This is a genomic window from Pirellulales bacterium, from assembly GCA_035546535.1.
Classification (GTDB): domain Bacteria; phylum Planctomycetota; class Planctomycetia; order Pirellulales; family JACPPG01; genus JACPPG01.
Map to the genome: position 1 here is coordinate 1 of DASZWQ010000143.1, position 57,671 is coordinate 57,671.

General features: G+C 63.3%; 37 protein-coding genes and 1 tRNA gene (1 of these 38 running past the window's edge). 24 read left to right on the top strand and 14 right to left on the bottom strand.

Features of this window, described 5'->3' with window-relative positions:
- Positions 1-297: 297 nt before the first annotated feature.
- The 6 genes from VHD36_16915 to VHD36_16940 all read right to left on the bottom strand — a co-directional run bounded on the left by VHD36_16915 (position 298) and on the right by VHD36_16940 (position 10,001).
- Positions 298-3,138 (bottom strand): pitrilysin family protein, encoded by a 2,841-nt coding sequence (locus VHD36_16915; GenBank protein ID HVU89008.1) that lies wholly within the window; start codon positions 3,136-3,138, stop codon positions 298-300.
- Positions 3,139-3,342: 204 nt separating this feature from the next.
- The gene (locus VHD36_16920; GenBank protein HVU89009.1) at positions 3,343-3,810 is read right to left on the bottom strand and encodes a hypothetical protein; all 468 of its coding nucleotides are present in this window, start codon (positions 3,808-3,810) and stop codon (positions 3,343-3,345) included.
- Positions 3,811-3,947: 137 nt separating this feature from the next.
- Entirely contained in the window at positions 3,948-5,477 is a 1,530-nt protein-coding gene (locus VHD36_16925; GenBank protein HVU89010.1) for a SpoVR family protein, read from the bottom strand.
- 180 nt (positions 5,478-5,657) lie between these two features.
- The gene (locus VHD36_16930; GenBank protein ID HVU89011.1) at positions 5,658-6,764 is read right to left on the bottom strand and encodes a DUF444 family protein; all 1,107 of its coding nucleotides are present in this window, start codon (positions 6,762-6,764) and stop codon (positions 5,658-5,660) included.
- Between the two features lie 80 nt (positions 6,765-6,844).
- Positions 6,845-8,890: a serine protein kinase gene (locus VHD36_16935; protein HVU89012.1), complete on the bottom strand. Its 2,046-nt coding sequence runs from the start codon at positions 8,888-8,890 to the stop codon at positions 6,845-6,847.
- A 712-nt stretch (positions 8,891-9,602) separates the two neighbouring features.
- A complete protein-coding gene (locus tag VHD36_16940; GenBank protein HVU89013.1) occupies positions 9,603-10,001 on the bottom strand; it encodes a response regulator in 399 nt (132 codons plus the stop codon).
- A gap of 299 nt (positions 10,002-10,300) precedes the next feature.
- Here VHD36_16940 and VHD36_16945 point away from each other — a divergent pair, with 299 nt between their 5' ends.
- Entirely contained in the window at positions 10,301-11,671 is a 1,371-nt protein-coding gene (locus VHD36_16945) for a neutral/alkaline non-lysosomal ceramidase N-terminal domain-containing protein (GenBank protein HVU89014.1), read from the top strand.
- Between the two features lie 34 nt (positions 11,672-11,705).
- On the opposite strand, the gene efp is transcribed toward VHD36_16945, so the two are convergent.
- Positions 11,706-12,275, bottom strand: a complete 570-nt coding sequence (gene efp / locus VHD36_16950; protein ID HVU89015.1) for an elongation factor P — start codon at positions 12,273-12,275, stop codon at positions 11,706-11,708.
- A gap of 113 nt (positions 12,276-12,388) precedes the next feature.
- Here efp and epmB point away from each other — a divergent pair, with 113 nt between their 5' ends.
- From epmB to proS, 7 genes are all read left to right on the top strand, one after another.
- Entirely contained in the window at positions 12,389-13,405 is a 1,017-nt protein-coding gene (epmB, locus tag VHD36_16955) for an EF-P beta-lysylation protein EpmB (GenBank protein ID HVU89016.1), read from the top strand.
- A 59-nt stretch (positions 13,406-13,464) separates the two neighbouring features.
- The gene (locus VHD36_16960; protein HVU89017.1) at positions 13,465-14,367 is read left to right on the top strand and encodes a universal stress protein; all 903 of its coding nucleotides are present in this window, start codon (positions 13,465-13,467) and stop codon (positions 14,365-14,367) included.
- Between the two features lie 35 nt (positions 14,368-14,402).
- On the top strand, positions 14,403-15,164 hold the full coding sequence (locus VHD36_16965; protein HVU89018.1) for a VIT1/CCC1 transporter family protein: 762 nt from the start codon (positions 14,403-14,405) through the stop codon (positions 15,162-15,164).
- A gap of 15 nt (positions 15,165-15,179) precedes the next feature.
- The gene (locus VHD36_16970; GenBank protein ID HVU89019.1) at positions 15,180-15,980 is read left to right on the top strand and encodes a metallophosphoesterase; all 801 of its coding nucleotides are present in this window, start codon (positions 15,180-15,182) and stop codon (positions 15,978-15,980) included.
- 176 nt (positions 15,981-16,156) lie between these two features.
- The gene (gene epmA, locus VHD36_16975) at positions 16,157-17,140 is read left to right on the top strand and encodes an EF-P lysine aminoacylase EpmA (GenBank protein HVU89020.1); all 984 of its coding nucleotides are present in this window, start codon (positions 16,157-16,159) and stop codon (positions 17,138-17,140) included.
- Between the two features lie 197 nt (positions 17,141-17,337).
- Positions 17,338-18,951, top strand: a complete 1,614-nt coding sequence (locus VHD36_16980) for a PQQ-dependent sugar dehydrogenase (protein ID HVU89021.1) — start codon at positions 17,338-17,340, stop codon at positions 18,949-18,951.
- Positions 18,952-19,049: 98 nt separating this feature from the next.
- Positions 19,050-20,588, top strand: a complete 1,539-nt coding sequence (proS, locus tag VHD36_16985; GenBank protein ID HVU89022.1) for a proline--tRNA ligase — start codon at positions 19,050-19,052, stop codon at positions 20,586-20,588.
- 460 nt (positions 20,589-21,048) lie between these two features.
- Here proS and VHD36_16990 read toward each other — a convergent pair whose 3' ends face one another.
- Positions 21,049-21,903 carry a fumarylacetoacetate hydrolase family protein gene (locus tag VHD36_16990; GenBank protein HVU89023.1) on the bottom strand — a complete coding sequence of 285 codons (855 nt, stop codon included), beginning with the start codon at positions 21,901-21,903 and terminating at the stop codon, positions 21,049-21,051.
- A gap of 407 nt (positions 21,904-22,310) precedes the next feature.
- Between VHD36_16990 and VHD36_16995 the strand changes: the two genes are divergently transcribed.
- The 3 genes from VHD36_16995 to VHD36_17005 all read left to right on the top strand — a co-directional run bounded on the left by VHD36_16995 (position 22,311) and on the right by VHD36_17005 (position 26,808).
- A complete protein-coding gene (locus VHD36_16995; protein ID HVU89024.1) occupies positions 22,311-24,518 on the top strand; it encodes a diguanylate cyclase in 2,208 nt (735 codons plus the stop codon).
- A gap of 192 nt (positions 24,519-24,710) precedes the next feature.
- Positions 24,711-25,322 carry a superoxide dismutase gene (locus tag VHD36_17000; protein ID HVU89025.1) on the top strand — a complete coding sequence of 204 codons (612 nt, stop codon included), beginning with the start codon at positions 24,711-24,713 and terminating at the stop codon, positions 25,320-25,322.
- A gap of 373 nt (positions 25,323-25,695) precedes the next feature.
- Positions 25,696-26,808, top strand: coding sequence for a hypothetical protein (locus VHD36_17005; GenBank protein ID HVU89026.1), 1,113 nt, complete (start codon positions 25,696-25,698; stop codon positions 26,806-26,808).
- Between the two features lie 183 nt (positions 26,809-26,991).
- Here VHD36_17005 and VHD36_17010 read toward each other — a convergent pair whose 3' ends face one another.
- Positions 26,992-27,882 (bottom strand): hypothetical protein, encoded by an 891-nt coding sequence (locus VHD36_17010; protein ID HVU89027.1) that lies wholly within the window; start codon positions 27,880-27,882, stop codon positions 26,992-26,994.
- Between the two features lie 355 nt (positions 27,883-28,237).
- Between VHD36_17010 and VHD36_17015 the strand changes: the two genes are divergently transcribed.
- Both VHD36_17015 and VHD36_17020 read left to right on the top strand, forming a co-directional pair.
- Positions 28,238-28,966 carry a hypothetical protein gene (locus VHD36_17015; protein HVU89028.1) on the top strand — a complete coding sequence of 243 codons (729 nt, stop codon included), beginning with the start codon at positions 28,238-28,240 and terminating at the stop codon, positions 28,964-28,966.
- A 640-nt stretch (positions 28,967-29,606) separates the two neighbouring features.
- A complete protein-coding gene (locus tag VHD36_17020; GenBank protein ID HVU89029.1) occupies positions 29,607-30,038 on the top strand; it encodes a MaoC family dehydratase in 432 nt (143 codons plus the stop codon).
- 31 nt (positions 30,039-30,069) lie between these two features.
- On the opposite strand, the gene VHD36_17025 is transcribed toward VHD36_17020, so the two are convergent.
- Positions 30,070-33,849 carry a family 10 glycosylhydrolase gene (locus VHD36_17025; GenBank protein HVU89030.1) on the bottom strand — a complete coding sequence of 1,260 codons (3,780 nt, stop codon included), beginning with the start codon at positions 33,847-33,849 and terminating at the stop codon, positions 30,070-30,072.
- 605 nt (positions 33,850-34,454) lie between these two features.
- A complete protein-coding gene (locus VHD36_17030) occupies positions 34,455-35,684 on the bottom strand; it encodes a sulfatase-like hydrolase/transferase (GenBank protein ID HVU89031.1) in 1,230 nt (409 codons plus the stop codon).
- A 192-nt stretch (positions 35,685-35,876) separates the two neighbouring features.
- Here VHD36_17030 and VHD36_17035 point away from each other — a divergent pair, with 192 nt between their 5' ends.
- Complete coding sequence (locus VHD36_17035) at positions 35,877-36,428, top strand: methyltransferase domain-containing protein (protein ID HVU89032.1); 552 nt, start codon at positions 35,877-35,879, stop codon at positions 36,426-36,428.
- A 246-nt stretch (positions 36,429-36,674) separates the two neighbouring features.
- The gene (locus VHD36_17040) at positions 36,675-38,669 is read left to right on the top strand and encodes an ATP-binding protein (protein ID HVU89033.1); all 1,995 of its coding nucleotides are present in this window, start codon (positions 36,675-36,677) and stop codon (positions 38,667-38,669) included.
- 41 nt (positions 38,670-38,710) lie between these two features.
- Here VHD36_17040 and VHD36_17045 read toward each other — a convergent pair whose 3' ends face one another.
- Complete coding sequence (locus VHD36_17045; protein HVU89034.1) at positions 38,711-40,168, bottom strand: hypothetical protein; 1,458 nt, start codon at positions 40,166-40,168, stop codon at positions 38,711-38,713.
- 471 nt (positions 40,169-40,639) lie between these two features.
- Here VHD36_17045 and VHD36_17050 point away from each other — a divergent pair, with 471 nt between their 5' ends.
- Positions 40,640-42,529 (top strand): c-type cytochrome domain-containing protein, encoded by a 1,890-nt coding sequence (locus VHD36_17050; GenBank protein HVU89035.1) that lies wholly within the window; start codon positions 40,640-40,642, stop codon positions 42,527-42,529.
- 61 nt (positions 42,530-42,590) lie between these two features.
- On the opposite strand, the gene VHD36_17055 is transcribed toward VHD36_17050, so the two are convergent.
- A complete protein-coding gene (locus tag VHD36_17055; GenBank protein ID HVU89036.1) occupies positions 42,591-43,709 on the bottom strand; it encodes a PDZ domain-containing protein in 1,119 nt (372 codons plus the stop codon).
- Between the two features lie 216 nt (positions 43,710-43,925).
- On the opposite strand from VHD36_17055, the gene VHD36_17060 reads away from it, so the two are divergent.
- Together VHD36_17060 and dnaA are read left to right on the top strand one after the other, a co-directional pair.
- Positions 43,926-44,831 carry a GNAT family N-acetyltransferase gene (locus VHD36_17060; protein ID HVU89037.1) on the top strand — a complete coding sequence of 302 codons (906 nt, stop codon included), beginning with the start codon at positions 43,926-43,928 and terminating at the stop codon, positions 44,829-44,831.
- A 538-nt stretch (positions 44,832-45,369) separates the two neighbouring features.
- A complete protein-coding gene (gene dnaA, locus VHD36_17065) occupies positions 45,370-46,785 on the top strand; it encodes a chromosomal replication initiator protein DnaA (protein HVU89038.1) in 1,416 nt (471 codons plus the stop codon).
- 105 nt (positions 46,786-46,890) lie between these two features.
- Here dnaA and VHD36_17070 read toward each other — a convergent pair whose 3' ends face one another.
- Positions 46,891-47,784, bottom strand: coding sequence for a sugar phosphate isomerase/epimerase family protein (locus tag VHD36_17070; protein HVU89039.1), 894 nt, complete (start codon positions 47,782-47,784; stop codon positions 46,891-46,893).
- A gap of 498 nt (positions 47,785-48,282) precedes the next feature.
- Between VHD36_17070 and VHD36_17075 the strand changes: the two genes are divergently transcribed.
- The 6 genes from VHD36_17075 to VHD36_17100 all read left to right on the top strand — a co-directional run.
- Positions 48,283-48,906, top strand: a complete 624-nt coding sequence (locus VHD36_17075; GenBank protein ID HVU89040.1) for a sigma-70 family RNA polymerase sigma factor — start codon at positions 48,283-48,285, stop codon at positions 48,904-48,906.
- Entirely contained in the window at positions 48,896-52,387 is a 3,492-nt protein-coding gene (locus VHD36_17080; GenBank protein ID HVU89041.1) for a serine/threonine-protein kinase, read from the top strand. Before VHD36_17075 ends, VHD36_17080 begins: the two co-directional genes overlap by 11 nt.
- A gap of 150 nt (positions 52,388-52,537) precedes the next feature.
- Positions 52,538-53,320, top strand: a complete 783-nt coding sequence (locus VHD36_17085; protein HVU89042.1) for a cyclase family protein — start codon at positions 52,538-52,540, stop codon at positions 53,318-53,320.
- A 306-nt stretch (positions 53,321-53,626) separates the two neighbouring features.
- Positions 53,627-53,697, top strand: a tRNA-Gln gene (locus tag VHD36_17090).
- A 120-nt stretch (positions 53,698-53,817) separates the two neighbouring features.
- A complete protein-coding gene (locus VHD36_17095) occupies positions 53,818-55,845 on the top strand; it encodes a tetratricopeptide repeat protein (protein ID HVU89043.1) in 2,028 nt (675 codons plus the stop codon).
- A gap of 466 nt (positions 55,846-56,311) precedes the next feature.
- Positions 56,312-57,671, top strand: the 5' portion of a protein-coding gene (locus tag VHD36_17100; GenBank protein HVU89044.1) for a circularly permuted type 2 ATP-grasp protein. It continues 137 nt past the right edge of the window; 1,360 of the gene's 1,497 nt are visible here — the first part of the coding sequence; it begins with the start codon at positions 56,312-56,314; the stop codon falls past the right edge of the window.

Here is a 57,671-nt window from a genome sequence, read left to right on the forward strand (position 1 = left end):
TCAAACCCAACAAACGACTCTACGAAATGCTCTGCCACTACCTCAGCGGCTGGGCCACACTCGACGAACTTGAGCAAGCTATCGCCAAACATCACGCCACAGCGAAACCCCCGTAGCAAATCTTGAACCGAACACTATTGAGGGAGAGGGTAGGGTGAGGGTCGAGGCCTTGTGTGAGTGGAGAACGCGAGATTGATTCCGCGCGTTACCCTCCCTTGGCCCCTCCCTGACAGGGAGGGGGATTTTCAGGCGCAGAAGCCTGTCAGAAGTTTTCCATCTCTTCATCGGTCGGACGAATCATTCTTTCGCATCGACCGTCGTAACCGGGGCGATCTTTTCCAGGCCGGATTGCAATTCTTCGGCCTGACCCACCACGACCACCACGGTTTGATCGGGTTGCACCACGTTCTTGATCAAATCCATGCACGCCGTCTCGTCGGCTTGCACGACCGAACGCAGTTCCTCGTCGAAGTAATTCTCAGGCAAGTTGTTCAGCGCCAAGAGCCACAATTCCGATGCCATCTGCAGCGGCGTTTCGCGATCCATCGGAAAGCTGCCGACGAGATACGCCTTGGTCTTGCGCAGCTCGACGGCCGACGGCGGTTCGGCCTTCAGGCGTTTGATTTCCTCGAATACGGCCGCCAGCGCTTCGACCGTCGACTCGGTCTTGCTGAAGGTGTGAACGGTGAAATCACCGGCGAACCGCTGGGCGTGAAATCCGCCATTGGCGCCGTAGGTGAGTCCCTTTTTCACGCGGATCGATTCGTTCAGCCGGCTGGAGAATGCGCCACCGAAGTAACCGTCGATCACACGGCTGGCCGCATAGCGCGGATCGTGCCGGGTGATGCCTAACTGGCCGGTGTAAATCTGGCTTTGCGTGGCGTCGGGCCGATCGACAAGCACAATGCCGGTCGCGCCGGCCGCCGGCGGGTCGGGGAGCTTGATGTCGGGCCGCTCGCCGTCGACTTTCCAATCGCCGAATACCTTTTCGGCCAAGGCCAGGCCGCGCTTGTCGTCGATATCGCCCGACAGGATCAGCACGGCCGCGTCAGGCCGCGCGAACTTGTTCCACCAGTCTGGCAGGTCGGCGAGTTTGAGAGCCTCGACGTCCTTGATCTCGCCGGTGGCCGTGCGGGCGTAGGGATGTTCGCCGTACATTTTGCGGCGCAGCTCGCGGCGCGCGATATATGCCGGCTCGCGTGATGAGACGCGCAAACCGGTCAGCGTTTGCTTGCGCGTGTCGTCGAAGTCGGCTTCGGGAAAGGTCGGCTCGCGCACAACTTCGCCCAGCAGGCCGAGGGCGCGCTCCAATTCTTCGGTCAGGCAATTGGCACTGACGGTCGATGAGTCCATGCCGCCGGTGCCGCCCAGGCTGATGGCGTACGTACCCAGTTCGTCGGCCAATCGCGCTTCGTCGTGATGCTTCGTTCCCTTGGTGATCATGTCCAAGGTCATCGAAACCGTGCCCGGCTTGGTTTCGGTCCAGGCGCCCGACAGCAGGCCGAGCGTTGCGCCGACGAACGGCACCTCGTGATTCGGGACGATGATGACCTTCAAGCCGTTGGCGAGCGTGTGCGTCGTGTGTACCAAGGGGGGCGGATCGACGGCCAGCGGGGCCGCCAGCGGCGGTGCGGGAAAGAAGCCTTGCGGCCGGGAGACGCCGGGTCGACCTGGACGGGGCGCCTGCGTCTCGGCTTCGGCCGTGATCGGTGCATCTTCCTCGGCGTTCTTCTTCGGACCGGCGGCCATGCCGGTCGAGGGAATCAAGACCTTGATCTGCCGCTCCGGCACGAGGTACTTGCGCGCCACGCGCTGGAGATCATCGATCGTCACGCGGCGGACGTCGTCGAGAACTTCGTTGGCACGCTTGGGGTTTCTTTGCAGCACGGCCGCTTCGCCGAGGGCCGAGGCCTTGCCTTCGACGGTCAAAGTTTCCATCACGATCGACTTGAGCGCACGATTCTTGGCCTTCAGCAGCTCGTGATCGGTAATCGGACCGGTGCGCAGTTTGTCGATTTCTTCGTCCAGCGCCTCGATCGCGGCCTCGGGCTTCGCGCCGAAGGGAGGCACGATCGCACCGGCGAAGAAGATGCCATCTTGCTCGAGGGACTGGGAGATATCGATCGCCGATACGGCCACCTTCTTCTCAACGACCAAGGCGCGATAAAGCCGGCTGCTATCATCGCCTACCAGGATCGTCGAAAGCAACTCAAGGGGAACATGGTCCGAATGCGAGAGGGGAACGGTGCGGAACAAAACACCGACGACCGGCGCCGGGGCGTTATCCTCGTGAACCGTGACGGTGCGGCCCGCCTCGGGCCAGGGCTCGACAATTTCCACACGCGGCGGATCGGCGCCGCGCGGGATCCAGCCGAAGTGCCGCTTCGCAAGCTGCTGCGCTTCGGCATGCTTCACCGCGCCGGCGACGACCAGCGTGGCGTTGTTCGGCACGTAGTATTTGTTCCAGAAATCGCGCAACTCTTGCACGGCCGCCGCGCGCAGATGTGGAATCTTGCCGATCGGCGTCCAGCGATACGGATGTTCGCGGAACACCTCGGCCATCACCTTTTCCATCACCGTGCCGAACGGCCGGTTCAGGCCCATCCGCCGCTCTTCCTCGACCACCTTGCGCTCGGTGTCGAACGAGCCCTGATCGATCTTCAGGCCGGCCATGCGATCCGCTTCGAGCCACAGGGCCAGCTCCAACTGATGAGCCGCCAGTGTCTCGTGATACACGGTTTGATCGAAGGCGGTGTAGGCGTTGCACTCGCCGCCGGCCTGCCGCACCAGGTCCATGTGGTCCGTCGGGCCGAGGCGCTCGGTGCCGCGGAACATCATATGCTCGAACATATGCGCAAAACCCTGCCGCTCCGGGTTTTCGTCCTTCGAGCCGACGTGATACCAGACCTGCACGTTGACGATCGGGCAGGAGAAGTCTTCGAGCGTGATCACGTGCAGGCCGTTATCGAGCGTGATCTCGCGATAATCGAACAGCTTGCGCCCCTCGGCCGGGGCTTCTGACGGTTTAACGGGCGCCGCCGCGGCGAACGCCGCGGCCTCTGCCGCCGAGCCGATCGGGGGCGCGGCGCCGAGCAGGGACCAAGCAAGCAACAAGAATAGCAGCCGTCCGTACCGCATGAGAAAATCCTGGCAGGGGTATTCGGTGGAGATCGAGCAAAACGCTCGTGCGCGTAGTCTACCGGTCGAGGCCCGAAAAGACCAACGGGGCGCAAGCACGCGCGCGCTTTGCCACGCATTCTACGCAAGACGAGGGGCGCCGGTTCCAGCATAGCGCGCGGCAACCGACGGCTGTGGTCGACGGCGCTCTCGACGCTCAAGCGCTTACGCCACGGCGGCCGAGAAGTCGCTGACCAGGCGGAAGAAAACCTCGCGCGTCAGGTGCATGGGCACGGTCTCGCGCACGCTGCCCGGCTTTTTGACGAACCGGCACAAGCTCAGCGAGCCGCCGCGCTTTACAACCAGCTCGTAGTAGCTGGTGCGGTCCTCGTCGCGCTCCGGAGGGTTCGAGCGCAATTGCACGACGCACTGCTCGGCGTCGAACTCGATCGGGTTGATCGGCTCGAGCAGATAGGTGAGCCGCGAGGAAAGCTTCTCACCAAGCCGCTTCAGCTCTTGCGGCGTTTGCCCGGCAAGCGCGGGCGTGGAAAGCTCGAAACTTGTGACCGCGCAGGCCAGCGAGTCGAGGGCGGCGAAGTCGCAAGTCAGCGTCTGGCCGGCTTCCTCGATTTCGAGCCGGAACGGCGCTTGCGCCGTTTGCAGGGACACACGTGCCTGTGCGAGCAGGGTCATAACACTCACCTCTCTTCGTTCCCTCTCCCGCACCGCGCCGCCAGGCTGGCGAGCATCCTGCCCGCAGACCTTTTAAGGCGCCCTAGCAGGGGAGCGAAACCCTCTTGGACCCGCGCAAGCGCGGGCCTCTACTAGTTTTATTCCTTACCCGGTTGCGTCGTCACTTGATGCTGGCTGTATTCGCTGCCGTCGAAGCTGAGAATCGTGGGCACGTCCTCCAGGCGTGTCTCGATGTGGACCGGTCGCATCCACAGGCGGGCCAAAGCCCGTAGCGTGTCCTGAGCGTAACCCAGTTGCAGTTCGACGCCGTTGAATTCATGGAACAAGAACAGCTCGCCGCGGTTCTTGTAGTTGCCGTCGCGGACCGTGATCAGCGGTTGCCCGCGGTTGGTCAGGCTGTAAAGCAATCGTTGCTTGATTTTGGGAAATTCGCGGCTCTCGATTTCATAATAATCGGCTTCCTGGTTGTAGCCGAACGAGAACAATTTATGTTCTCGGCAAAAATCGAGCGTCAGGAACGTGTCGATGAAGGTCAGGTCGTTGTGGATCGCGCGGACTTCGAAGATCTTCTTACGGCCCAGGCCGGTGTCCTGCTGCCAGTTGCGCTTGGCGGCCAGGTCGTCGCACTCGTCGAATTCGCGGCCGAAGCGGCCGCGGTTCCAGCGATCCTCGATATCGCGGAAGAGCTCGATTCCCAGCTTGTAAGGGTTCAGTCGGCCGGGCGACGTGGCCATCGTGCCTGAGTGGTGATCGCAATAGTGGATCACATCGGCGGCCGACAACCCCTGGCGCGTCATGATCGTGGAGTGCCAGTAGCTGGCCCAACCTTCGTTCATGATCTTGGTCTGCGCCTGCGGAGCGAAGTAATACGCCTCATCGCGCAGCATCGACAGAATATCCAACTGCCAGCTCTTCAAGGGTGCGTGCTCGAGCACGAACAGCATGACGTCGCGCATCGGCTCCGCCGGAAAATGCTCTTCTTTTTCGCGCTGCCGCTTGCGGGCTTCGGCCTCGGCCTCCAGCGCCGCCGGCGGATTGACGAACGAATCCATGTAGCTCTTGGCCTGAAAGCGGCCGGGCCGCGCATCCTCTTCCTCCTCGTCCTGGGCGGCCAGGTCGAAGCGCGGGCGATCGTCGCGCCGCTTGATGAACAGCGAATGCACGTCGATCAAGTCCTCGATGCTCAAGCAGCAATCGATGAACTCTTCGACCGTCTCCACCCCGAAGCGATCCATGTAACGGCGGATCCGATTGCCGTGGTTCGCCATGTGATCCATCATCTTGCGATCGGTATGGGCGAACCAGGCGTTGTTCTTGAAGAAGTCGCAATGGCCATAGACGTGCGCCATCACCAGCTTTTGATCCGTGAGCGCATTCGACTTCATCAGGTACGCGTAGCACGGATTATTATTGATCACCAGCTCGTAGATCTTTTGCAGCCCGTACGTGTAGCCCTTGGAAAGCTGCTCGTACTCCATGCCGAAGCGCCAGTGCGGATAGCGCGTGGGGAAGCCGCCATAGGCCGCGATGGCGTTGAGCTGATCGCAATCCACGACTTCGAAGATCGTGGGAAAGAAGTCGAGACCGTGGCCGCGCGCATATTCCTCGATCTGGACCTGCATTTCAGCCAGATCCGGAGGCAACGACGTGTCGGTGTGCATGGCCATGGTCAGGTTCTTTCAGCAGCCTTACTTTTTGATCCGTTTACTGGCCCGAAGCGCGAGCGACGGAAAAGTCGGGTAAATCGCTCGCCGGCGCTTCGGGCTGGTGTAAATACCGCCAATCCGAACTGTTGCAGTGCAGTTTGCGTGCCACCCATCGGCAGCATTAGCGATATTTGCCTGTTGTTACTTTCCCTTTCCCAGGAACGCTTTGATCGAGTCGTATATGGCGTCCTTATCGCGAATCTCGGAGAGGACCAGCTTGTCGACGTTTTCCGAAACGCCCATCCGCAGCGACCGCATGTATTCGCCGCTGCCGTAGGGGCTTTCGACCTGCCCGTAGCAGAAAAGATTCGCCACCGGCAGCAAATGTTCGCGCAGCAGCCGCAGGCTGGCCTCGTTGTCCTCGCCCCAGTTGTCGCCGTCGGAAAACTGGAAGCAGTAGATATTCCAATCCGCAGGCGAGAACTCGCGGGCGATCAAGTCGACGCACACTTTGTAGGCACTACTGATGCGCGTGCCGCCACTTTCGCGGGTGCGGTAGAACGTGTCTTCGTCGACTTCCTTGGCCGCCGCGTCGTGAATGATGTAACGCGTTTCCAGGCCGTTGTACTGGCTCTTCAGCCAGGTATCGATCCAGAACGCCTCGGTGCGCACGATCTGCTTCTGTTCATCGGTCATCGAGCCCGAAACGTCCATCATGTAAATCGCGACGGCGCTGGCATCGGGCTGAGGAATCTTGACCCACGAGCGATAACGCTTGTCATCGCGAATCGGCACCACGCGCGGGCTATCAGCGTCATACGTGCTCGACGAGACCTGCCGGCGCAGCGCCTGAATGTAAGTCCGCTTGAAATGCCGCAGCGATTCCGGACCCAGCCGGCGAATACTGTTGAAGCGGGTCTTTTCCTGAATGACGTTGCTGCGCCCCTTGGGCTCGATACGGGGCAGCTCGAGCTCGTCCCCCAGGATTTGCGCCAGCTCTTCGAGCGAGATATCCACTTCCAGGATATGCGCGCCCGGGTCGCTGCCAGCCTGGCCCTTACCGTCCCCTTGCTCACCGGGCGCGGCGCCGATAGGCGTGCCGACTTCGCCCTCGCCTTGTCCGACGCCGCCCGAGCCGTTCTTGCCGTAGCGGAAGTGCGGCACGTCGAGCTGTGGAATGGGAATGCTGACCAGATCGCGCCCCTGCCGGCCGATCATCTCGCCGTGCGTGACATACTTCCGCAGATTCTGGCGAATCTTGCCGCGGACGATCTGTCGAAAACGTGACTGGTCCCGCTCCACCTTCATGGCGTCTCTCGCTTAGAGAGTACATGTCGAATGTGATAACGCATTCGACATTCGTCCCTTCGTCATTCGGATTTCAATACTTACGGTTTCGTGTCTCCGCGGGCGAAGATGCTGGCCACGAAGTTCAACACGTCCGTGGCGCTTTCGTCGTCATACCCGTAGTCACGAATCAAACGCCCCTTGACGACGTCGATCTTGGCTTGCGTGTCGGCGTCGACCACCTTCGAGACCAGGCTCGTCAGCTTGATCGAATCCTTCTGGTCTTCGAACAGCTTGAGCTCCAATGCCTTGTTCAGGCGTTCGTTGGTCTTATAGTCGAACTTGCGGCCGTCGATCGACAAGGCGCCGATGTAATTCATGATCTCGCGGCGGAAATCGTCCTTGCGGCTTTCCGGGATATCGATCTTCTCCTCGATCGAGCGCATCAGCCGCTCGTCGGGCTCCTGGTATTGGCCGGTGAACTTGTTCTTCACTTTTTCCCGCTGCGTGTAGGCCTTCACATTGTCGATGTAGTTGCCGCACAGTCGGGCCAAGGCGTCTTCGTCGGCCGCGATCGCCCGCTGCACTTCGTTCTTCACGATGTTTTCGTACTCTTCCTTCACCACCCCCAGCAGTTCGCGGTAGTGGTTCCGCATCTCTTCGCTGGTGATCAGCGTGTGATGCTTGAGCCCCGCCTCGATTTCGTTGAGCACCATGAAGGGGTTGATGCTCGTGGCGTCGGGGTGGGCAACCAGGGCATTGGAAATCTTGTCCTGGACGTAGCGCGGCGAGATGCCGTGCATCCCCTCGGTCAGGGCTTGCTCGCGCAGTTCCTTGACGTTGTCTTCGGTGAAGCCCGGCAGGCTCTTGCCGTTGTACAGCTTCAGTTTTTGCAACAAGGTGAGGCTGGCGTTTTTCGGCGGTTCGAGCCGGGTGAGGATGGCCCACATGGCGGCCATTTCGATCGTGTGCGGGGCGATGTGCTTGCCCTGCACTTTCTCCTTGTTGTAGTCCTTTTCGTAGATGCGAATCTCGTTGGCCAATGTGGTGACGTAAGGAATGTCGATTTTCACCGTGCGATCGCGCAGCGCTTCCATGAACTCGTTGTTCTGCAGGCGGCGATATTCCGGCTCGTTCGTGTGACCGAGGATCACCTCGTCGATGTCGGTTTGCGCGAACTTCTTCGGCTTGACCTTGTGCTCCTGGCTGGCGCCGAGCAAGTCATACAAAAACGCCACGTCGAGCTTCAAGACCTCGACGAACTCGACGATGCCGCGGTTGGCGATGTTGAACTCGCCGTCGAAGTTGAAGGCCCGCGGGTCGCTGTCGCTGCCGTACTCGGCGATCTTCCGATAATTGATGTCGCCGGTCAGCTCGGTCGAATCCTGGTTCTTTTCATCCTTCGGCTGGAAGGTGCCGATGCCGACGCGGTCTTTCTCGCTCAAGATCAAGCGCTTCACGCGCACGTCCTGCACGACCCGCGTCCAGTCGCCGCCATAATGCTTGAGCCGCTCGTTGTAGACGTACCGGCAGAACGGGCACAGCTCGCCCTTGACCTTGGCGCGGTACTCGCCCGGCGCCCGGTCGAGGTTCAGGTTCGCTTCAACGTCGGCGCGGAACCGGCTGGGGATGATGTGCAGCGGCTCCTCGTTCATCGGGCACCAGTGGACCGTGTGCGGTTCCTCCAGGTCGACCCAGCCGAGGGTGTACAGCGCCCCCTCGTCGCGGGCCGAATAGCGCTCCAGCCCCTTTTTCAGTTGCCGCGCGATAGTGCTTTTGCTGCTGCCGACAGGACCGTGTAACAACAGCACGCGCTTCTCGATGCCGTAGCCCTGCGCGGCGCTTTTGAAGGCGTTGACCAGGACGGCCAACTGGCTCTCCAAACCGAAGACGGCGTCGGCGCCGTCGCTTTCCGGATCTTCGAAGAAGCGGTAGCGGAGATGCTTTTCCCGCCCTTCTTCATAAGATTCTGTCCCGTAGGACAGGATCATATCGTAGACGCGTTCGAACGCGTTGCGAGTTACAAGAGGATTGGCGCGGACCAGATCGAGGTATTCCTCGAACGAGCCTTCCCAGGTTTTCTTCCTGAATTGCTCGAGGTCCTGTCGCTCGGCGATAATCTCGATAATCGATCGTCCACTGGTCATTGCTGGTACTCCACGACGTATCCGTCGTTTCCCAGGCGCCGGCGGAGGTTAATCCGCATGCTCAATGCGTTCCACGCATGAATGGGTCGCACCCCTGGTTGCTTGGGCCACCAACCATTCACGACAGCTCCGACGATCGGGCTGCCTGCTGCCGGCTCTTCCTGGCCTTCCCTTCGTGAAAATCGCCAATCGCAGACGACCGTTGGCAGCGGCGTGCGCGGGGATCGAAACTTTCCCAGCGCGCAGCAGCAAACGCGTTCGCCTGAGCGACCAGAAGGGAAGGTTGGAAAAGAACGCCCGGTGCGGAAGTGAACCGAAGGTAGGCCGTGCCTCTACTCTGGGCCGAGATGCTAGGACTTCCAAATCCGCACACCTCGCCTATCTCTACCCAACTTCAAGTATTGCCTCGATGCCCAACCACGGCAATACATTCTTTTATGCCATCGATGCGTCGGGCTATCGCGCAGCCAACAGGGAGCGGCGCAAAGGGCTGCGCAGGGCTCGGTTTATGCCGTGCTTGACGGTTGGGGGGGCGGCAGACCGACACAAACAGCGGTCGCTAGCAAGCCAGGGCCAGAATGCGCGAATCGCGGCCCGCTGGACACCAGCCCTGGCGAGAGCCGGGCGAAGGATCAGCGAGGCACAGTGGCACGCAGGGTGGCACGGACAACTCGCTTGTCCGTGCGCCGCAGGCGCCAAGCGTTCGCTGCTCTCACGCCAGCAGCTTTTCGACGCTTTCCATCAGCCGGTCCATGGCGAACGGCTTGCGGATATAGTCGTCGACGCCCAGCATCTCGGCGTACGCCTTGTGACGGCTTCCCTCGTTGGCCGTGATCATGATCACGCGCATCGGGACGGGCCGTGTGCGGCGTAGCTTCTCCAAAACCAGAAACCCGCTGCGCTTCGGCATCATCATATCGAGGATCAACAAGTCCGGATCCTCGCGCTCGGCCATGGCCAGGCCCTGGTTGCCGTCGCGCGCGACGAGGATCTTGTACCCCCGCGCTTCGAGCGCCAGGCGGATTGATTCCACGATTTCGGCGTCGTCATCGACGATCAGAATCCGCTTGGCGGCTGTCTTATCCGCTTTGTCCGCTGGTTCGGTGGGCATATCGGTGTGCCTTGCGCAGGTCGCCTCAGGTTCGCGGTGCGGCGACCGTTGGAGGGAATGGTTTTTCGTGTCGAGTGGCGAGACCACCACAAGTATCCGAGATTCCGGCGCAATGCAAGCGCGCCGACTTAGCGCGCTAGCCTTTTGGTAAGGGCGCACAACGGTCGCTTTGTATGCGATTCATCAAAGGCGGCGGAACTTGCTGCCCGCGCGCCACCGGCCTAACATCGGGGCGATTGCCACGCGGCACCGAACTCTGGTCCGCCGTCGCTCGACCGCACCCCGCCGGAGCCCCCGCCATGCACGCACGCTCGCTCGTCTTGTTTGCGATCTTTGCCCTCGCCATGACGCCGCACACACTCGCTCGTGCCGCCGAGTCGGCAGGTTGGAAGGCGGGCGTCGCCAAAATTGTCATCACGCCCGAACGCCCCATGTGGATGAGCGGTTATTCCAGCCGCGACCATGCCGCCGAAGGAAAACTGCACGACCTGTGGGCCAAGGCCCTCGTACTCGAAGACGCCGCGGGCCAACGCGCGGTGCTCGTGACGCTCGACCTGGTGGGCATCGACCGCCTGTTGTCGCTGTCCGTGCGCGACGCTCTGGAAAAGAACTACGGCCTGACCAAGCGGCAAATCGCGATCAACTGCTCGCACACGCACACCGGTCCGGTCGTGAGCCACAACTTGCGCACGATGTACTCGCTCGACGAGCAGCAATCGCGCCTGGTCGACGAGTACACCGCCGCGCTCGAAAAGAAGATCATCGCCTTGGTGGGCGAAGCGATTCAGAACCTCGCACCTGCCGCGATTTCCTGGGGAGGCGGCGAAACCAGTTTTGCCGTCAATCGCCGCAATAATCCCGAACCGGACGTGCCCGCCCTAATCGCCGAGGGAAAACTCAAAGGTCCGGTCGATCACCAGGTGCCGGTTTTGGCCGTCAACGATGCGGGCGGAAAACTGAAGACGGTCGTTTTCGGCTACGCCTGCCACGCCACGGCCTTATCGTTCTACCAATGGACGGGCGACTGGCCCGGCTTCGCTATGATCGACCTGGAAAAAGAACATCTCGGCACGGTGGCCATGTTCTGGGCCGGCTGCGGCGCCGATCAGAATCCACTGCCCCGGCGTACGGTCGAGCTGGCCGAAAAGTATGGCCACGAAATGGCGACGGCCGTCGACCAGGTGCTGGCAGGCGAGATGACGCCGATCGCCGGCAAGCTTTCGGAAAGCTATGCCGAGATCGATCTATCGTTTGCCACCTTGCCCACGCGCGAAGAGTTGACCGCACAGGCCGCCTCGAATGACAAGTACCAGGCCGCCCGGGCCAAGATGCTGCTTGCGCAGATTGCCGCAGGAAAACCTCTGAGCCCAACGTATCCGTATCCTGTCCAGGTGTGGCGGCTGGGCAATGGACCGGTGTTTGTCACGCTGGGCGGCGAAGTCGTGGTCGATTACGCACTGCGTCTGGAACAGGAATACCCCAACGAGCGGATGTGGGTCGCCGGCTACACGAACGATGTGATGGCCTACATTCCCTCGCGGCGCGTGCTGACCGAAGGGGGCTACGAAGGCGCGGGCGCCATGGTCTATTACGGACTCCCCACGGCGTGGGCGCCCGACGTCGAGGAAAAGATCATCCGCGAAGTCCACCAGCAGATCGGCAAGCCCTGACGCGCGACCGCCGACACAGAATCGCGCCCGCCGGTCATTCCTTGGCGCGTTCCAGGTACTCGCCGGTGCGGGTGTCGATCTTGATGAACGAATCCTGCTCGACGAAGGCCGGGACCAGGATTTCGGCGCCCGTCTCCAGCTTGACCGGCTTGGTCAGGTTCGTGGCCGTATTGCCGCGCACGGCCGGCTCGGCGTATTCCACCTTCAGGACGACGTGGTTGGGGGGCGTGACGCTGATGGGGCTGTCATTGAACAACACCATGCGGCAGACCATCCCCTCCTTGATCCACTTCCAGGCATCGTCGACCTGATCGGCCGTGAGCTCGTACTGCTCGTAGGTGGTATTCTCCATGAACACGAAATTCTCGCCCTGGCGGTACAGGTACTGGGCGTCGATCTCCGTGACGTCGGCGGCTTCGAGCGAGTCGCCCCCTTTGTACGTCCGATCCAACATGGTGTTGCGGATCAGGTTCTTCATCCGGCACTTGTACAGGGCGTTCCCCTTGCCCGGCTTCACGAAGTTGCATTCGACCATGATGTAGGGATCGCCATCGATCTGGACCTTCAATCCCTTCTTGAAATCGCTGGTGGAGTAACTGGCCACGGGTGATGTCCTGCCTTGTCGCTTGGGGGTACGGGTTTATGCTACGATTGCCCGGCGGGAGAAAAGGCCCCGGCCGAGGGTTGGCTCATCAAAGGTAAACGACCATTTTAGCGATCCAGACCGATCCTGTCCGCCCCACCTTCCCCCCGGTCGAGCCGTGCTGGCGGCGCGAATTGCGGCAGGCGGTGCGCGATCCCGCGGAGCTCTGCCGACTGCTGGCGCTGCCGCAGGAGTTTGCCGAACGGGCCATTGCGGCAGCGGGCGGTTTCCCGCTCTTCGTGCCGCGCGGCTTCCTGGCCCGAATCCGTCCCGGCGACCCGATCGATCCCCTGCTGCGGCAAGTCCTCCCGGTCGCCGAAGAGTTCGCCACCGTCGCCGGCTACTCAGCCGACCCGGTCAATGATGCCGCCGCCAAGCGGTCGCCCGGGCTGTTGCAAAAATACGCGGGCCGGGCGCTATTGATCACGACCGGCACCTGCGCCGTCCATTGCCGCTACTGCTTCCGACGGCACTACCCGTACGCCGAGGCACCGAAGTCGCTTGCCGCCTGGGAGCCGGCGCTCGCCGAAATCGGGGCTGACACGTCACTGCACGAGGTGCTGCTCTCGGGCGGTGACCCGCTGGTGCTGGTCGACGATTTTCTTGCGCAGCTCGCCAGGCGCTTGGCCGGTATCGCACACCTGCGCCGCTTGCGGATCCACACGCGGCTGCCGGTTGTCATACCCGAGCGCGTGTGCGACGAGCTCCTCGGCTGGCTGACCGGTAGCCGGCTCACGCCGATCGTGGTCGTGCATGCCAACCACGCGGCCGAACTCGACGAAAGCGTGTCCCGTGCGCTTGGCCGATTGGTCGATGCGGGGATCGTCGTCTTGAATCAGGCCGTGCTCTTGCGTGGCGTCAACGATTCGGCCGACGCGCTATCGGCCCTCTGCGAGCGACTCGTCGACTTGCGCGTGATACCTTATTACCTGCATCAGCTCGATCCGGTGGCCGGGGCCGCGCACTTCGAGGTGCCGGAGCACGAGGGGCGGGCACTGATTGCCGAGTTAGCCGCGCGGCTGCCCGGCTATGCCGTGCCGCGTTATGTTCGCGAAGTACCGGGGGGTACGAGCAAGACAATGATTGCCTGAGAGCGCCACGGCCGAATTGTCGCGGTCGATCGCGCCGCGTTTGGCAACCGGAGGGGGAAATGAAAGTCTTGGTGGGGGTCGACGGGTCGGCGGGGGGCTTTGCCGCCGTGCGCCTGGCGGGACGCGTCATCGATCCGGCGCGCGATCAGATTGCGCTCTACTACACGCCGCCACAAATACACTCCCGCGATGCGGGGCCGGAAATCTGCGAGCGGGCAAGGACGGCCCTGGCCGAGGCGATTTTTGCCGAGGCACGCGCCGACCTTCCCGATGGCCTGGCGGACGGTGCCGAGACGATCTTGGGCACGCAAAATCCTCGCGAAGGACTATTGGCCGCGGCCGAAGAGTCGCGCGCCGGATTGATCGTTGTCGGCGCCCGCGGAGCTGGCCGCATTGAAAAGCTGGTACTCGGGAGCGTCTCGGGATCCTTGGTGCGCCAGGCACATGTTCCGGTGCTGGTGGTGCGTCCCTCCGAAGCCAGCCCCGCTCAGGCACCTTTACGCGTGCTGTTGGCGTTCGACGGTTCGCCCGACGGACACCGGGCGGTGCGTTTTGCGGCGAGCTTGCACTGGCCCACGGACACTTCCGTCGTCGCCGCTGGCGTGATCGAGTCGCTCTTGGCCGGCGCGGTGCCGACGTGGTTGGAAGAAAAAGCCCGCTCGGCCGATGCCGAGGCCATGGCGCAGGCCTGGGTGCGCGAACACGAGGCCGATCGCGAGCATAAGAATGAGGAGCTGCACCAGCTTTGCCAGGCGTTGCCTGGTGTCTTTGCCTCGGCAAAATGCCTGGTTGCCGAGGGGCATCCGGCGGAACAGATCTTGCGGCTCATCACCGCCGAGCGCATTAACATCGTCGTCGTGGGCGCTCATGGCATGGGAGCCGCCGAGCGGCTGTTGATCGGCAGCACCGCCGAAAAGGTGCTGTCGATGGCTCCCTGCTCGGTGCTGGTCGTGCGCTCCTAGTCGAAGTCGTATAGCGCGGGCAGACGGGTGGTGCGATGAGTTTTCTGCAGCGTGATACGGCTCCGCTCGACGCTGAACATACGCCCGCCGCCATTCACCGCCGTCTGCGCGCCGCGACCGAGCACAGCTACCTGCGCGATTTCGTTCTCGGCGCCATGGACGGCACGGTGACGACGTTTGCCGTCGTCGCCGGCGTGGCCGGCGCCGGCTTGCCCCGGGGCGTCGCCATCATCCTCGGCATGGCCAACCTGCTGGCCGATGGCTTCAGCATGGCCGCCGGAAACTACCTGAGCACCAAGACCGATCGCGAGCTGGTCGATCGCGCGCGCCGCATCGAAGAGATGCACGTCGACCAGGTGCCTGACGGAGAGCGCGAAGAAGTGCGGCAGATCTTCGCCGCCAAAGGTTTTGAAGGCCCCATCCTCGACGAGGTCGTCAACGTCATCACCACGGATCGGCGCCGCTGGGTCGATACGATGCTCACCGAGGAACTGGGGCTGCGGTTGGAATCTCCCAGCGCCCTGCGCGCGGCCGCCTCGACCTTCGCCGCGTTCGTGACTGTCGGACTGATCCCTTTGTTACCCTTTCTCCTGGGAATCTCCGGTGACGGGCGGATTGTATTCGCCGTAAGCGCCGCGGCCACGGCCGTGGCCTTCTTTGGCGTGGGAATCGCACGCGGACTGGTTTTACACCAATCGGTGGTCCGTGCCGGTTTCGAGACCCTGGGCATCGGCGGCGTTACGGCCGCCTTGAGTTATGCTGTAGGACTGGCGCTGCAAAGCCTCGGCGCGCCCTGAAGACCAGAGAACAGCATGGCACGCGTCGCCTGGCTTACCGATCTGCACTTGAATTTCCTGTCGGGCGACGCCGTCGACAAGTTTTTGGCGCGCGTCGCCGCCACGCGCGCCGATGCGTTCATCATCAGCGGTGATATTGCCGAATCGCAAAATGTCACAGAGTATCTGGAATGGATCGCCAGCCGGCTCGCCGGGCCCGTCTATTTCGTGCTGGGAAATCACGACTTCTACAACGGCTCGATCGCACAGGTTCGAGAAAAAGTTACCGAGCTCTGCCGGCATGAGCCGCAGCTCGTATGGCTGAACACGGCCGATCAGATCGAACTGTCGCCGCACGTGGGCCTGGTCGGGCACGACGGTTGGGCCGATGCGCGGCTGGGGGATTACGAGCGGTCGCTCGTCATGATGAACGACTATCGGCTGATCGCGGAGTTTGCCTCCATGAGCAAGGAGGCGCGCTGGCCGCTCTTGAAGGCCGAGGCCGACGCAGCGGCTGACCACATTCGTCGCGTGCTGCCGGCCGCGCTCGCAAAATTTCCGCGCGTCGTTCTGGCCACGCACGTGCCGCCGTTTCGCGACGCCTGCTGGCACGACGGCGAAATCTCGGACGACGAGTGGCTGCCGCATTTCACTTCGAAGGCCATGGGCGACGCACTGATCGAGATCATGCACAAACACCCGACCCGGGAGCTGACCGTGCTTTGCGGCCATACTCACGGCCGCGGTGAAGCACGCCCCGCCCCGAATATCCTCGTGTTGACCGGCGGCGCGGAGTACGGTTCGCCGGCGATCGAACGCGTTTTTGATTTCTCATAGCGATGGACAGCATTTCGAATGGAGAATCTCGACCCTCCCCTGACCCCTCCCTGACAGGGAGGGGAATCGTAGTCGAGCGAGTTCAATAAACCCTCTCCCTCCGGGAGAGGGTAGGGTGAGGGCGCCGGGGTGCGGCTGATGGCGATTTTTTCCGAGCTGCGCGAAGTCTGATCGTGATGACTGGCGACCGCGACAACTGGCGACCTACGGCGAGTTGGGAGATGCTGCGCCGTCGTGCGGCGCTACTAGCCCAGTTGCGCACATTCTTCGCGCGCCATGGTTTTCTCGAAGTGGAGACGCCGCTGTTGTCGGCCGACACGGTCGTCGATCGGCATCTCGACCCGTTTGGAGTTCCCATCTCGGGTCCGCCGGCAGCCACGAATCCGCAGTATTGGCTGCAAACCTCCCCCGAGTTCGCCATGAAGCGCCTGATGGCTGCGGGCGGCGAGGCGATTTATCAGGTGACGCGCGCCTTTCGCCGGGATGAGCAAGGCCAGCGGCACAACCCAGAATTCACGATCGTCGAATGGTATCGAGTCGGCGACTCGCTCGACGCCGGCATGCAGTTTCTTTCCGAGCTGTGCCAGGAAATGCTCGGCACGCCGCCGGCAGTGCAATTGACCTATCAAGCGGCGTTCCAACAGCACGTCGGCATCGATCCACACACGGCGACGAACGAAGAGATTGTAGAAGCCGCGCGGCACCACGGTGTCTCGGCGCCAGAAAGCCTGGGCACAGCCGATCGCGATGCCTGGCTCGACTTGCTCTTGGTCACGCTCATCGAACCGCATTTGGGCAAAGTGGCGCCGACGATCTTGCACGATTATCCGCCGTCGCAAGCGGCGCTGGCGATTGTGCGGCCCGGCCCGCCGCCGGTGGCCGAACGCTTCGAGCTATACGTGCGAGGGATCGAGCTGGCCAACGGCTATCACGAATTGCTCGATCCGCACGCGCTCGGCGCGCGAAATCGCGAAAACAACCGGGCGCGGGTCGCCGATGGAAAACGGCCCCTGCCCGAGGAGAGCCGCCTCTTGGCGGCCATGGAGACCGGTCTGCCAGCCTGTTGCGGCGTGGCGCTGGGCTTCGACCGGGTCGTGATGCTCGCCACGGGCGCGAGCTCGATCGACGAGGTGATTGCTTTCCCCTTCGATCGAGCGTGATGCTCGACCGCGCGCGCCCGACTATCGAAAAGATTTTCGCGCCGCCTACGCCCCTTTTTCGTAATGCGTCGTTAGTCTGTATCTCACAGGGGTCGGACTAGCCGCGGCGCGGCATTTGCAGCATCCGCGGGCTCAGCCAGCGCGTTCGGGATCTTTCTTGGCTGCGTGCAGGGGCAATGCACTTCGGGAGCACGAACATGTCCCCCCTTCTCCTGCCATTTGTCGCATCGCGCGCGCGTGTCGCCGCGACTGCCCCGATTTCGTCGGTACGAATCACCGCGCTTGCGGCGACCATTCTGGTCGCCGCGACGACGGCGCAGGCTCAGACCGTCATCCGCGTGGCCAGCGGTCTTGATAACCCGCTCTTCGCCACCTTCGCCCCCGGCGACACCAGCCGCGAGTTCATCGTCGAGCAGGGGAGCAATGGCACGGCCGACATCAAGATCCTGAATCTCGCCGACAATACGATCAATCCGACGCCATTTTTGACGCTCTCCGGCATCGCCACCGGCGGCGAGCAAGGGCTCTTGGGCCTGGCCTTCGATCCCAACTACGCCACCAACGGCCGCTTTTACGTCGACTACACGGCGCCGGGCGGGGCGTTCAACGCCGGCGTGACGCACATCACGCGCTACCAGGTTTCGTCGAACGCCAACGTTGCCAATGCGGCTAGCGCGACCGACGTGCTGACGATCGACCAGCCGCAGACGAATCACAATGGCGGCTGGATCGGCTTCAGCAATCGGCCCGGTGATTCAGGGAATCTGTACATCGCGATGGGCGACGGCGGCAACGCCAACGATCAAGGGACGGGTCACATCGAGCCGACGGGTAACGCCCAAGATACGAACTCGCTATTGGGCAAGATGCTGCGCATCAACGTCGACACGCCCGGCCCGGCGCAGCACCCGAACTACTCCATCCCGTCGAACAACCCCTTTGCCAATGGCGTCGGTGGCGCGCCCGAGGTGTTTCTGTACGGCCTCCGCAATCCCTTTCGCGATAGCTTCGACACGGCCACCGGCAACTTGATGATCGGCGACGTGGGCCAGGGCGCGCGGGAGGAGATCGACGTCCAGAAAGCAACCAATCCTGGCGGTGGTGAAAACTACAGTTGGCGTTTGCGCGAAGGAACGATCGCCACGCCCGGCGTCGGTGGGCCAGCTCCGCCGGGTGCGGTGAACCCGATCCTCGACTATCCGCACACCCCCACGGCACAAGAGCCGATCGGCGGGCAAGCCGTGATCGGCGGTTACATCTATCACGGCGCGGGCGTGCCGAGCCTCGACGGTAAGTACATTTTCGGCGATTTGCTGGGGCCGATCAGCAGCTCGAACCCCAACGACCTGGGCCGCATCTTCTCGCTCGACTACAACGGCACGACCGCGTCGAACTTCACAGACATCACCAGCCAGTTGTTCGCGGGAACATCCTTATCGCTTTCGAGCCCGCACTCTTTTGGCGTCGATGGCTTCGGCGAGATGTATATCGTCGACGGCAACGGCTCGTTGTATCGCATCGTGCAATCGGCGGCGGCAGGCGACGCCAATCACGACGCCATCGTCAACAGCCAGGACATCGCGCTCATCTCGGCGTCATGGCTGGCGACGGGCAGCAATCTGCCAGGCGATACGAATCACGACGGTATCGTCAATTCGCAGGACATCGCGCTGGTCTCGTCCAACTGGCTGGCCGTCTCGGGCGAAGGGGGTGCCGCCGCGGTGCCCGAGCCGACGGGGCTGGAGCTCGCACTCATCGCGCTCGTGGGTTGTGCTTTAACGGCATTTCAATGCCAAGGAAGGTTCTCGTAGCTTCCCCTGCCCCATTGTTGGTTTTCCCGGAGATGCGCTAGAATGGCACCCTTTGTGGCACGCCGTCGTAGCGTTCAAACCCCGTAGAAAACCGATTCATGGCAAAAGCTCCCGCGACCGCGATTACACCCACCCGCGGCGATGATTATCCCGAGTGGTATCAGCAGGTGGTCCGCGCCGCCGACCTGGCCGAGCAATCCCCCGTGCGCGGTTGCATGGTGATCAAACCCTGGGGCTATGCCCTGTGGGAGAACATGCAGCGCGTGCTCGATCGGATGTTCAAGGACATCGGGCACGTCAACGCCTACTTCCCGCTATTCATTCCGCTCAGCTACCTGGAAAAGGAAGCGGAACACGTCGAAGGCTTTGCCAAGGAATGCGCCGTCGTCACGCATCACCGGCTCGAGGCGGGGCCGGAAGGGGGCCTGGTTCCCACGGGCAAGCTGGAAGAACCACTGGTCGTGCGGCCGACGAGCGAAACCATCATCGGCGCCATGTACGCCAAGTGGGTGCAGTCGTATCGCGATCTGCCGATCTTGATCAATCAATGGGCGAACGTCGTGCGCTGGGAGCTGCGCACGCGGATGTTCCTGCGCACCGCCGAGTTTCTGTGGCAGGAAGGACACACCGCGCACGCCACGCAGGCCGAGGCGGTGGAAGAAACCATCAAGATGCTGGGCGTCTACGCCCGCTTCGCGCAAGACTACATGGCCATGCCCGTCATCCGTGGCGAGAAGACGGCCGGCGAGCGATTTCCCGGCGCCGTGAACACGTATTCGATCGAGGCCATGATGCAGGACCGCAAGGCCCTGCAGGCCGGCACATCGCACTTCCTGGGCCAGAATTTCTCCAGGGCGCAGGAGATCAAGTTCCTCTCCTCCGAAGGGCGCGAGGAATTCGCCTGGACCACAAGCTGGGGTGTGTCGACACGCTTGATCGGCGGTCTGATCATGACTCACGGCGACGACGATGGGCTGATCGTGCCGCCGCGACTGGCGCCGCAGCACGTCGTGATCCTGCCGATCTATCGCACGGACGAAGAGCGCGCAAGCGTTCTGGAATATTGCCAGAAGTTGCGGGCCGAGCTGGCCGCACAGCGCTATGACGACGAGCCCGTGCGCGTGCTATTAGACGATCGCGACATCGCCCGGGCGGATAAGAAATGGCAGCACGTCAAGCGCGGCGTGCCGGTGAGCGTCGAGATCGGCCCGCGCGATCTGGCGGGTGATACGCTCATGCCGAAGCGTCGCGACGAGACCTCGGGCGAGAAAAAGCCCGCCGTGCCGCGCAGCCAGTTCGTGGCCGAGATCGGCGCTACCCTGACCGCGATGCAGAAGAACCTTTTTGACCGCGCGCTCGCCGAGCGCCAGGCCAACACGCGGACGATTACCAGGCTCGACGAATTTGAGGCCTTCTTTACTCCGGCCAATGCCGACAAGCCGGAAATTCACGGCGGCTTTGCCGTGTGCCATTTTGTCGAAGGGAAGCAAACGGCCGACATCCTGGCCAAACACAAGGTCACGATCCGCTGCGTGCCGATCGCCGAGGAGCCCGGCTTCGAGCAGGAACTGCCCGGCGAGTGCGTCTTCACGGGCGAGCCGACCACGAAGCGCGCAATCTTCGCCAAAGCGTACTAACAGCCTGTTGAAGAACTCAACGGGCTGCGACATCGCAGGGATGCGATGGCAAAATATCGACGTAAGTCGTTATTTTGCGAGCCATGCGAAGCTTTGCTTCGCACTTGGCGAGGTTGAAAAAAGCCACGAGGGCTTTTTTCAACAGGCTGCTAAGCGAAGCGCGGAGCGAAAGGTGCCGAGTGCCGAGCGATTCACTTCGAGCACCTTCCCCAAGCGCCAGCGATGGTCGCACCGAGCTTCGATTCGTCCCTCGCGCGCTTCGGGCAGGTATTGATCAACTCTACGAGTTCCAGCGCACATTAGTTTGGCAATTCGGGTGCCATGGCCACGCTGGACTGGCAAGGCATCAGGCCACCTACTCGCGCGAGCGTGATGCCGGTAATTCCCGTGTATCTGACGCCCAAGGCGTCGAACAAGTCGGCCCAGGGCAGGCTATTAGGATCCGCGGCCGTGCATGTAGCTATTTCACGTCCGCGACGAACGTGTTGCGCAATACCCCCAGCCTTTCGATTTCGATTTCCGCGGCGTCGCCTGGTTGCAAGAAGATCGGCGGCTGCCGCGCGAAGCCGACGCCTGGCGGTGTGCCGGTGAAGATGACGTCGCCGGGGATGAGCGTGCAGACCTGCGAGATGTAGGCCACGAGGCGGGGCACGGAAAAGATCAATTGATCGGTGTTCGAGTCTTGCAGCGTGCGCCCGTTCACGCGGCATTGAATGCGCAAGTGGCCCACGTCGCCTAGTTCGTCGGGCGTGACCAGCTCGGGCCCGAACGGCGCGAAGCCGTCGAACGTCTTGCCCAAGAGCCATTGCTTGCCGGGCTTGTGCGCTTGCCAATCGCGCGCCGAGACGTCGTTGCCGACGCAGTAGCCGCCGATGTAATTCATGGCGTCCGCGGGCGAAACGCGTCGCGCGCGGCGGTTGATGACGACGACCAGCTCGGCCTCGTAATCCACTTCGTGACTTTCGCCCGGTAAGGGAATCACGTCGCCGTGCGCGGCCACGGCGGTCGGAAACTTGTTGAAGATCACCGGCTCGGGGGGCGGCTCCATGCCGCTTTCGCGCGCGTGATCGGCGTAGTTCAAGCCGACGCAAATGACCTTCTGCGGCTCAGGAATGGGGGCCAGCAGGCGCACGGTGCCGGGATCGATCGTGGCCCCTTTGGTCATCGCGGCCGCGGCGCGGCGCAAGACCTCCGGGCCTGCGGCCAATAACTCCTTCAATGACCAGGGGAGTGTCGGATCGGTGCTGGCCAGATCGACATAACGACCGTCGCGCACGGCAGCCACGCGGGGCCCTTGCGCGGATAGAAACGTCACGAACCTCACGGAATCCCTCCGGTAGTTTTCTGCCACGTTCGTCTCGCCGATCGCCCCCTCTTGGGGCGAGTCACGGCCGAGCGCCGGCGCCAGATTAAGGCCGCGATCATGGCTTCGCAAGGCGTCGCGCCGGTCGGGATGCGGCGCGGAACAGCCCGCTCGCCGTGCAAGTCGGGGGACCAGAAAACGCTCGAACACCCGGCTTTGGGGCCGGTTGAGCAATTTTGTCAGGCGCGTCCTGGCATTTCGAACTATGTTTTCCAGTGGCAGGCGATCGCAACACATCTCGGGAGCACGAACCTGCCAACGCACGCGCTTCGATCGCGCTCCCCACAGCTGTATCGGCAACCATGACACCTTCTGCCTCCCCATCTACGGCCGCTCGTGCAGGCGGCGCGGCGGACGCCGTGCTCGCCTCGGATCAACTCCCGATCGGCGAACGGCTTCAAGAGCTGACCAGGCTGCTTTCGGATTTGCACGAGACGCCAAACGCCTCGACCAGCACGCCCTTGCAGCTGACCCCCACTCAGGAAAACACCCTGGTCCAGGTGCGGCTGGGCATCGCCAGCAGCTTGTACACGGCGCTGAAATGGAAGCACGAGCCGACGGCGCGGCATTGCCTGCGCGTGGCGCTGGGTTGCTCGGCCTGGGTCCATCGGCTGGGATTGCCCCCCGAGCGGCGCGACGAGATCGAAGTGGCCGCGCTTTTGCACGACGTCGGCAAGATCGGCGTCCCCGAGCACATCCTCACCAAGCCCGGCCCGCTGACCGTGCAGGAAATGGCCGTCGTCGAGGGGCATTGGCTGGTGGGGTTGGAAATCCTGCGCAACTGCTGCGCCGCGAAGACCCTGCAAGACATCCTGCTCTACACGCCCGCCTGGTTCGACGGCAGCCGTCTGGGCCTGGGGGTGCTGGGCGAATCGTTGCCGCTGGGGTCGCGCATCGTGGCGATCATGGACGCCTTCGATTCGATGACCAACGATCACGACTATCGTCCGGCGCTAACGCGGCAACAGGCGTTTCACGAGCTACACCGCGGCGCTGGCCGGCAGTTCGATCCACGCCTCGTGAAGTCATTCTGCGAATTGCACGATCACGACGAATCGAAACTGCTCGAGCTGGTGCCGCGCCGGTGGCTGCAGCAGCTTGATCCTTCGGAAGTGAACACCGCCTGGCGATTGAACGACCGCGAGGCGCCGTCGCCGCAGCTTTATCAGATGCCGTACTTCCAGGAGCGGTTGATCGACGAACTGGCCGAGGCCGTGATTTTCGTCGATAACTCGCTACGAATCATTCGCTGGAACGCGGCGGCCGAGCGGCTGACCGGCGTGCCGGCCGAAAACGTTTACCTGCGCAACTGGGCCCCCAGCCTGTTGCGATTGCGCGATGAACACGGCTGCATCATCCAGGACCAGCAGTGCCCCATGGCCTATGCGTTGCAGGCCGGGACGATGTGGGCCGGTCGGCTGAACCTGCGCGGCCGCGATGGGCACGTAGCCACGGTTACGGCCCGGGCGTGCCCCGTACACGGCGAAGACGGCACGCCGCAAGGGCTCGTCATCGTGCTACACGGCACGGTCACCGAAGACGCGCACCACGAGCATTCGCAGCAGTTGCACGAAATCGCGGCACGCGATCCGCTGACGCGGCTGCCGAATCGGGCCGAGTTCGATCGGCAAGTCGACGCGGCCGTGGCCGCCCACACGCGCGAGAAGCGACGCTGCAGCATCATCATCACCGGCGTCGACGACTTCAAGCAGATCAACGAGGACTACGGGCACCGAGCCGGCGACGAGGTGTTGCGGGCTTATGCGGCGCTGTTGCTCGGCTCGTGCCGGGTGGGTGATATCCTGGCCCGCTACGGCGGCGACGAGTTCATCATGTTCTTCGCCGACTGCGACGGCCAGATCGTGGCGCGGCGCGGCGAGCAATTGCGCATGGCCTTCGCCGATTTGCCGCACGAAGAATTGGGCAATAAGCGCGCCAGCGCCAGCTATGGCGTTACCGAAATCCAGCCTGGCGATACGCCCGACACGATGATCTGCCGCGCGAAGCGCGCGTTGCAGCAGGCGAAAGCGGCGGGCCGCAACAAGGTCGTGCAGCTTGGCTCGGGGCAAGAGACCGCATCCCGGCCGCTGCTCAAGCTGCGCTGCAAGTTCACCTCCGGCGAGCCGGTGATCGAAAAGCAGTTGGTGAGCGAGGTGCCGCTGGAAGTGAGCGTGGAAAAACTGCGCGGTTTCATCTCGGACCATCATGCCAACGTCATCGAGCTGAAAGAAACGCGCGTCGTGTTGGCCGTCACCTGCGGATCGCCGGCGCGGCCCCTGTTCTCGCAGCGCACCACGCGGTTCACGATGGAAATCGACTTCGAGGAAGAGCGCGAGCGGCCGGCGAATGACGACGATCGCCAGGCCGGGTCCGGGGTGCGGACGATCATCAAGATCGCCATCCGGCCCGAGAAGACCGCCGAGCGCCGCCAGAAGCTCGTCGACGAGCATGCGCGGCAATTGTTGATCAGCCTGCGCGCCTATCTGATGGCCGTCGAACCGGGCGACACCGCGGCCAGCGTGCTTGCGCGCGCCAAGGGTCTGCTGCTGCCGCGCTGGTCACGCTAGGGCCGACACGCGTGCGGCACTTCTTTCCGCGCGAGAATCGTACTGGTGAACAAGCCACCGGGGACACCCGTGGGTTTCTCGGTGATCTGCGGCCCGCGCGGCTGATTGCTATTGCGAAACCTTTCGGGTATGCTGCGCGCGGATTGTACGATTTTTCGCTGCTTCGACCTGTCCGTTCCGGAGATAACCACCATGGCTTATACCGTGCCCGACCTGCCGTATGCCTTCGACGCCCTCGAGCCGCATATCGATGCGCAGACGATGCAGATTCATCACGACAAGCATCACGCCGCGTACGTGACGAATTTGAACAACGCCATTCAAGGAACGGATTTGGGCAATCAAAGCATCGAGGCGCTGGTGTCGGCGATCGACAAGGTGCCCGAGAACATCCGCACGGTGGTACGTAACAACGGCGGCGGCCACGCCAACCACTCGCTGTTCTGGACCGTGATGGGACCGAAGGCGGGCGGTCAGCCGAGCGGCGCCTTGGCCGAAGCCATCAAGGCCGATCTGGGCGGCTTCGACGCTTTCAAGGATCAGTTTGCCAAGGCTGCTACCACGCGCTTCGGCAGCGGCTGGGCTTGGCTGAGCGTCGGCCCCGGCGGCAAGCTGATTGTCGAAAGCACGCCAAATCAAGACAGCCCGCTCATGCACGGCAACACGCCGATCCTGGGCCTGGACGTGTGGGAACACGCGTATTACCTGAAGTACCAGAACCGCCGGCCTGAGTACATCGCGGCCTTCTGGAACGTGATCAACTGGCCGAACGTGGCCGAGCGATTCGCCGCTGCCAAGCGCTAGCACTCGGTCGAGCAGGTCAGGTAACGCGCTGTCGCGGCGGCATTGCTAGCGATGCTTGGCAATGCGGTTGCGCGCTTGCCAAAAATGATATTGATTCGCGGGCGCGTCCTTCTATAATCCCCGCCCGGTTGCGCCGTAGGCGGTCACTCTGGCAGTCGTGCCTTCTAACGCGATTGTATGGAGTTCACCGTTGCACCTGTCCGAATAGATATCCAGACAACGCTCCCGCGTGCGGCCCGCACCGCGCACGGACGAGCGCAGCACATCTTGTCGCATTTCAACAGAGCAGTGCGGTGCGCGAGCGCGGCAAGGAGGCCGTGCGACCCGCTGTCGTCTCTGACATATCTTCTTCTCTCTACAAGGCAGCCGAGCCATGTATTTTCCAGTTGCGCACGCAACGTGTGTCGCCCTTTTGGCGCTGGCCGTCACGGGTTGCCAAAGCGGCGTGAAGTGGCCCTTCGCCAAGAAGGAGGCCGCAGCCTCGCAAGCCTACCCGGGCGCCACCACGCCAGCGGGCGCCTACTCGAATCAAGCGCAGTCGAACGTGCAACTGCCGTCGACCACGACGCAGCCCTACAACATTGGCAATAGCTACGCGCCGGGCAATACCTCGGCCGCCGCGACCGGGACTTATCCTGAAGCCGCGGCCGCGGCCACCGCCGCCACTTATCCCGGCGCGGGAGCCGGCACGACCAATGCCGGTAGTGCCTACGGCGCCCCGGCCGCCTATCCGGGCGGAAACACCGCTTATCCTTCGACCGGCGGCATGCCGAGTTCGTATCCGGGAGCCGGTGGTTATGCGGCAACCGGAGCTTCGCCCGCCGCTCCGCAAGAAGGTGCTTATGGCAGCTCGATGGCGCCGTCGGCCGCGAGCGCCTATCCCTCGACGCCTGGTTCTTATGGAGCCACGGCCTCGGCCGGATCGTATGGTTCAACCGCCAGCCCTGGTGCGTACGGCACTTCGCCGCCGGCTGGTTCCTATGGCAGCACCCCCTCGACCGGCACCTATCCGCAGACCGCGTCGGCTTATCCTACGACAGGTGCCGCGGGCTCGTACCCGCCGCCCAGCACGCCGGGTGCCGAATCGTACAGCGCTGGCACACCGGTCGCTCAGACGGCGGACAGCCGCTACGGACAATATGAAAGCCCGGCCGCGACGACCGGTAGCGCGTATTCGAGCCCGGCCGCCAGCAGCTATCCGAGCACGACCCCGGCCGCCCCTGCCGCCGCGGCGCCGTACCAAGGTTCGGCTTATCCGGCCACGCCTGCGTCGACCACGATGCCGGCCGCCAGCAGTACTCCTTATCGTCCTGGTGGTACTTCGGACTATGTGCCAACGACACCGGGAGGCAGCGTGCCCAGTGGCTACGGCTCGACCGCCTCGGGCGTTCGCCCGGCGAGCTACGATGGCTCGGCGACGTCGATGCCCGCGACAGGTGCTGGCTACAACGACGTGGCGACACCCGCTGCCGTTCCCACGCCGTAAGAGCGTGACGCCTACGAAATCGAACGTAATGAAGGTTGCCCGGCAGTCACCTGACGCCGGGCAACTTTTTTGTTGCGCTCGGCTGGTAAATCCGCGCCCGTACTTCGATCGAAAGACTTCCTCTCCCTTCGGGAGAGGGTTAGGGTGAGGGGCTTTCAACTTCGACGCCTATTGCTGTTCCCCTCACCCCGGCCCTCTCCCAGAGGGAGAGGGAGTTAGTGCAGCGAGGCGCTCGTCGATCCAAGCGCGCGGTACGAAGCGTTGCAGGTGGGCGATGAACGTGCGCTCGGCAGCGTCGCGTGACGCGGTCGCGGCAGCGCTGGCGTCGCCTGGATCGCGGCTTCCAGCGTGGGCCGTCTCTTCCGCGCGGCGCCCGATGCGCACGGCCCATAGCATGCCGTAGGCATCGCGAAAGTCGCACCACAGGCGCTCGTGCGTATCGCGCGCGGGCCTGCGCCGCGGCCAGCCCAGCACTGGCAGGATTGCGGCGCCCGCGAAGACCCCCAGCGCCGCCGGGACGCGCCACGCGGTCGCGATCGTGATCCTGTCCCCCCATGGCAAGTAGTCGGCCAAGAGCACGAATTGTCCCGCGGCGTACAGCAGGCTCGCTGGCCAGAAGCGCGTGGGGAGATAGTTCACCAGTCCCACGCCGATCAGCACGGCAACAAATGCGCGCCACGCCGGATCCAGCGCCACCGGCTGCCCGTAGTGATAGATCAGGTCCTGAAACGCGGGTAGCGCCAAGACGAACCACAGCGCCGCCACGATCAAGTGCCAGGCGCGGTCTTGAGGCCGTTTCGCGCCCAGCACGGCGATGATCGGGCAGAACGTCGCGACGGCCGCGATATAGCGGGCCGCGCCGAGCCAGCGCGGGGGACCCTCGCCCGACGCCAGGACGGCGGCCAATTCCACGCCCACGAGTGCGGCGAGCGCCGTCAGCCCCCATCGCCACGGGGCGACGAGCGTCGTCTCGCGCACAAACGATCGCGCGTAATCGAGCGCAGTCGCGATCACCATGCTTTCTACAACGAGCACGATCACGGGGTGCCAAAAGTGTAAGGCTTCGTTATTCATGGCGACGACAACGCGGGCTTGCCCTCAAGGTTGGCACAATCGCTACAGCTTGCGCGAGCGTTGCCAAAAGGCAACACACCGCCGGATCGCTTGATTCTAGCAGCAACTTGCTGCCGCCGAACGGGATAGGCGATGCCGTGTTCGGCTCGGGTGACCTGAACGGTTGGCGAAAATGCAACGGTTGCGTTTGCTCTACGGGCAATCGCGGGGCATGTTTTCCCGTGACCCGTACCCGCCCGCATATGCGGCCGCCGCGGTAACCAACCCGCGCGAGATCGAGGATCAGGTTTCCTCTCACCCGGCCCGCGGGCCACGGTCACGCGTCTCTCGGTTTGCCTTGCAGGGAGAGTAAAGCATGTCAGCCATTGTTTCGTCGAAGTGGGTTCGTCGCAGCCTGATTTTAGCGGTCGTTGCGGGCACGGCCGTGGCGCTTGTGGCTGACGCGAACGCCTTTCATCGGCGTCGCGTGATCGTGACGTACGGTCCTGCCGTCGTGCCACCGGTCGCCGTGGGACCGAACAGCCTTAACCCCGTCGGCTTCGGCTTCGGCGGGTACAGTTACGGCGGCTACCCCTACTACGGATACTACGGATTCTTGCCGGGCCCCTACGAAGGCTTCGCCCCTTATGCACCTGCGGGCGCCGGTCCGTTTTATGGCCAGGTGGCGTACAGCGCGTACGGCGCCGCCGCGGCCACGGGCCTTGATGCAACGGCCGCCGGCCAGGCCGCGATCATGCCCCCAGGCTACGGTTGTGATCCCACCTGCTTGATGTCGCCACATGCGTATCGCCGCTACGTGCGGCGGCTGAATCGAGCCTTATTCCGTAGCGGCTATTGGTGCGGGCCGCTGGGCGCGCCCGGCGCTTACGGCGCGGTGCTCGGTGCTTCGGCCTTCATGGACGATGGCTTGGACGAGGAGCCGATCGAAGACCTCGGCGGCGAAGAATTGGATCCGACGCTCGGCATCGAGCAATCGCCCGTGGACGGTGAACAGGTTGCTCCGCCCTTGCCGCGTGAGGCCGTGCCGAGCCAGACCACGCCGACCGACGACGCTCCACGGCCCGCGCTCGAGCCATCGTTTTAGTTACCGCGCGGTGTGCGGCTCATGGTGAGCCGGCGCCCGCCGAGCGCGACGAAAACCTTCGGACGCTAGCCCCCCTCTGCCGCTGTTGCCTTCGGGGAGAAGGAGTAGCAAAGGCGAAGGGGCGCTGGCACGAGCGGGCGCGCCCCAACGCTAGGGGGCGCGCCCGTTTTTCTTTCCTGATCATCGCGGCTGACATGCGGCGGTTTTGCCCAGCCGGCACATTCGCTACCGATCGCCGCGCGTGTTGGGATCGGCTCTAGCAGGACCTGCGCCCATGCCGATACTTTCAATACAAATGCCGGGAGGGCGGGGCAATCACCTAGGGCTGCCCCGTTTCAGGATAGAGGTCATGGTAAGTCGACGGATCGAATTACCATGACCTTTTTTGCGCGCCTGCGGCGCGGCAACCCGTCGGCCGTCGCTACCGCTCAGTCACACAGTCGAAGCTGCGTTTGGGTGCCGTGGCCACGCGCGCCGTGGCCAAGCTGAACCGGCAAGGGATCGCGCCACATGCTCAGGCAAGCGTGAGCATGGCCCCCCTTTTTGCACCGCGACAGGTCGCTAGCGCTTTGCGAACCGCGCGCGGGGCTGGTCTATTGGCGGCGGTTCAGCAATCGCTTTCACCGCCAGGTCCGCCGCCATGCCTCGACCGACCATCGCTTCGCGCATCCCCGACAGTTTCACCGTGGGGCAGCGCGTCTCGTTCACGCGCACCTTCACCGACGGCGACATGGCGCTGTTCATCGGCGCCACGTGGGATATCAATCCCTACCACACCGACGACACCTTCGCCGCCACGACGCGCTTCCAGCGCCGCATCGTTCCCGGCCTCTTGCCGGGGAGCATGGCAACACACCTGGGCGGGCTGTGGGGCTTTCTGGCCACGGAGATGAACATGGAATTCGTGGCGCCGGTCTACGTCGGCGACACCATCACTCTCGAAGTCGAGATCACGGCCGTCGAAGAGCCGCGCGGATTGGTGCGCGCAAAATGCCGGTGGACGAATACCGAAGGGGTCGAGGTAGTGCGCGGCGGATTTGCCGGGTACCCCGCACGGCGCAAGCCGGCGTGATGGCCGCACACGCAATTGATGCGGGGTCGTCTCACCGCAACATCGAGGGCATGGCCCTGCGCATGCGTTCCATGATGCCCGGCTTGGCTTCGGTTTCGACGGGAGCCGACGCGTCGGTTCGCTTGGGCGTGTAGCGCGGGCGCGCGGCCAATGGATCGGCCGCCAAGGGCACGTTGGCGACCAGGAAACGCGGCCAATAGCCATCGAGCAAGCGCATGCAATCACCGAGCTGCCGGCTTTCGAGCATGTAGCTGGCGACGGTGATCATTTTCTTCAGCTCGCGGAACTCCTGATCGTCGAACTCGCGCAGCTCGATATCGTCGATCCACAATTCACCTGGCCCGGTCAGATCAAAACGAACGCACAAGTCGGACAATTGTTCGGTCGGCAAGTCGCGGACCTCGAAGAGGAACTGCGTCCAATCGCCGCTAATGGCTTGCGCGGTGCCGGCGCCGACCGGCGCATAACGATAGTAATCCTGCCCCTTCCAGCGTGCGCTCACGGCCAGGCGCAAAGGGGGCTGCCGCTGCGGATCCGCCACCCGCAGCCAGGCCAGCACCGACAAGTGCCCACTAGGCAGCGGAGTAATCGGCGCGCTGACGAGCGAGGCCGCGGCTTGCGTGCTGCTAAAACGCAGGCTCTGTTCACCCGAGCGTTTTTGATTCGTGTCGCATTCCGCGGCCGCGCCTGGGTGTTCGCGCAGCGTCCAGCCAGGGAGCGCATTGTCCGGTTCCGGCGGCTGCTCGAACCCCGCATTGACGAGGATCCTGCGGGCTTGCGGTTGCTGGAGCGCGGCGACCCGTTCACCCAACTCGCGGATGCGCAGATAGAGATCGTTCTCGACGTCCTGAGCAAACGACACTTGCGGATGCGCAAGCTGCACGTCGGGCGACGAGAACCGCCCGGCCAATAGTTCGAAGGGCTCGAGGTCGATCACCCAGTTGCGCTGCGCCCCTGCCGCCGAGAGCGCTGGCAGCCGGCGCGTCTTGCCAAAACGATCCAGTTGGCACACGCTCGGCGTCTCGACTTCAACCGTGACGCGCGTTTGCCATGGCGAATCATTGGTGAAGTAGACGTACGTCGCCGCGTCCGTCGAGTGGCGGCGAATCGTCACCGGTTGCTGCGTCCCCGCGACGGTCTCGAAGGGGGCCGCTGGCAGCTCGCGATAAGTGGCGACCATCTCGGCCAGCGATTCCTCGGCCCCCAGCGGTAACAGCCAACCACCGTCGATGAGCGTGGCGGCATCGAGCGTGGCGATGGCGTGTACGAACCGTTGCCGATTGAGCGCGCCGGCCGGCGCCGGCTGGCCGACGAGCAGCGTCTGCGCGCCTTTGAACGGGCTCTTGGCGTCGAAGGACGGCAAGCGCAACTGTTGCGGCTCGTGGAAAAACAGCGCAGCTGCCGTCCGGGCTTGCGCGGCACGGTCGATTTCCGCCGACTGATTCAACTCAACTTCCACGCCTTGCTCCACGAGCTGGTTGACCGGCTCGATCCACTGCGGCCGGGCGAGTACCAGCTCCTCGCTTTCCTGGCATAGCTTTGGATCGATGCCCAGCGACAAGAGCACACCCTGCGCGCTGGTGCGGGCGCGCAAGCTGGGGCGCAGCGCCTGCTGAATATCCGGACGATCGAAGAGATGCGCACCGGCCAGATACAACCGCGCGGGAGCATCCTTCACGCGCACCATCTCGGCTTGCATGCGGCGATGCAGTTGATTCAGCGCCTGGCTGCGCCATTCGAGCCAGGGAGCACGAAATTCGCTGGCGATCGCTTGAACCCGCGCAGCGTGATCCTGCCGCACGAGAGCTTCCAATTCCCGCTCGTGTACGAAGCGATCGACAGTTTGCTCGTCGTAGCACCAATCCGCCCCCGGCAGCTGCGCATAACCATCGGCGGCCAGGTGCAAGGCCAGGCCGGAAAACGCCGCGTGATGCTGGTAGCGCTCGCACAGTTCGCGCACCACGGCAAGCATCTCGTCCTGCACGCGGACGTTCAGCGGGTTGTAATACGGGGCGAGCCCCTTCCGCGCGCCGTGTACGGCCAGCCACGAGCGTCCCTGCGCATCGACGGGGACGATACCCGACTTCTCACCATTGCGCAACCGGCGCAGCTCTTCTTCCAGCGCCGGCAACGGCGCCGCGAATTGCAGCGCCGGAATTAGTTGCATTCCTTCTCGATCGAACAACCGGAAAAGCAGCTCCAGGATGTCCTTGCGATAGGGATCCTGACCGGAAACGAAATAAGCGCCCGTGTCGTAGCGCGGCGTGGGCTGCAACAGCTTGCTCGGATAGATCGTGCTGCCATCGGCCAGCACGGTCATCACCAGCCCGTTGTAGCCGACGTATTGCAGATACTCGACGAGCCGCGCCGCCCCTTCGTAGTAGGTGACCCAGTCGTCCAGCCCGCGACCGCTCCATTCGTCGTAGGCTTCGCTGGCCGAGAAGTTCTCGGGAAAGAGCGGCCGGTCGTAGTAAGCGGCCAGCAGTCGATTACCGCCGGGCTGGTTGGCGGGAAAGGCGCTTGGCAAATACGCGGGGCGGCTTGTATCACGACCCAGGTTCGAGACGCCGGCGGCTTTCGGACCAATGACACGCACCTTGCCGAACGCCGCGCGAGATCCTTCGCGCTGATTCGTGAGCAGAAGCAGCGGCGCCTTGGTGCGCGGCCAGAAGGCCACCCGATGCCTGGCCAGACGCGGCTCGCGACTGACCGCCGTGTCGGGTACGTCGATGCCCGTATCCAGACCAATCGGTGTCATGTGGCCTGCCGTATTGGGCTCGACAATGCTGATGCCCAACGTCTGCGGCAGATCGGCGGGATACTCGACTTCGACGAAATGCGGCTGGCCGGGCCGTGCGATCGGCAGCGGAAACGCCTCCCAACTCACGTTTGGTTCGCGCCCCCCCGGACCGAGTTGAGTCAGCGAGCCGAGCGAATGCTGCCAGGGCGCCGCGTCACCATTGCCGAGCGGACCACGGCGCAGACCAGGAATGGGGACGTTCGTCCACCGCTCCCACCAGGCCGGGTTGGCCGGATCGATTTCGAACAACGTGTCGGCCACCGCCGGCAGCGGCGCGGCGCCTGCCGGGCGCGGGCGTTCCTTGGCCAGCACCACGAACTGTAACTTGCGCTCGTCGACCGTCTGCTTCCAACCCAAGCGGTTTTGCAGCGCGCGGCGATGGATCACGATGCGCAAATCGTAGATCCCTTCGGCTTCCGGCAATTTCACGGGAAGAACCGCCGGCTCGGTGGCCGAGCCATCGGGCGTAAGCGGTAGTTCACGCTCGAACGACCACAAGGGATCGCGCGCCGTGCGCGCGGCGAAAAGTTGCGCCACCATCAGCACCTTGCCACCCGCCGACGAGCCCAACAAATGCGGCTGCAGCTCGACCTCGGCGATTTCTCCCGTCGAAAAGATCACCGAATCGCGCGGGAGCTTCACGCGCAAGCGATCTCCCGGTACGCGCCGCACCAATAGTCGGCTACCCAGGGCATCGAGCGAAACCGCGAACGGCTCATGCGCCACCTGTGCGAGCGGCACTTCCACGTCGGTCGCGGCAGCATCGGCGGCGCCGGAGAGATTCACGCGCAGCATCGCGGTCAGCGGCGCCGTCACGTCGAGATCGACGCCGTCGTAGGCACGGGCGCTGCGCGGCTGGATGCGCAGATTGCCCGAATCGATCCAAATGGATGCCGGCTCGTCCGCTTCAATGCCCAGCGGAGTCGGCGCCGAGAGCGCTCCTTCGTCGAGCGCGACCGTGCCGCGCCATAGTTGTTCGCGGCCGCCTCCCCATTCCAAGCGCAGCCGCATCGAAGGTTGCTGAGCAGCGAGCGGTGCGGCAAGAAGCAAAGCCGAGAGAGCGAAGCAGAGCGCCACATAGCGGGCACAGGCGCCAAGAGCTGACGGCGAGCGCGAAGGGACGTTCGCGACCGCCGATCTTCGCGCGCGCGATGCCCACCAGCTTGATCGGTTCCACCGACCGCCAAGCGCAATGCGAATCACCGACGACGACCTGCCGGCCGACGCCGCGTACGCTGCTTTCGGACTTCCTTGTCCGATCATCGTGGACTCAAAACTATTTTCGACGCTGCGCTACGGAGAGATTCCAAGCACACGTTGGCGCCGCTGACTGATGTACAAACCCGAGCAGGCCAGAAAAAACCGCGTCACCTTGTTACGAACCGGCCGTAAGTGACGAAGCAGTAAAGAGTAATCTCGCCCGAAGGGGACGCGGATTATAGTGCCGCGGCGGAGGGCGACCTATGCCATCTTCGACTGCTGGCCCGCCACGTATGCCGGGAAAGGCAATCGCATCGTTCGTTGCTATCGCGTGCGCGATAGCGGTTGTTTCGCGACTATTCGCTGGGCCTCTTGTAAACGCCCATGGCAAAACGCATTACGAATGCCAGCACCTCTTAGTCCAAATGCTCGGTGAGGATTTCTGCTAGCGGAGCTGGCGCGCTCGCCGTCTCGGCGCTATTGGCCGCATCGAGGACCGCGGTGAGCAGTTCAACCACTTCCGGACAACGGTCGGCGACGTCGTTGACCTCCCAGCGATCGTCGGGCTTGGCATAAAGCTCGACGGTCAGGTCGCGCTGCTTCGCCGTGCCTGGCGCCGAATATTCCGGCACCCGCATGTACCAGGCGTCTGTGCGCACGGCGCGCTGCGCTTTGGGACCGGAAAGAAACGCTCGATCGCGTCGCGCCTCGGTCCGACCGTGGAGAAGGGGCAAGGCGCTGCCGGTTACATCGCGACCAGCGTCCAGCGGCAGCCCGAGAGCGTCGACCAGTGTCGGCGCCAGGTCGGTCGGCTGCACCAGCGCCTGAGTGCGATCGGCGGCGCCGCTGCCGTCGGGAAACCGGAGGATCCACGGCACGTGCGCAAGCTCGGCGTACAGCGCCTGGTCGTTTGGCCCTAGCCGGCCATGTTCACCCAACGGAAAGCCGCGCGCACTTGTGAGCGAAAGGACGGTCCGGTCGGCGAGCGATCGTTGCTCCATATCCTCGAGCAACACGCCCAGGCAGATGTCGAGCAGCGACACCTGGCCCGCATAAGCCTGCGTCACCGGTAACAGCTCATCGGGATCATAATGCTCGCTAAGCCGGCGCGTGGGCACGGTCGTACCAGCGAGTGGGGCCGGATCGTCCTCCTCGCGGTAGCGCTCGCGAAAGGCGAGAGGCGCATCCCACGACATACCGAGGCTGCCGCAATGCAGCCACAGGCAAAACGGTTCGCGCGCTTCATCGAGCCACTCGCCCACCGCGGCAAAGAGCCGCGCGAGATTCGTTTCTTCGATTTCCGCGGCGCAGTTGCCGCTGCGCTCGATGTCCACGTGCACGACGTCGTCGAGCGCGGCCGCCCAAGGAAGTTCGGCCACGAGCGGGTCATCGGTGATGAGTACCGACATCATCCCGGCATCGCGCAAGCGCTGCACGAACGAATTTTTGGGCAGGCCCGCCGGCCCGGGCAGCGACGTGAAACACGCGTACTGCGCCGCCAGATCAGGCGATTCGATCAGCGCCTGGTCGAAAAGAAAGCCCGTAGCCGCGAGCTGATTGAAATATTGCGTCTCGATCCACGAGTTACCGTAGCAGCCCAGGTAGCCCACGTGCAGCCAATCGATCACTACACTAATGATGTTCATTCGTTCGCCACAGAAGCCGCCGTCGGAAGGTCAGGACAGCATTCTACTGGGAAGGCGCCGGCGCCGCGATTCTGAGTGCAGAAGATGCCATGAGCTATAGCCAGATCCTTGTCATCCTCATCGTCGTCGTGGTGGCACTCTATGCAGCGGTAAATCTCGGTTGGCGCTGGGCGAGCCGGCGCTATTTGCTATTTGCTTCCCTGCCCCAGTTGGCTGAGCCGGTCGCTCGAAGGTGGGTTCGTCGATTGGTGGACCGCGACGCAGCGAACCTTGGATCGCATCGGCCTGGCATCCGGCGACCGTGTGCTGGAAATCGGGCCTGGGCCAGGCCGATTGCTGATACCCGCCGCCGCACGCGTGCGGCCCGGCGGCACCGTGGTGGGACTCGACGTGCAAGCGGGCATGATCGAACGACTGAAGAAGCGCGGCGCCGGTGTCGAGAACTTATCAACCGAACTCGGCAATGCTGAAAACATGCCGTTCGGCGAGGCTTGCTTCGACGTCGTGTACATGGCGATGGTGCTGGGCGAAATCCCTCATCGCGAGCAGGCCCTGGCCGAGTGTTTTCGCGTGCTGAAGCCCGGCGGCCGACTGTCGATCACGGAAATGGCGGCGGATCCGCACTTTCAATCACGCGCGACCGTCACGCGGCTGGCCGCGGCGGCTGGCTTCGTGCGACCGGATATCATCGGCCGTCCATGGTCGTTTACGGCAAGTTTCGCGAAGCCCACCAGCGCTAGCTAATCGTCTCACGACCATTTGCCGGCCGCTCAATGGTGCGACGCGTGCGGCAACGATTGGCGCAGCACACCAAATCGCCCGCGCCCCGAGGAACCGACGCGACCGGGTTTTTTCGACGAAATGCCGGCCTCGGGGGATGCGTTTCCTGTCGCGGACGATCTAGAATCGACGCTCTCCGATCGATGAGTCTCCTCGTGGGGTGTCCCAATGGACGGTTTTGTTCGGGGCCTATTCAGCGCCGACGGCTTCATGCCGCGATGGCATTGCGGGAATTGGAGCGATTTCCACGGTTGGTTGTACATCCTCTCCGACGTCGGTGTGTGGTCGGCGTACACCGCCATTCCCGCCGTGCTGATTTACTTTGTCTGGCGCAAAGCCCAGATCCCGTTTCGAGGCGTCTTCCTGCTGTTTGGGGCGTTCATCCTGGCGTGCGGGCTGACGCATTTGCTCGATGCCATCATGTTCTGGTGGCCCGCGTATCGGCTGCTTGGTCTGATCGAATTTCTGACGGCGCTCGTCTCCTGGGGAACGGTGTTTGCGCTCGTGCCGATCGTGCCGCGGGCTCTCTCGATGCGCAGTCCCGAGGAATTGCAACGCGAGATCGATGCGCGCATCGCGGCCGAACTGAAACTGCAACGCGCTAACCAGGAGCTTGAAGAACGCATTCGGCAGCGCACGGCCGAACTCGTCGCGACCAATGCCACGCTCAACGAGCAACGCGAATTGTTCCGCACCACGCTGGCCAGCATCGGGGATGCAGTGATCGCTACCGACACGACGGGGCGGGTGACGTTCTTCAATGCCGTGGCCGAAGCCTTGACCGGCTGGAGTTGGGCCGAAGCGAAAGGAAAGCCGCTCCCGGAAGTGTTTCGCATCCTCGATGAATCAACGCGCCGTCCGGCCGAAAATCCCGCGCTGCGGGCCCTGCGCGATGGCAAAGTCGTGGGCCTGGCCAATCATTCGGTGCTCGTGCAAAAGTCGGGGCGCGAGTTGCCCATCGACGACAGTGCCGCCCCCATTCGCGATGATCAGCAACGTCTGGTGGGCGTCGTGCTCGTCTTTCGCGATGTGACCGAACGACGCCGGGCCGAGTTGGCGCTGCGGGCGAATGAAGAGCAATTGCGGGCCGCCGATCGCAGCAAGGACGAGTTCCTGGCGATGCTGGCTCATGAGTTGCGCAACCCGTTGGCCGTAATACGCAACTCTCTCGAATTGCTCAAAATCGGCGGTGAGGTCCAGACTGTCCAGTGGTGCCAGGACGTTATGCACAACCAGATCGAGCACATTGTGCGGCTGGTCGACGATTTGCTCGACCTGTCGCGCATCATGCAAGGGAAGATTCAACTGCGCAAGGAACCCGTCGATCTCGTTCAGTTGACGACAAATGTGCTCGCCGAGACGCGTCGCGATTGCGAAGCACGCGAGCAGCAGCTTTCGTCATCGTTACCGGCGAAGCCCGTGTGGGTTGAAGGCGACCCGGTGCGGCTGTCGCAGATACTGGCAAACCTGCTGAGCAATGCCGGCAAATACACGGACGCGGGAGGGAGCATTTCGGTCCATTTGGAGAGTCACGAAAACAACGCGATCCTCAAGGTCGCGGATTCGGGCGTGGGAATCCCGGCCAATATGCTGACGCAGATTTTCGTCCCCTTCACCCAGGTCAGCCACACACTGGATCGGGCGCGCGGCGGATTGGGGATCGGCTTGGCGCTGGTGCGCAAGCTCGTCAGCCTGCATGGTGGCGAAGTCATCGCGCGGAGCGAAGGCCTTGGCAAAGGAAGCCAGTTCGAAGTGCGGTTGCCGATCCGCCACGGCGCACCGCCGGAGGTCAAGCCGGCTTGGAAGCCTTCGGCAGTTTCCGTCAAGCGCGTGCTGGTCGTCGATGACAATCACGACGCTGCGCATTCGCTCAGCCTGCTGCTGCGACGGATTTGGAAGCATGAGGTCAGGACGGCTTACGACGGCTCGAAGGCGATCGAGCAAGCCCGCGACTTTCAACCCGACGTCATTCTGCTCGATATCGGCTTGCCCGGCATGGACGGTTATCAAACGGCAGTACAATTGCGCGCGCTGCCTGGGGGAGAGAGCCTACTACTGGTGGCCCTCACCGGGTACGGTCAGGACAGCGACCGGCGCAAATCGCAGGAAGCGGGGTTTGACGTACACCTGGTCAAGCCGGCATCGATCGAGTCGCTGCAGGAGATCTTCTCGCGATTTGCGAGCGACGACGTTCGGCCATCATAAGGGGGCCGAACGTCAACTCGTGTGGCCAAACGCCGGCGCCGCTACTCTTTGTCTTCGCTCGGCGCCGGTGCCGGCGGGCGCCACGGGCGGCGCTTGGCGAAGTTGGCCGCATCTTTCGAAGTGGCGGTGCGCTTGGCGGCGTCCTTGGGCTCGGGCGGAATGCGCTCGCGCGTGCCGTTGCGGCCGAACTTCACGACCTGGCGCGGATCCTTCCAGCCCGATTGCTCGATGAACTTGGTGATCGGCATCCGCTCGGTGCCGGCCAACTCGGCCTTGCTGATCATGTCCGCGGCGCCCGCGGCGGCGCCCCGATCCTTGGGGATTTTTCCTTCGAGCAAGTAGCGGGTGTTGATGTCGATGTTGCCGCTGATCTTGCCAAGGGCATCCATTTCCGAATCGATGACGCCCCCTACCGACGTAATCAAGTCGCGAATCACGTCCCGATCGTCCTCGCCGTCGCCGTCGAGATCGATGTTGCCGAAGATGGCAAAGTGCGTCCGCTGGCCCGGGTGCCACAGGGGCGTGTAAACCTTGTCACCGTTGGCGATCGGGTTCGCCAGGTCCTCTTCCAGCACTCGGCACATCGACATGTGATCGCCCATGATCTGCGTGACCTCGATGCGGGCTTTCAGGCCATCGCCAAGCGCCGTGTTGGCTTCTCGATCGTGCACGCTGAAGGTGACCAGCGGAATCAACTGGTCCGCGGCGCCGATGTTCAGATACACCGTCCCCTTCTTATGCGATTGGACGTTGACGACCTCGCCCTGAGCCACCTCGAAGTTCGAGTTCGTCAGCTTTTTGAGCTTTTCGTTCTTTAACGTGACGTTGGTGGCCAAGGTTTTGATTTCAGTCTTCAACGCTTGCTCTTGCTTGGCGGCGTTGTCCGCGATCTGACCCTTTTCGGCGTCCTTCTTGGCGAGCTGATTGTTCAGATCTTCGCTGGTGGCATTGATCCGCTGCCGGTCGTCTTCGAATTTGCCGCGCTCGGCCACGGTCTCCTTAGCCTGCTCGTCGGCCCGGCTGCTGAACTCCTTGATCTGCGTGTCGCGCTCCTCTTCGCGGCGCTTGAACTGGTCCTGCAACTGCTTGAACTGGTTTTGCAGTTCCGTACTGGCGGTGAACAGCTCTTGATTCGTCTGCCACAGCGATTCCAGCGCGTCACGATAATGCTGCTTCTCGGGCGGCAAGGTGGCCGCGAACTGGCCCATGTCGGTCTCGAACGTCTTCTTCACCGTCAGCGCCGCCTTCTCGTCCGCCTCGGTGGCGCCGACGATCGTCTTCGGATCGACGCCCAGCATCTCCTTCAAGAGCGTGATCTCTTTCTGCATGTCCTGGGCGCGGGCCGTGTCGTCGCGGGCCGTGTCCTTCAGCTTCGTGGCCTCGGCGCGGGCTTCCTGGAAGCTGCGCACGTACATGAACGTGACGACCGCCAGAACGATCGTCAGCATCACGAACACGATCAACGCGATTTGCAGACCCTGATTTTCGGCACGTGCCATAGCGGCATCCTCCGCGGCACGACCAGCGCGCCGCCTACATCGTGAAAATTATCGCGCTTGTGATTCTGTTCCGTAACGAGCACCCTGCGACGTCGCGCGCGCCCCAATCGCCAGGGGTCCAGCGGCGACCGGTGCCGACACGCCGAAAAGCTGCTCTTCGATAGGCCAGGTCCGTGCGGTAACTCCTAGCCAGCACAGGCCTTTACCGAGTGTAAGCAGCGGTACAGTACCTGTCAAAAAAACCAGGAATTCCGAGCGGATCGACGGGTGGCCGCCCGTCAAAAAGACCGGGAAATCCGCATCTCGATCCCAGCCGTACTGCCCAAGGGGCTTGAATCGCCGGCAGACGTTTCCCAGGACTGTCGCTTCCGATAAAGGCGCCAGCGACTGGCGGGCCGGGCTCGACACGCTTAGGTTGGCGTAGACGGGCCACCTACGGAACAGGACCCTCGCGAGGCCTGGCTCAGGACCATGCGTACGGCATTCAAAATCATCCTCGCCGTGCTCGCCATCTTATGCGCGGCGCCCACACCGGCGTACGCCGACGACGATCCGGCCGAATTGTTCGAGTCGATCGACCGATCGTTGCAGAGAGCCAACCAGCTCTTGCGCAGCAAGAAGAATGACGAGGCCCAGGCAGCGCTCGACGATGCGACCGAAAGCCTGGCCTCGCTTCGCAAAATAGCGCTTCCCGACGACCTGCGCGCAGAAGTCGAAGGCCTGCAAAAGCGGCTGACCACCGCCGAACGGACCCTGGCCAAACGGAAGGGCACGGGCAGCAAGGCGGCCGCGACCGCACGCTCCAAGACAAAAGAAGCGTCGCCGGCCCGCACCGCCGCGAAAAACGGCGCAACAAATCGAACGAGCGCGCCCAACCAGGACAAACCGCCCGCGCCCAAGTTCTCGACCGATGTCGCGCCCATCCTGATTGCCCGATGCGGCAATTGCCACATCAATGCGGCATCCGGCGGGCTGAGCATGGCGAACTTCGCCGCGCTGGCCCGGGGATCGCGCGACGGACCGATTATCACGCCAGGGGCAAGCGATGCCAGCCGGCTCGTGGAAGTCATTTTCACGGGCAAAATGCCGCGCGGCGGAGGACAGGTCAGCCCGGAAGAGCTGGCCATGATTTCCCTGTGGATCAACGCCGGCGCGCGCTTCGACGGCACCGATCCGACGGCCCCCCTGGGTCAACAGCCTGCAATGGCGCCGGCGAACGATCCCAGCGCGGCCAAGACAGAGGACGTTCTATTCGTTCGTGATCTGGCCCCGGCGATCGTGGCCAGTTGCCTCGATTGCCATAAAAATGATCAGCCTGCCGGTGAGCTTCGCCTGACCTCGTTCGCTTCGCTCATCGAGGGCGGGGCGTCGGGCAAGGTTGTCGAGCCCGGCCGGCCGCGCGACAGCTTGCTCGTCAAGCGACTGCGCGGCCTCGACGGTACACGCATGCCGAAAGACAAAGCGTCGCTTTCCTCGGATGTGATCGCGCGCTTCGAAGCCTGGATCAAGCAGGGCGCCCCAACGGGCGGGATCGACACGGCCATGCCGCTTTCACTCGCGATCGAGCGGTACGAAGCTGCGCAGCTGACGCACGAGGAGCTCACGGCGAAGCGGCGCGCCTCGGCCGAAAAAATGTGGACCCGAGCATTCCCCGACGCGCCGGCCAAGGTGCAGCAAACCGCGAACTTCCTTGTCTTCGGAAACGTTTCGGCGGATCGACGGACACAAGTGGCAAAGCTGGCCGAAACCGAGCTCACAAAGATCGGCAAACTGCTCAAGCTTGCGAGTGACGCGCCGCTCGTCAAAGGAGCCCTGGTTCTCTTTGCATTCGGTAGCGCGCAGGACTACGACGACTTCGTGCGCGCGGTCGAAGAGCGCGAGCCGTCCGAAGGCGTCAATGGCCATGCCCGGGCGCAAGGCGCGGACTTGTACGCGTGCCTCGTCGTGAAGGGTGAGAGCGGCGAAACCCTGCCGGCCTTGGTCGCCGAGCAAGTCGCCGACGGGTTTCTGTTGACCTTGAGCAACGTCCCGCCGTGGTTCGCGGCAGGTGCCGCGCGGACGATTGCGACCCGTGTCGAGCCCAAGAGTCCGCTCGTTAAAAAGTGGAACACCGAGATTCAGGCTCTCTCGCCGGTGGCCAACGCCGAACAGTTGCTCTCCGACTCCACGTTGGATCGCGAATCGATCGCGCACCGCTATGCGCTGGTGCAAAGCCTGACGCGCAAGTTGCCGCAATTCCAGGCTCTCGTCGCGGCGTTTGCCCAGGATCAGGATTTCGACGCCGCGCTGACCGAGGCTTATCGCCACGACGGGCGCGAGCTGGCCGAGCTGTGGTCGCGGCGCAAGCCGGCGGCTAAATAATCGCGCTGCGTCGAACGAAGTTTGCCGGCGAGGCGCGCGGACAATCGACGCGCAGCGCCGCTTATGGCTCGCCAGGAAGGGCCCGGGCTCTCGACTTCGGCGCCGCTCGGCGCAGTGCCTCTTCCGTTTCGAGAATATCGTCGCGCCGCTTTTCGGCTTTGTCCTGGAGCGCTTCCAACTCGCGTTCCAGCTCGACCACACGCTCCTGAAGCCGGCGGATCGTCTTCCGGGCGTCGTCGATTTCGCTATTGATCGTGGCCATGGGACGGTTACCGCTTCGCCCTGGCCCCGTCGCGGGTGCAGGATCGTCGCGCGCCGGCGACCCGTCGGGGTATTTGGTTACGCGTGGCGGACTGGCGGCAGATGCTTCGGGTGTCACGCTCCGCGTGACTTGCCGACCATCTTCATTCATGGCGAACGCCACAGGCTGTCCGACACGCGCCCGCCCGAGAGCCGCGGCGGCCTCGTCGGGCGAGGCGATCCGCTGCCCGTCGATGGCCAATACCACGGCACCCACCGAAACGCCTGCCTTGGCCGCCGCGGAATTCTTCGTCACACGAGTAACCAATACGCCGACGTCGGCGGGTAAGTTTCGCGCGCGCCGCGCCGCATCATCGATCATTTCCACGCGAATTCCCAGCGGCGCCGGACGGTCCGCCGACCGAATCGCGCCGGTCGACACGGGCGAAGCACCGATCGTTTCGCCGCGCGGCGGTGATGGCCCTAAACGTATTTGCGGGACCGTTGCCGCCGTCGGCGCTTTGGTTCCGAGCACGACTTCGATCGATTGCCGCTGGCCGCCGCGCTCGACGTCGAAGACCACGTGCGTGCCGACCGACATCTGGCGCAGAAGCGCGGCGAAATCGTCCATCGTCGCTACGTTCTTGCCGTGTACGGCCGCGATCTGGTCTCCCACTTGCAGTCCGGCAGCCTCGGCCGGCCCGCCCTCGACAACTTCCACGATCCGAACGCCCTGGCCGGCGCCACGATCATCGGCTTTGATCCCCAGGTATCCCGATTTTTGTGCTGGCGTGCCGGCCGACGGCGCGCCAAGCAGTTCCGGCCCGTTCGTCTCGGGCTCGTGCAACTGCGACTCGGCACGCTGTAGTGCTTGGGCCAGCGCGGCCCGCGGCAGCAATAGCGCCGTGATCGCAACGAGCAGCAGGGTCGTATGTCTCATGGCAAAGACCTCGGCGGGCGGAGAAGCGGTCGACGCGTGCCTCTGCGAGTCTACTTCACGGGATGGGCCTGCAACTTGGATTATAGCGCCGTTTGCGCCCCACGGCCCGACAATAACGAAAATGGAGCCCGGCCGGTCGGTCCAGGGCTCCTATAATGGGTTGCACGGCAGGCGTAACGTTGAGGCACTATGAAACCAGCTGCGAACGAATTCGAAATGCTGCCTGCCCCCGCGTCGCTGCGTCGCGAAGCGCTCGCGATGGTGCTGCGGGAGGTGCCGGCCGTCCGCCGGGAAGCGCACATCGCCGGGCTGTTGGCGGCGGAGCGGGCGGGCCGTGCGGACCTCGGCGGCCTATTCGTCGCGCGGCGAGCCGGTGAGTTGATTGGCGCGGTTTGGGCCCAAGTGCTGCCCGGACGAGTGGCCAGTGTCTGGCCGGCGGTGGTCCAGGAGGGCGTGCCCGACGCGATTTCCGACGGGCTCTTGGCGGCGCTGGTCCAGTGGCTCGGCGGGCAGGAGGTGCGCGTGGCGCAGACTCTCTTGGCGGTCGATGCGTCGCAGCAGCGGGCGCAACTTGCGGCACGCGGCTTTCTGCACCTGGCCGATCTCTTATATATGGTATCCCTGGCCGCGGATTTTCCCGCGCGCGAGCCGGAAACGCGCTTGCAATTCGACGCCGCGATGCCGGCCGAGACCGCGCGGCTTGCCGGGATTCTCGAGCGCACCTACGAACAGACGCTCGACTGTCCGCAACTCAACGACGTGCGCGACGTGAACGACGTATTGGCCGGATATCGGACGTGCGGGACTTTCGATCCCCAGCGGTGGCTGATCGCGCGCACGGGGGCGAGCGACGTGGGCTGTCTATTGCTCACGGATCATGCGGCACTCGATCAATGGGAAATCGTCTACGCGGGGCTCGTGCCCGAGGCGCGCGGTCAGGGTTATGGGCTGATGATGGCGCGTCACGCGCAGCGGCTGTCGCGCGTCGCGGGTCGCGCGCGGCTGGTGCTGGCCGTAGATGCGGCCAACGCGCCGGCTGTCAAGATGTACGAGCGCGCAGGTTTTGTCGTGTGGGATCGTCGCCGCGCGCTTGTGCGGATTTTTCCAGACGGGGGGTCATGAGCGCGCGACACGTGCGTGGGACAACTCTCCGACCAATTGTCAATGATCAATTTTCGCGTCGCCGCGCGCGGAATCGTTTCTGCTGTACTGAACACCACTTGCGACGGCGAAAATTTTCGCGCGCCGCGCGCCGCGCTGTCGTTCGACAGTTTTTCCACGTCTCCGAATCGGGCGCGGAAAATTTTTTTCGTCGCGTGTATGAGCCCTCGATGTGGATTTTTTCCGAGAGTTGTCTGGCTCCTCGCCGCAACGCCGCGCGTGACTTCGCAAAAGCGCTTTGACAGCGGTGCCAGCACACATAGAATCGCACTCTCTCGGGTGACAAGTTCGAATGACAAGCGCGGGTGTTGCTCTTAGCTTTGGCAGCTCGGTAATGACGCGCGGCGGACCACGCCTGGTCCGATCAATCGTCGATCGCGACTGCCTACGTGGGGACAACTCTTAATCTTCTCCCTCCCGGCCCCTGGCCGGGCGCAAATCAACGTCATGAAGGCGGGGTTTGCCTGGGGTAGTGCCGCGCGCACGGGGAACGCAGGAAGTGACCAAGGACGATACGGAGATCGTGTCTGCCGTGCTATCGGCATTGGCGGATAAGGTCGGCAAAGATCGATACGAGATGTGGTTCGGCGACAACGTCCGAGTCACTCTCGCTGCGGACACTCTACGAGTGGCCGTACCCAACCAGTTCTTCCAGGACTGGCTGCGGACGAACTTTCGTCGGCCCATCGAGGAGTCCTGCCAGCAGGCGCTCGGCCGCGATCTGACGGTCTCGTTCCTTATCGAACGTGACCTGGTCCGGCCGCGCCCTGCTACCCCGGGTGCGGCGCCATCCGTCGCCCCGCAGCCGCTGAAGATTGCCAACTGCGACGCGAATTCCGCAAGTTGCCAATCGCCCCCAGCCCCACCATCGCTGGGCCAACGCCGCTTCGCCAACTTCGAGTCGTTCGTCGTCGGAGCGGGCAATCGGCTGGCGGCCACCAGCGCCCAGGAAGTCGCCTCGCAACTCGGGCGCGTCTCGCCCCTGGTGCTGTGTGGCCCCACAGGCGTGGGCAAGACGCACCTCGTGGAAGGAATTTGGACGGCCGCCAAGCGGCGCCATCCGCGGCTGCACGCCGTTTATCTATCGGCCGAGCAATTCACGAGCTACTTCCTCGAGGCCCTGCACACCAGCGGCGTCCCGAATTTCCGCAACAAGTATCGCGGCGTCGATTTGCTGTTGATCGACGACCTGCAATTCTTCGCCGGCAAAAAAGCTACGCTCGGTGAACTGTTGCACACGATCGATGCCCTGTCGCGCGAAGGTCGGCAGTTGGTGTTCACCGCCGACCGATCTCCCGCAGCCCTGGCCGGGCTAGGGCCCGAGCTGGTGACGCGCTTGTCCGCCGGCCTGGTGTGCCGCATCGATCCGCCCGACTATGCGACCCGGCTGGGCATCGTGCGCGGCGAAGCCGCGCGGATGGACATGCGATTGCCCGAAGACGTACTCGCGTTCGTGGCCAAAAGTTTTCGCGATCACGCCCGCGAGTTGCACGGCGCGCTTTTGAAACTGCACGCGACCAGCCGGGCCTTGGGGCGCGAAGTGACGCTCGCGCTGGCTGAGCAGGCGCTGGCCGATTCGGTGACCACGGCCCGGCAGCCCGTGCGCCTGGCTGACGTACGACAGGCGATCTGCGAAGTGTTCGGCATCGATCCGGAAAACCTTTGTTCGTCGCGCCGCACGAGCGCCGTGGCTCACCCGCGCATGCTCGCCATGTGGCTGGCACGGAAACATACGCGGGCGGCCCTGGCCGAGATCGGCGAATTCTTCGGCCAGCGCAGCCATACGACGGTACTCTCGGCCAACAAGAAGATCGGCCAATGGATGAATGATCCACAATCCGTGACGCTGGCCGATCATACGCTGACGCTGGCCGAAGCCGTGCGAAAAGTCGAAGAGCGGCTGCGCGTAGGGTAGAGTCGCGCGCGGCATCTTAAAAGAAAGCAGGATTTTCTCCGCTCAAAGGTCCCACGGGTGGCACTTGTCCACCCGTGAAGCGTTTGGCAACGGCCTTTCCTACGGCTAGCCGATCAATCGTTTGATGTGCGCCAAGCTCTTCGTGGCCGCACTGTCGAGATTCGCTTCGCTCCCCCCGCCGCGCAGGGGCGAGCACATTTCGTAGGCCACGTAGCCCGTGAATCCGCCGGCGCGCAGGCCCGCAAAGAAGGCGGGCAGATCGAGAAAGCCTTCGCCCAGGGGCACGGCGCGCAGGGCGGGCGGATCGAGGCGACGATAGTTCACGATCGCCGGATCGTAGGCAAAACGCTCCTGCCGCACGTAATCCGCGAGCGTCGTCTGCACCATGCGCGGCGCCAGCCGCTCGGCCGCGGAACGCAAATCGCCGCCCGTCAGCGCGACCGACCAGGGATCGAACATGGCCTTGAGATTCGGATGGTTCACCTCGCCGAGCAGCTCTTCATAGGCCTCGACCGCGATGCCGATGTCGTGATGGTTCTGCAGGCCAAGCGTGACGCCGTGTTCGGCCGCGCGATCGGCGGCCTGCCGTAACGCGTCGACGCATTTGCGCCAATCGCTTTGATAATGCTCCGTCACGGGCGAATAACCACTGAAGACGCGCACGATCTTCGCTCCCAGAAGAGCGGCCATCCGTGCGAGGTCGTCGACATAGGCGATCTGCATTTCCACGAGCGGAATGTCGGCGGTCGCGCGGCCGGCCGCGAAATCGGTGTAGCCGGCGATCGTAGCAATTTCGAGGTTCCACCGCGCGGCTTCTTCGCGCACCGCGTCGAGCTTCGCGCGATCGCGATAATCGAGCGGCGCCAGGTGCGGCCGCTTACCGCCGATCTCTACGGCCCGGTAGCCCAGCGCCGCAGCCTTCCGCAGAAACGGAATCAGGTCGAGCGCGTGCTGCCCCCAATAACCGGCGTAGCTGACCGAAAACAAGGTGGGAATCAAAGCAGCCAACCTTCGCGCGAGTGTGACATAAACGTCGATCGAGCCAGCGGCGGCAGCGCGGACGCACTACGAGTTCAAAACACCACCCCGCTCGATCGCACAATCTACGCTCGCCGGTGCGGCCGTGCCACCAGGGGGGAAGACTCGGCAACGTGGCACATAGCGCTTTATGTCGAGCGCTCGCGCGAGTACATCTACCCCCCCGTCCGCAAGCGCAAACCAGCCCCGCCCGCGCGCACCACTGACCGGTGCGGCCAGTGTCGTCGCTGGCAAACGTGCACATCCTTTTCCTATTGGCGGTTTGCGTTAAGAACGTACGCGCTCATTTACAAAAAACGCGAAAATATTTAAGTCATCCTTATATAAACGGCCCCCCTTGTATCCTTTCTTAATCCTACCACTTGAATCCGCCCGCCGGCGTGTCGATACTGGTCCGGGCATGCCGCAAGCTGGTCATTCAGCGACCGCTCATCCTTTTGAATCCTGCGGGTCACGGCGATGCGTTCCGAGCCAGTCCGCTCCAGCCGGTCGTTCCGGTCACTTTTCAAGGCCGCCGCCGGGGGCTCGTCCGAGGCCGTGGGGCAATTGCTCGAAACCTGCCGCACGTACCTGGCATTGATCGCGGCCGAAGAATTGGAGCGCGATTTGCGCGTGAAGATCGCGCCCAGCGATCTGGTGCAAGAGACGTTCGTCGTCGCGCAGCGAGAGTTCGCGCGATTCGACGGGAACGAGCGCGACGCCTTAATGGCGTGGCTGCGCGGCATCCTGCTCAACAAGCTGCAAGAAGCCCGGCGACGTTTTCGCGCTCGCAAACGACAGATTCAGCGGGAAGTGCCGCTGAATGGCATGAAAAGCACGGCGCGACAGATGCGCGAACGAGCGAGCCGAGCCCAGTCGCCCAGCCGTCATGCGGCCGCCCGTGAAGAAGCCGACCGCATCTCGCGGGCGTTGTCTGGTCTGTCTCCCGACTATCAGCTCGTGATTCAACTGCGCAATTGGAAGCTGCTGAGCTTCGTAGAGATTGGCCGCCAGATGGGTCGTACGACGGGCGCGGCCCGGGCTCTGTGGGTGCGAGCGCTCGAGCAATTGTCAAAAGCCTTGGAGTCGCGCGATGGCAAATGATCGAGAAAAGACCGGCACCGAAGAAGTTTATCAAGATGACGTCAGCGCGGGTGACATTGGCGCCGCGCTCGAGGCACTGCACACGCGTCTGACGACCGGCGGCGATTGTGAGACGCCGTCGCTCGCCGGGCTTAATGCCGAGGAGCTGTTGCGCGTGATGCGCTTGCAAGAGCGGCTGGTACAACTGGAACATGCGAGAGTAGCAGAGGATGACAACTCGGCCGAGATGATCGGTCCGCTGAACGTTGCGCCGCGCGACAGCACGCAAACCAACCCTTTTGGTAACGCCGAAACGCCGCGCCCGGCGGCCGATTCGCGCGGCGTCGCGAGTGCCGAGGCCCTGGCGGCCTTCGAACACACGGCAATCCCCGCCGCGAGCAATACGGCGAACCGCGGCGTGATCGGCCGCTTCGAAGTGCTGCGCGTGCTGGGGCGCGGTGGGCAAGGGTTGATGCTGCTGGCGAACGATCCGGTGCTGGGGCGCAAAGTGGCGCTCAAGGTCCCCTGGTCCGAAACGCTGATTACGCCGCAGTTGCGACGGCGCTTTTTGCGCGAGGCGCGGGCCGTGGCCCGGCTCACGCATCCGCACATCGTACCGGTGTACGAAGTCGGCGAGCTGGGGCCGATCTGCTTCATCGCCAGCGCCTTCGTTGAAGGGCCCAGCCTTGCCGAACGGCTCGAGTCGCGAAACGCCCCACTCAGCCCGCACCAGGCGGCGGCAATCGTGGCCGACCTGGCCGATGCGATTCAATATGCTCACAGCCAAGGTGTGCTGCACCGCGACTTGAAGCCGGCCAATGTGCTGCTCGAAGCACACTCTCTCGAAGAAGCGGGGAGGGGCGCCTCGTGGGTGGCCAAGCTCACCGATTTCGGCCTGGCCAAGATTCTCGACCTGGCTGGCGATGAAACGCGCTCAGGCGCACTGATCGGCACGCCGGCTTACATGTCGCCTGAACAGGCCAAGGCGGATCATGCGCAAGTCGGGCCGGCCAGTGACGTCTATTCCTTGGGCGCGATTCTGTATGAGCTGCTGACGGGCTGCGCAGCGTTTCGCGCCGAATCCGAGGCCGAGACATTGCGACGCGTGATCATGGAGCCGGCCGCCTCGACGCGGCGCTTGAGAGCGGATGTGCCGGCCGATCTGGACGCGATCTGTTTGAAATGCCTGGAGAAAGATCCGGCCAGTCGTTACGCGAGCGCGGCGGACTTCGCCGCCGACTTGCGCCGATACCTGGCCGGCGAACCGACGCATGCGCGGCCGTTGTCGGCCGCCGCGCGCCTCACACGCTGGGCCGGGCGCAATCGCCGCGTGGCGGCGCTACTGGGGCTGGTGGCCGTACTGCTGGTGGGCATGACCGGCATCTCGACCGTGGCGGCAATTCGCATCAACGACGCCCGCCGCAACGCCGAACAGCATGTCGTCGAGTTGACCAAACGCGACGCGTTTGCGCGGGAGCAAGTGAACGTAGCGCAGTTTAATCGGGCATACGTGACCGGCGACTTGGTTATTGGCAGGCGCGTCATTGACGATCTGAGGCAGGATGGCCACCGGCTGGATGAATTCGAATGGCGGCTTCTCAAAGAAAAACTGCGCGGGCACGTCGGGGCGATTGACCGCCCCGGCACGAACGAGGCAGTTATCTCGCTTGTCTATGCGCCGGACGGTCGAGCCCTCGTCGCTGGAACCGATAAAGGCAACCTGTTCACGTGGAATGCCCGCACACTGGAGCCACTTGGCGTGACCAAGGCCCATGATGTGTGCGTGAACTCGATCCACTTATCGCCCGATGGCGAAATGGCGGCCACGACGAGTTGCGACAAGCTGGTCAAGCTATGGAACACCAAGTCATGGGAATGCGTTGGAGAGCTTGTTGGACATACGCATGAGGTAGGAGCCTGTGCCTTCTCGCCGGACGGGAAGCTGCTAGTTTCAGGAACGCGCCAACAGGACAATCAGCGCGTCCCTGCTGGAGAATTCCGCTTATGGGACGTCGCGACTCGCGAGTGTTTATCCGAGTGGCGTTGTGAACTCAACACTGTGTATGGGATGTCGTTCATCAACGACCGTGCGGTGGTCGCTTGCTTTCGGGATGGCGAGATTCTGCAATGGGATATTTCAACGCGACCACCGCAGTCGACAGAGGTGAGCTTTGACACGCCCACTTTACTGCAACGTCCAGAAATCGCGGAAAGGTCATTTACGAAAAACACTCTTATACCGTCGGCGGATCGCCGTTACCTGGCATTTTTCGATGGCTTCGGCGAGGCATGGTCGCCGACGTGGAACAAGCTGATGCTCGTCGATTTGGGCTCCGGCGAAACTCGTAAGCTGGCTGAGGGTCGATACGAACGCGCGATCGGCGCGTTTTCGCCCGACTCGCGCTTGCTGGCCGCGGTCGCAAACGAAGATTCGCCCCGCATCTATTCGACGACAACGGGTAGTTTATTACATGACTTCGGGCCCGGTCGTCGCGGAGCACTCGCGTTTTCCGCCGATGGGCGATCATTGGCGATCTCCCGGTGGAATGGGCCGATCAATATTCACGACATCACGGTTCCGAATGAAATCCATCACCGGCTCCCCGGAGGCAGAGTCACCATATGCCCGGACACGCGGCACGTGTTTTGTTCCTTCGGCGATGAATCCCGGTTGGAAATCTATGACTTAGTGACCGGCCAGTGCATCAGCGAGAGGCAGCCCACCAAGGGCCATAGCGTGGGGCTGGATGCGATCTCGCCCAATGAGCGGCGGGCTAGTTACAACGGAAACTTGTCCGGAAAACCGGCGGTTGCCGTGGTGGACCTGGAGAATCCGAACGGCGTGATGACCCTCGGTCCGCGGCACGGTGCCCCGATTTTTCTTGCCGATGATTTGCTCGCCGTTGAGTCAACCAGCGACGTGAAAACATACGACCTACGAACTGGCGAAATCGTCAAGCAATTTCCATTTCCGGAAGAACTAGTAGGTGAGTACGGCGCAATATTGGACGCGATTCCCAATGGAAGAAGGATAGGCATTGCTTTTCATAGGGACATTCCCGACAGCGTGTTCATATTGGACACGGATGACGGTTCTTGGCTCGGCATTGCGCACCACTACCGAAACGTGCGGCTGTCGCGCGACGGCAAATACGTGGCGGCGTTTGACGGCGACACCGGCATCCAAATCAGTGATGCCGAGACCGGTGCAAAGCTTCAAGAGGTGCTCGTTCCCACGCGTCATGTGGTCTCGGCGGACTTTTCGCCTGACAGCCGCACGCTGGCGGGCGTTTGCAGCGATGGCACCCTGCGGCTGTGGCGAGTTACTACCGGCCAAGAGCTTTGTACGCTCGCAAAATTCGCAGAGAGGCCCGAATATTGCCGCTTTTCGAGCGACGGATCAACGCTGATCGCATCGGCCGGCCATGGCGGCGAAAACGGAGAATGGGACGTTTTCGTCTTCATAGCCGCGCCGGAGCGAGAGAATTGCGAACAGCAGTAGGTCCATCGGTCGGGATGTTTGAATTCTTTACCGCGGTTTGACGTCCCCTTCTTGCCGCGCGCGCAAAGGTCCGATTGTTAGCGTTGCGGACGCCGCTACGCGCGCCCCCGCGGTTCGTTTACATTGTCGGCACGGAGGAGAACGCCCGACATGTTCGACCGTGTGCGGATCATTGATCTCAGCGTGGCGCTCGCGCATCAAGCGGCGAGCGAACCGCTGCCGGCGTCGATACGCTACATCGACCATGCCGGCGAAGGTTTGCAGCAGATGCGGCATTTTTTCGGTGTTACGCCCGACGACCTCGTTTATTCCCAGGGACAGGGCTGGGCCATCGAGGAAATCCACGCCATCACGCACACGGGCACGCACGTCGATGCTCCTTATCATTACGGCGCCACGAGCGAAGGAAAGCCGGCCCGCACCATCGACCAGGTGCCGCTCGAGTGGTGCTTTGCGCCGGGCGTCGTGATCGACGTGCGGCACGTCCCCACCGGCTCGGCGATTACCGTACACGACCTCGAACAAGCACTGGAAAAGATCGACTATCAGTTGCGGCCGCGCGACATCGTGCTCTTGCACACCGGGGCCGACAAGCGCATCGACACGCCTGAGTACTTCGCCCAGCCCGGGCTTGATCGGGCCAGCACGCTGTGGCTGGTCGAGCAGGGAGTGCGCGTGATCGGCATTGACGCGTATACGCTCGATCGCCCGTTCGCGGCCATGATCGAAGATTTTCGCCGCACGAAGGACGGGCGGGCCATCTGGCCGGCGCACTTCGCAGGCATCACGCGCGAGTATTGCCAGATCGAGAAGCTGGCCAATCTCGACCTGATCCCGCGGCCGCACGGATTTCACGTCTCGTGCTTGCCGGTGAAGATCGAGCGGGCCAGCGCCGGCTGGTGCCGGGCGGTGGCGCTGGTGCCCGAGAATTAGGGCGCGTGATTCCCCTTCCTGACAGGGAGGGGCCAGGGGAGGGTAACGGCCATCCGCGCGGGACGAGTTTGAGCCTCGTGAAGACTGATGCACCATTAACTTGCGCGTCCACTCGGATCGAACGCTTCCCCCTCACCCTGCCCTCTCTCTCTCTCCGAGGCGAGAGGGGTGCAATTAGCGGCTCGCGCCGGGCGCGGCTGCCGGCCTTGACTCGTTTTCCAGGCCCCTCTAGTCTTTGAAAGGTCACAATCGACGGGCCGGTCCACGGTATTGTTGCTCCGGTCCGCCGATTTTAGGGAGCGATTCTGGGGAATGGTGTAACGGTAGCACGACTGGCTCTGGACCAGTTAGTCTAGGTTCAAATCCTAGTTCCCCAGCTTTGTCAGAAACCAGGCCTCGCAGCGGAGTTTTCGAACGCGGCGAGGCTTTTTCGCGCGCTGCGGCGGATGTTGCGCCGTGGCGCTCGTCTTGTGCAGCCCTCCGGCGAGGTTCGATCGATGGCTCGTGTTCCGGCGCACAGTAAGAGCCGCGCGAAGGCCGCGCGGCCGCCGGAAGAAGCCCGGCTGCCCGCGAAGACATCGCGCTGGCAGACAGTCGCGGCCGGCGCGGCGCTGGTGGCCATGGTGCTCGTCAGCTACGCGTACGCCTTGCGCTGCGACTTCATCTGGGACGACGACGCGTACGTCACCAAGAATCACACGCTGGAATCGCTCGATGGTTTGCGGCGCATCTGGTCCGAGCTGGGAGCGGTCCCGCAGTATTATCCGCTCGTTCACACCACGTTTTGGATCGAGCGGCATTTGTGGGGACTCAATCCGCTCGGATTTCACGCGGTGAATATCGCGCTGCACGCGGCCAGTGCGTTCCTGGTGTGGCGGCTGCTTCTGCGGCTCGAGGTGCCCGGGGCCTGGCTCGCGGCGGCGCTCTTCGCCGTGCACCCGGTCGAGGTCGAATCGGTCGCCTGGATCACCGAGCGAAAGAACGTCTTATCGCTGCCGCTGGCTCTGCTTTCGCTACTGGCTTATTTGCGCTTCGCACCGTTAAGCCCTACGGAGAACATTCGTGCGACTGCGTCCGTCCCGTGGAATTGGCGCTGGTACACGGTATCATTCGCGCTCTTCGTGGCGGCGGCTTTGAGCAAGACCGTGGTCGTGACGCTGCCGGCCGTTGTGCTGGTAATCATCTGGTGGAAGCGGGGCCGCATCGCGATCGCCGACGTGCTGCCGCTGGTTCCCTTCTTTGCGGCCGGCATCGGGCTGGGGCTCGTCACCGTGTGGATGGAAAAGAATTTTGTCGGCGCCGCCGGCGAAGAATGGTCGCTCACGCCCATGGATCGCCTGCTCTTGGCCGGGCGCGTGTTGTGGTTTTACGCCGCGAAGCTGGCCTGGCCTTACCCGCTGGCGTTTTTCTATCCGCGGTTTTCGATCGATGCGCACGTGTGGTGGCAATACTTGTTTCCGCTGGCCGGCGTCGCGGTCATCATCGCGCTGTGGCAATCGCGAGAGCGGATCGGGCGCGGGCCGCTGGCGGCGGTACTGATTTTCGCCGGCGTGCTGACACCGGCGCTCGGTTTTTTCGACGTTTACCCGTTTCGCTTTTCGTTCGTGGCCGACCATTTTCAGTATCACGCGGGCATCGCGCTTTTGGCGCTGGCGGCCGCGGGGCTAGCGCCGCTGCTCGAGCGCGCCGCGCAGGCGCGAAGAGGCGCCCGATTCCTCTTCTCGTCGCTGCTGCTATTGCCGTTGGCCGTTCTGACGTTCTGCCAGACATTCATCTATTTCGACTTGGAAACTCTTTACGCCGACACGATCGCCAAGAACCCAACCAGTTGGACCGCTTACGCCAACCTGTCGATGCATTTCATCACCGTGGGACGCAAGCGAGAGGCGTACGCGCTGGCCGAGCGCGCGCTCGAACTTGCGCCCGACGACTCGGTAACTAACGGAAACCTGGCGGCGCTCTTGTTGGCCGACGTGGTCCAAGGGAACGACGACGATGACAAGCTGGGCCGCGCCACGAAGTATTTCGAAAAGTCGGTGAAGCTGACACCCGAGAATATCCCCTCGCGCAAAGGGTTGGGCTACGCGCTGATGAAGTCGGGACGCTATGCCGAGGCCGAACAGCAACTGGTCCCCGCGCTCGAAGCCATGCCTGATGATGCCAATGCCCTGTACGCACTTGGCATGGTGCGCTTCGGGCAGGGGCGATTCCAAGAAGCGGCCGATCTACTCCAACAATCGCTCCGCAAAGAACCGGCCGACATCGACACGCACCGCGCGCTGGCGGACGTGTGGCAGAAGCTAGGACGAAATGCCGAAGCGGCGACCGAGCACCGGACCGTCGCCGAAATGGCCAAGGCCCGGGCCGCGATCCTGGCTGACGCCGGCGAGCGTTACCTGGAGCGTGGGCACCTCGAGCAAGCCACCGCTGCGTTTGCCCGCGCCCTGTACCTGGATCCGACCGACACCAAGGCGCGCGACGGGCTCGAGCGCGCGGAACGTGCTGCGAGAGATTTCCGTCCCTAAACGCGCTTGGCGCCATGGTCGACTCGCGAACCGGGACGGCTTGCCCCTGCAAACGCGGCTCGGGTCGGCACTGTCAAGCTGGCGTCGACAGCGCAAGGCTGCCTGCTGCGGCGGATATTTTCCGGCGTTTTCCCATTCTGCGCGTCTTGCCTTTCAACGGCTGCTGGCTTTGCTATACTCAGGCTTCGTGGCAGGATTTCCGCGTCATTGGCTTGCTTTCGCACGCCGGCCGAGTGACGCGAGTCGGCGGCCCATGCCGATATCCAATCCGGCCACTTCGCATCGCCCGCCCGAGCTTCCTGCTTGGGGACCTCTAACTGCGCCCTAGACTTGTGCGTGGCCGAGGGTCCGCATCCCGGGCAAGCTCAGGGTTCAAGGAATGAGATCGGTATTCTCCCGCAGCACACGACGTCGACGCGGCGGATCATCCGATCGCGCGGCTTGCAAGACCGGAGGATTTCCGCAGATGCGTTTCGATGCGTACGACACCGGCAGTTTTTACGACGAGATGTTCGAATCGGGCGGCCAGCCCCGCACTGGCGCCGCCTTGCTCGTGCAAAAGATCGAGGCTCTCAGCCTGCACGAGATCAAGAATTGCCAGCAGGCCGCCGAGTTGGCCCTCTTGAACATGGGCATCACCTTCAATGTCTACGGCCACGAGGCCGGCACCGAAAAGGTGTGGCCCTTCGACATCGTCCCGCGCATCATCGAAGCGCACGAGTGGGAGCGCATCGAGAAAGGGCTGCGGCAGCGCATCACGGCCCTGAACCTGTTCATCGACGACGTCTACCACGATCAAAAGATCGTCCGCGACGGCGTCGTGCCCGAAGAGCTCTTGCACTCGGGCAAGTGCTACCTGGCCCCCTGTGCCGGCTTGAACCCGCCGCGCGGCGTGTGGTGCCACATTTCGGGCATCGACCTGGTGCGCGACGCCGACGGCAGCTTCTACGTGCTGGAAGACAACATGCGCTGCCCGTCGGGTGTGTCGTATGTGCTGGAAAATCGCGAAGTCATGAAACGCACCTTTCCGCAAGTCTTCGAAGGGCTGTGCGTCCGCCCGGTCGACGACTACCCGGACCGGCTGCTGGAAACGCTGCAATACGTGGCGCCCGAGGGCGTGCAAAACCCGGTGGTGGCGCTCCTGACGCCGGGCGTGTACAACTCGGCCTATTTCGAGCATTCGTTCCTGGCGCAGCAGATGGGGATCGAGCTGGTCACCGGCTCGGACCTGGTGGTCAGCGAAGGCTACGTCTTCATGCGCACCACGCACGGCCTGCGCCGCGTGGACGTCATCTATCGCCGTATCGACGACGATTTCCTCGACCCGCGCGAGCTGCGCTCCGATTCGCTTTTGGGCGTGCCGGGCCTGCTGGACGTGTATCGCAATGGCCGCGTGGCCTTGGCCAACGCTCCCGGCACCGGCATCGCCGATGACAAGGCCGTGTACGCGTATGTGCCCGAGATCATCCGCTACTACCTGGGCGAAGACGCGCTACTGTCGAATGTGCCGACCTTCGTCTGCTCGGACGACAAACATCGCGAGCACGTGCTGGCGAACCTCGACAAGTTCGTGGTAAAAGAAGCCAATGGGTCGGGCGGGTACGGCATGCTGATGGGCCCGATGGCCTCGAAGAGCGAGCGCGACAAGTTCCGCGATCTGATCTCGCACGAGCCGCGCAAATATATCGCTCAGCCGATGCTGTCGATCAGCCGCGTGCCCACGATCGTCGACGAGACGTTCGAAGGGCGCCACGTCGATCTGCGACCGTACATCTTGTACGGCAAGGACATTTACGTGCTGCCGGGCGGCTTGACCCGCGTGGCGC

Coding starts and splice junctions, on each gene's coding strand:
- VHD36_16915 (HVU89008.1), bottom strand. CDS start 3,138: ATGCGGTACGGACGGCTGCTATTCTTGTTGCTTGCTTGGTCCCTGCTC.
- VHD36_16920 (HVU89009.1), bottom strand. CDS start 3,810: ATGACCCTGCTCGCACAGGCACGTGTGTCCCTGCAAACGGCGCAAGCG.
- VHD36_16925 (HVU89010.1), bottom strand. CDS start 5,477: ATGGCCATGCACACCGACACGTCGTTGCCTCCGGATCTGGCTGAAATG.
- VHD36_16930 (HVU89011.1), bottom strand. CDS start 6,764: ATGAAGGTGGAGCGGGACCAGTCACGTTTTCGACAGATCGTCCGCGGC.
- VHD36_16935 (HVU89012.1), bottom strand. CDS start 8,890: ATGACCAGTGGACGATCGATTATCGAGATTATCGCCGAGCGACAGGAC.
- VHD36_16940 (HVU89013.1), bottom strand. CDS start 10,001: ATGCCCACCGAACCAGCGGACAAAGCGGATAAGACAGCCGCCAAGCGG.
- VHD36_16945 (HVU89014.1), top strand. CDS start 10,301: ATGCACGCACGCTCGCTCGTCTTGTTTGCGATCTTTGCCCTCGCCATG.
- VHD36_16960 (HVU89017.1), top strand. CDS start 13,465: ATGAAAGTCTTGGTGGGGGTCGACGGGTCGGCGGGGGGCTTTGCCGCC.
- VHD36_16965 (HVU89018.1), top strand. CDS start 14,403: ATGAGTTTTCTGCAGCGTGATACGGCTCCGCTCGACGCTGAACATACG.
- VHD36_16970 (HVU89019.1), top strand. CDS start 15,180: ATGGCACGCGTCGCCTGGCTTACCGATCTGCACTTGAATTTCCTGTCG.
- epmA (HVU89020.1), top strand. CDS start 16,157: ATGACTGGCGACCGCGACAACTGGCGACCTACGGCGAGTTGGGAGATG.
- VHD36_16980 (HVU89021.1), top strand. CDS start 17,338: ATGTCCCCCCTTCTCCTGCCATTTGTCGCATCGCGCGCGCGTGTCGCC.
- proS (HVU89022.1), top strand. CDS start 19,050: ATGGCAAAAGCTCCCGCGACCGCGATTACACCCACCCGCGGCGATGAT.
- VHD36_17000 (HVU89025.1), top strand. CDS start 24,711: ATGGCTTATACCGTGCCCGACCTGCCGTATGCCTTCGACGCCCTCGAG.
- VHD36_17005 (HVU89026.1), top strand. CDS start 25,696: ATGTATTTTCCAGTTGCGCACGCAACGTGTGTCGCCCTTTTGGCGCTG.
- VHD36_17010 (HVU89027.1), bottom strand. CDS start 27,882: ATGAATAACGAAGCCTTACACTTTTGGCACCCCGTGATCGTGCTCGTT.
- VHD36_17015 (HVU89028.1), top strand. CDS start 28,238: ATGTCAGCCATTGTTTCGTCGAAGTGGGTTCGTCGCAGCCTGATTTTA.
- VHD36_17020 (HVU89029.1), top strand. CDS start 29,607: ATGCCTCGACCGACCATCGCTTCGCGCATCCCCGACAGTTTCACCGTG.
- VHD36_17025 (HVU89030.1), bottom strand. CDS start 33,849: ATGCGGCTGCGCTTGGAATGGGGAGGCGGCCGCGAACAACTATGGCGC.
- VHD36_17030 (HVU89031.1), bottom strand. CDS start 35,684: ATGAACATCATTAGTGTAGTGATCGATTGGCTGCACGTGGGCTACCTG.
- VHD36_17040 (HVU89033.1), top strand. CDS start 36,675: ATGCCGCGATGGCATTGCGGGAATTGGAGCGATTTCCACGGTTGGTTG.
- VHD36_17045 (HVU89034.1), bottom strand. CDS start 40,168: ATGGCACGTGCCGAAAATCAGGGTCTGCAAATCGCGTTGATCGTGTTC.
- VHD36_17050 (HVU89035.1), top strand. CDS start 40,640: ATGCGTACGGCATTCAAAATCATCCTCGCCGTGCTCGCCATCTTATGC.
- VHD36_17055 (HVU89036.1), bottom strand. CDS start 43,709: ATGAGACATACGACCCTGCTGCTCGTTGCGATCACGGCGCTATTGCTG.
- VHD36_17060 (HVU89037.1), top strand. CDS start 43,926: ATGCTGCCTGCCCCCGCGTCGCTGCGTCGCGAAGCGCTCGCGATGGTG.
- VHD36_17075 (HVU89040.1), top strand. CDS start 48,283: ATGCGTTCCGAGCCAGTCCGCTCCAGCCGGTCGTTCCGGTCACTTTTC.
- VHD36_17080 (HVU89041.1), top strand. CDS start 48,896: ATGGCAAATGATCGAGAAAAGACCGGCACCGAAGAAGTTTATCAAGAT.
- VHD36_17085 (HVU89042.1), top strand. CDS start 52,538: ATGTTCGACCGTGTGCGGATCATTGATCTCAGCGTGGCGCTCGCGCAT.
- VHD36_17095 (HVU89043.1), top strand. CDS start 53,818: ATGGCTCGTGTTCCGGCGCACAGTAAGAGCCGCGCGAAGGCCGCGCGG.